Annotated in this window: 53 protein-coding genes and 1 other RNA gene (2 of these 54 cut by a window edge); 30 read left to right on the top strand and 24 right to left on the bottom strand. The window is 65.6% G+C overall.

What is annotated here, in order from left to right:
• Positions 1 to 341, bottom strand: partial view of a TRAP transporter substrate-binding protein DctP gene (gene dctP / locus HCU64_RS15390; RefSeq protein ID WP_233384942.1) — the beginning only. Its footprint begins 682 nt before the window's first position; 341 of the gene's 1,023 nt are visible here — the first part of the coding sequence; its start codon is at positions 339 to 341; its stop codon lies off the left edge, out of view.
• 328 nt (positions 342 to 669) lie between these two features.
• Here dctP and HCU64_RS15395 point away from each other — a divergent pair, with 328 nt between their 5' ends.
• Positions 670 to 1,341, top strand: a complete 672-nt coding sequence (locus HCU64_RS15395) for a GntR family transcriptional regulator (RefSeq protein ID WP_233384943.1) — start codon at positions 670 to 672, stop codon at positions 1,339 to 1,341.
• 91 nt (positions 1,342 to 1,432) lie between these two features.
• On the opposite strand, the gene HCU64_RS15400 is transcribed toward HCU64_RS15395, so the two are convergent.
• A complete protein-coding gene (locus HCU64_RS15400; protein ID WP_233384944.1) occupies positions 1,433 to 2,968 on the bottom strand; it encodes a YifB family Mg chelatase-like AAA ATPase in 1,536 nt (511 codons plus the stop codon).
• Positions 2,969 to 3,117: 149 nt separating this feature from the next.
• Here HCU64_RS15400 and HCU64_RS15405 point away from each other — a divergent pair, with 149 nt between their 5' ends.
• Positions 3,118 to 3,381 carry a PepSY domain-containing protein gene (locus HCU64_RS15405; RefSeq protein ID WP_442785971.1) on the top strand — a complete coding sequence of 88 codons (264 nt, stop codon included), beginning with the start codon at positions 3,118 to 3,120 and terminating at the stop codon, positions 3,379 to 3,381.
• A gap of 17 nt (positions 3,382 to 3,398) precedes the next feature.
• Here the strand turns inward: HCU64_RS15405 and HCU64_RS15410 are convergent, their stop codons facing one another.
• Complete coding sequence (locus tag HCU64_RS15410) at positions 3,399 to 3,857, bottom strand: DUF5991 domain-containing protein (protein WP_233384945.1); 459 nt, start codon at positions 3,855 to 3,857, stop codon at positions 3,399 to 3,401.
• A gap of 154 nt (positions 3,858 to 4,011) precedes the next feature.
• On the opposite strand from HCU64_RS15410, the gene ffs reads away from it, so the two are divergent.
• The 4 genes from ffs to HCU64_RS15430 all read left to right on the top strand — a co-directional run bounded on the left by ffs (position 4,012) and on the right by HCU64_RS15430 (position 7,098).
• Positions 4,012 to 4,108, top strand: an RNA gene (gene ffs / locus HCU64_RS15415) — signal recognition particle sRNA small type.
• Between the two features lie 59 nt (positions 4,109 to 4,167).
• Positions 4,168 to 6,021, top strand: a complete 1,854-nt coding sequence (locus tag HCU64_RS15420; RefSeq protein WP_233384947.1) for a DNA polymerase III subunit gamma/tau — start codon at positions 4,168 to 4,170, stop codon at positions 6,019 to 6,021.
• A gap of 57 nt (positions 6,022 to 6,078) precedes the next feature.
• Entirely contained in the window at positions 6,079 to 6,597 is a 519-nt protein-coding gene (locus HCU64_RS15425; RefSeq protein WP_233384948.1) for a DUF2478 domain-containing protein, read from the top strand.
• A gap of 177 nt (positions 6,598 to 6,774) precedes the next feature.
• Positions 6,775 to 7,098 (top strand): YbaB/EbfC family nucleoid-associated protein, encoded by a 324-nt coding sequence (locus HCU64_RS15430; protein WP_233384949.1) that lies wholly within the window; start codon positions 6,775 to 6,777, stop codon positions 7,096 to 7,098.
• A 52-nt stretch (positions 7,099 to 7,150) separates the two neighbouring features.
• Here HCU64_RS15430 and HCU64_RS15435 read toward each other — a convergent pair whose 3' ends face one another.
• Positions 7,151 to 9,322, bottom strand: a complete 2,172-nt coding sequence (locus tag HCU64_RS15435) for a peptidase domain-containing ABC transporter (protein WP_233384950.1) — start codon at positions 9,320 to 9,322, stop codon at positions 7,151 to 7,153.
• A complete protein-coding gene (locus HCU64_RS15440; RefSeq protein WP_233384951.1) occupies positions 9,319 to 10,620 on the bottom strand; it encodes an HlyD family secretion protein in 1,302 nt (433 codons plus the stop codon). Before HCU64_RS15440 ends, HCU64_RS15435 begins: the two co-directional genes overlap by 4 nt.
• Between HCU64_RS15440 and HCU64_RS15445 the strand changes: the two genes are divergently transcribed.
• The 3 genes from HCU64_RS15445 to HCU64_RS15455 all read left to right on the top strand — a co-directional run bounded on the left by HCU64_RS15445 (position 10,613) and on the right by HCU64_RS15455 (position 12,351).
• Positions 10,613 to 10,870, top strand: a complete 258-nt coding sequence (locus HCU64_RS15445; protein WP_233384952.1) for a hypothetical protein — start codon at positions 10,613 to 10,615, stop codon at positions 10,868 to 10,870. The genes HCU64_RS15440 and HCU64_RS15445 overlap by 8 nt on opposite strands.
• Before the next feature lie 386 nt (positions 10,871 to 11,256).
• Positions 11,257 to 11,475 carry a hypothetical protein gene (locus HCU64_RS15450; RefSeq protein WP_233384953.1) on the top strand — a complete coding sequence of 73 codons (219 nt, stop codon included), beginning with the start codon at positions 11,257 to 11,259 and terminating at the stop codon, positions 11,473 to 11,475.
• A 639-nt stretch (positions 11,476 to 12,114) separates the two neighbouring features.
• Positions 12,115 to 12,351, top strand: coding sequence for a hypothetical protein (locus HCU64_RS15455; RefSeq protein ID WP_233384954.1), 237 nt, complete (start codon positions 12,115 to 12,117; stop codon positions 12,349 to 12,351).
• A gap of 196 nt (positions 12,352 to 12,547) precedes the next feature.
• Here HCU64_RS15455 and HCU64_RS15460 read toward each other — a convergent pair whose 3' ends face one another.
• Complete coding sequence (locus HCU64_RS15460; protein ID WP_233384955.1) at positions 12,548 to 14,164, bottom strand: phosphoenolpyruvate carboxykinase; 1,617 nt, start codon at positions 14,162 to 14,164, stop codon at positions 12,548 to 12,550.
• 360 nt (positions 14,165 to 14,524) lie between these two features.
• Here HCU64_RS15460 and recR point away from each other — a divergent pair, with 360 nt between their 5' ends.
• Complete coding sequence (gene recR / locus HCU64_RS15465) at positions 14,525 to 15,130, top strand: recombination mediator RecR (RefSeq protein WP_233384956.1); 606 nt, start codon at positions 14,525 to 14,527, stop codon at positions 15,128 to 15,130.
• Here the strand turns inward: recR and HCU64_RS15470 are convergent.
• Positions 15,076 to 16,650, bottom strand: coding sequence for a 4-hydroxyphenylacetate 3-hydroxylase family protein (locus HCU64_RS15470; protein ID WP_233384957.1), 1,575 nt, complete (start codon positions 16,648 to 16,650; stop codon positions 15,076 to 15,078). The genes recR and HCU64_RS15470 overlap by 55 nt on opposite strands.
• A gap of 92 nt (positions 16,651 to 16,742) precedes the next feature.
• Here HCU64_RS15470 and HCU64_RS15475 point away from each other — a divergent pair, with 92 nt between their 5' ends.
• From HCU64_RS15475 to truA, 5 genes are all read left to right on the top strand, one after another.
• On the top strand, positions 16,743 to 17,378 hold the full coding sequence (locus HCU64_RS15475; protein ID WP_233384958.1) for a TetR/AcrR family transcriptional regulator: 636 nt from the start codon (positions 16,743 to 16,745) through the stop codon (positions 17,376 to 17,378).
• Positions 17,372 to 17,902, top strand: coding sequence for an isochorismatase family protein (locus tag HCU64_RS15480; protein ID WP_233384959.1), 531 nt, complete (start codon positions 17,372 to 17,374; stop codon positions 17,900 to 17,902). Before HCU64_RS15475 ends, HCU64_RS15480 begins: the two co-directional genes overlap by 7 nt.
• 128 nt (positions 17,903 to 18,030) lie before the next feature.
• Positions 18,031 to 18,546, top strand: a complete 516-nt coding sequence (locus HCU64_RS15485) for a peptide deformylase (protein ID WP_233384960.1) — start codon at positions 18,031 to 18,033, stop codon at positions 18,544 to 18,546.
• A gap of 17 nt (positions 18,547 to 18,563) precedes the next feature.
• Positions 18,564 to 19,493, top strand: coding sequence for a methionyl-tRNA formyltransferase (fmt, locus tag HCU64_RS15490; protein ID WP_233384961.1), 930 nt, complete (start codon positions 18,564 to 18,566; stop codon positions 19,491 to 19,493).
• Positions 19,493 to 20,260 (top strand): tRNA pseudouridine(38-40) synthase TruA, encoded by a 768-nt coding sequence (gene truA / locus HCU64_RS15495; protein ID WP_233384963.1) that lies wholly within the window; start codon positions 19,493 to 19,495, stop codon positions 20,258 to 20,260. The genes fmt and truA overlap by 1 nt, the downstream gene beginning before the upstream one ends.
• Here truA and dapE read toward each other — a convergent pair.
• Positions 20,236 to 21,411 carry a succinyl-diaminopimelate desuccinylase gene (gene dapE / locus HCU64_RS15500; RefSeq protein ID WP_233384964.1) on the bottom strand — a complete coding sequence of 392 codons (1,176 nt, stop codon included), beginning with the start codon at positions 21,409 to 21,411 and terminating at the stop codon, positions 20,236 to 20,238. The two genes, truA and dapE, sit on opposite strands and share 25 nt — an antisense overlap.
• 192 nt (positions 21,412 to 21,603) lie before the next feature.
• Between dapE and HCU64_RS15505 the strand changes: the two genes are divergently transcribed.
• Entirely contained in the window at positions 21,604 to 21,918 is a 315-nt protein-coding gene (locus tag HCU64_RS15505; protein WP_233384965.1) for a hypothetical protein, read from the top strand.
• A gap of 75 nt (positions 21,919 to 21,993) precedes the next feature.
• On the top strand, positions 21,994 to 22,794 hold the full coding sequence (locus HCU64_RS15510) for a HesA/MoeB/ThiF family protein (RefSeq protein WP_233385077.1): 801 nt from the start codon (positions 21,994 to 21,996) through the stop codon (positions 22,792 to 22,794).
• 173 nt (positions 22,795 to 22,967) lie between these two features.
• Here HCU64_RS15510 and HCU64_RS15515 read toward each other — a convergent pair whose 3' ends face one another.
• The 8 genes from HCU64_RS15515 to HCU64_RS15550 all read right to left on the bottom strand — a co-directional run bounded on the left by HCU64_RS15515 (position 22,968) and on the right by HCU64_RS15550 (position 31,334).
• Positions 22,968 to 23,762, bottom strand: a complete 795-nt coding sequence (locus HCU64_RS15515; RefSeq protein ID WP_233384966.1) for a flagellar hook basal-body protein — start codon at positions 23,760 to 23,762, stop codon at positions 22,968 to 22,970.
• Between the two features lie 388 nt (positions 23,763 to 24,150).
• On the bottom strand, positions 24,151 to 25,314 hold the full coding sequence (gene metB / locus HCU64_RS15520) for a cystathionine gamma-synthase (protein WP_233384967.1): 1,164 nt from the start codon (positions 25,312 to 25,314) through the stop codon (positions 24,151 to 24,153).
• 152 nt (positions 25,315 to 25,466) lie between these two features.
• Positions 25,467 to 26,330 (bottom strand): DUF1186 domain-containing protein, encoded by an 864-nt coding sequence (locus HCU64_RS15525; RefSeq protein WP_233384968.1) that lies wholly within the window; start codon positions 26,328 to 26,330, stop codon positions 25,467 to 25,469.
• A 10-nt stretch (positions 26,331 to 26,340) separates the two neighbouring features.
• Positions 26,341 to 28,761 (bottom strand): phenylalanine--tRNA ligase subunit beta, encoded by a 2,421-nt coding sequence (gene pheT, locus HCU64_RS15530; protein ID WP_233384969.1) that lies wholly within the window; start codon positions 28,759 to 28,761, stop codon positions 26,341 to 26,343.
• Positions 28,762 to 28,832: 71 nt separating this feature from the next.
• Positions 28,833 to 29,915, bottom strand: coding sequence for a phenylalanine--tRNA ligase subunit alpha (pheS, locus tag HCU64_RS15535; RefSeq protein ID WP_233384970.1), 1,083 nt, complete (start codon positions 29,913 to 29,915; stop codon positions 28,833 to 28,835).
• A gap of 134 nt (positions 29,916 to 30,049) precedes the next feature.
• Entirely contained in the window at positions 30,050 to 30,427 is a 378-nt protein-coding gene (rplT, locus tag HCU64_RS15540; RefSeq protein WP_147047232.1) for a 50S ribosomal protein L20, read from the bottom strand.
• Positions 30,428 to 30,476: 49 nt separating this feature from the next.
• On the bottom strand, positions 30,477 to 30,680 hold the full coding sequence (gene rpmI / locus HCU64_RS15545) for a 50S ribosomal protein L35 (protein WP_233384972.1): 204 nt from the start codon (positions 30,678 to 30,680) through the stop codon (positions 30,477 to 30,479).
• Between the two features lie 192 nt (positions 30,681 to 30,872).
• Complete coding sequence (locus HCU64_RS15550) at positions 30,873 to 31,334, bottom strand: SMI1/KNR4 family protein (protein ID WP_233384973.1); 462 nt, start codon at positions 31,332 to 31,334, stop codon at positions 30,873 to 30,875.
• A 135-nt stretch (positions 31,335 to 31,469) separates the two neighbouring features.
• Here HCU64_RS15550 and HCU64_RS15555 point away from each other — a divergent pair, with 135 nt between their 5' ends.
• Positions 31,470 to 32,603: a glycosyltransferase family 4 protein gene (locus tag HCU64_RS15555; RefSeq protein ID WP_233384974.1), complete on the top strand. Its 1,134-nt coding sequence runs from the start codon at positions 31,470 to 31,472 to the stop codon at positions 32,601 to 32,603.
• A gap of 147 nt (positions 32,604 to 32,750) precedes the next feature.
• Positions 32,751 to 35,093: an amylo-alpha-1,6-glucosidase gene (locus HCU64_RS15560; RefSeq protein WP_233384975.1), complete on the top strand. Its 2,343-nt coding sequence runs from the start codon at positions 32,751 to 32,753 to the stop codon at positions 35,091 to 35,093.
• Between the two features lie 96 nt (positions 35,094 to 35,189).
• On the opposite strand, the gene infC is transcribed toward HCU64_RS15560, so the two are convergent.
• Positions 35,190 to 35,711, bottom strand: coding sequence for a translation initiation factor IF-3 (gene infC / locus HCU64_RS15565; protein ID WP_233384976.1), 522 nt, complete (start codon positions 35,709 to 35,711; stop codon positions 35,190 to 35,192).
• Between the two features lie 196 nt (positions 35,712 to 35,907).
• On the bottom strand, positions 35,908 to 37,122 hold the full coding sequence (locus tag HCU64_RS15570; protein WP_233384977.1) for a glycosyltransferase family 4 protein: 1,215 nt from the start codon (positions 37,120 to 37,122) through the stop codon (positions 35,908 to 35,910).
• Positions 37,123 to 37,292: 170 nt separating this feature from the next.
• On the opposite strand from HCU64_RS15570, the gene HCU64_RS15575 reads away from it, so the two are divergent.
• The gene (locus HCU64_RS15575; RefSeq protein ID WP_233384978.1) at positions 37,293 to 38,099 is read left to right on the top strand and encodes an alpha/beta hydrolase; all 807 of its coding nucleotides are present in this window, start codon (positions 37,293 to 37,295) and stop codon (positions 38,097 to 38,099) included.
• Positions 38,100 to 38,129: 30 nt separating this feature from the next.
• On the opposite strand, the gene HCU64_RS15580 is transcribed toward HCU64_RS15575, so the two are convergent.
• Together HCU64_RS15580 and HCU64_RS15585 are read right to left on the bottom strand one after the other, a co-directional pair.
• Positions 38,130 to 38,399 (bottom strand): DUF1150 family protein, encoded by a 270-nt coding sequence (locus HCU64_RS15580; protein WP_233384980.1) that lies wholly within the window; start codon positions 38,397 to 38,399, stop codon positions 38,130 to 38,132.
• A 102-nt stretch (positions 38,400 to 38,501) separates the two neighbouring features.
• Positions 38,502 to 38,933, bottom strand: coding sequence for an Hsp20 family protein (locus HCU64_RS15585; RefSeq protein WP_233384981.1), 432 nt, complete (start codon positions 38,931 to 38,933; stop codon positions 38,502 to 38,504).
• Positions 38,934 to 39,363: 430 nt separating this feature from the next.
• On the opposite strand from HCU64_RS15585, the gene HCU64_RS15590 reads away from it, so the two are divergent.
• The 9 genes from HCU64_RS15590 to HCU64_RS15630 all read left to right on the top strand — a co-directional run bounded on the left by HCU64_RS15590 (position 39,364) and on the right by HCU64_RS15630 (position 48,345).
• Positions 39,364 to 39,522, top strand: a complete 159-nt coding sequence (locus tag HCU64_RS15590) for a Flp family type IVb pilin (protein ID WP_442785972.1) — start codon at positions 39,364 to 39,366, stop codon at positions 39,520 to 39,522.
• A 149-nt stretch (positions 39,523 to 39,671) separates the two neighbouring features.
• Complete coding sequence (locus tag HCU64_RS15595) at positions 39,672 to 40,178, top strand: A24 family peptidase (protein WP_233384983.1); 507 nt, start codon at positions 39,672 to 39,674, stop codon at positions 40,176 to 40,178.
• A 266-nt stretch (positions 40,179 to 40,444) separates the two neighbouring features.
• Positions 40,445 to 41,233 carry a Flp pilus assembly protein CpaB gene (cpaB, locus tag HCU64_RS15600; protein WP_233384984.1) on the top strand — a complete coding sequence of 263 codons (789 nt, stop codon included), beginning with the start codon at positions 40,445 to 40,447 and terminating at the stop codon, positions 41,231 to 41,233.
• Positions 41,234 to 41,241: 8 nt separating this feature from the next.
• Positions 41,242 to 42,735 (top strand): type II and III secretion system protein family protein, encoded by a 1,494-nt coding sequence (locus tag HCU64_RS15605; protein WP_442785973.1) that lies wholly within the window; start codon positions 41,242 to 41,244, stop codon positions 42,733 to 42,735.
• Positions 42,736 to 42,795: 60 nt separating this feature from the next.
• Positions 42,796 to 43,539, top strand: coding sequence for a CpaD family pilus assembly protein (locus HCU64_RS15610; RefSeq protein ID WP_233384986.1), 744 nt, complete (start codon positions 42,796 to 42,798; stop codon positions 43,537 to 43,539).
• Between the two features lie 78 nt (positions 43,540 to 43,617).
• Positions 43,618 to 44,862 carry an AAA family ATPase gene (locus HCU64_RS15615; protein WP_233384987.1) on the top strand — a complete coding sequence of 415 codons (1,245 nt, stop codon included), beginning with the start codon at positions 43,618 to 43,620 and terminating at the stop codon, positions 44,860 to 44,862.
• Between the two features lie 22 nt (positions 44,863 to 44,884).
• A complete protein-coding gene (locus HCU64_RS15620; protein WP_233384988.1) occupies positions 44,885 to 46,336 on the top strand; it encodes a CpaF family protein in 1,452 nt (483 codons plus the stop codon).
• Positions 46,333 to 47,301: a type II secretion system F family protein gene (locus tag HCU64_RS15625; protein WP_233384990.1), complete on the top strand. Its 969-nt coding sequence runs from the start codon at positions 46,333 to 46,335 to the stop codon at positions 47,299 to 47,301. The genes HCU64_RS15620 and HCU64_RS15625 overlap by 4 nt, the downstream gene beginning before the upstream one ends.
• A 75-nt stretch (positions 47,302 to 47,376) precedes the next feature.
• Positions 47,377 to 48,345, top strand: a complete 969-nt coding sequence (locus tag HCU64_RS15630; protein WP_233384991.1) for a type II secretion system F family protein — start codon at positions 47,377 to 47,379, stop codon at positions 48,343 to 48,345.
• A gap of 67 nt (positions 48,346 to 48,412) precedes the next feature.
• On the opposite strand, the gene HCU64_RS15635 is transcribed toward HCU64_RS15630, so the two are convergent.
• A complete protein-coding gene (locus tag HCU64_RS15635; protein ID WP_233384994.1) occupies positions 48,413 to 49,249 on the bottom strand; it encodes a tetratricopeptide repeat protein in 837 nt (278 codons plus the stop codon).
• 134 nt (positions 49,250 to 49,383) lie between these two features.
• On the opposite strand from HCU64_RS15635, the gene HCU64_RS15640 reads away from it, so the two are divergent.
• Positions 49,384 to 50,775, top strand: a complete 1,392-nt coding sequence (locus tag HCU64_RS15640; RefSeq protein ID WP_233384995.1) for a leucyl aminopeptidase family protein — start codon at positions 49,384 to 49,386, stop codon at positions 50,773 to 50,775.
• 16 nt (positions 50,776 to 50,791) lie between these two features.
• On the opposite strand, the gene HCU64_RS15645 is transcribed toward HCU64_RS15640, so the two are convergent.
• From HCU64_RS15645 to mutS, 3 genes are all read right to left on the bottom strand, one after another.
• Entirely contained in the window at positions 50,792 to 51,712 is a 921-nt protein-coding gene (locus HCU64_RS15645; RefSeq protein WP_233384996.1) for an EcsC family protein, read from the bottom strand.
• Entirely contained in the window at positions 51,709 to 53,118 is a 1,410-nt protein-coding gene (locus HCU64_RS15650) for an AmpG family muropeptide MFS transporter (protein ID WP_233384997.1), read from the bottom strand. Before HCU64_RS15650 ends, HCU64_RS15645 begins: the two co-directional genes overlap by 4 nt.
• A 62-nt stretch (positions 53,119 to 53,180) precedes the next feature.
• A protein-coding gene (mutS, locus tag HCU64_RS15655) for a DNA mismatch repair protein MutS (protein ID WP_233384998.1) crosses the window boundary here: on the bottom strand, positions 53,181 to 55,424 show its 3' portion. The gene runs 474 nt beyond the window's last position; the window shows 2,244 of its 2,718 coding nt (coding positions 475-2,718); its start codon lies beyond the right edge, outside the window — the gene reads right to left on this strand; it ends in the stop codon at positions 53,181 to 53,183.

Genomic DNA, 55,424 nt, shown 5'->3' on the forward strand with positions numbered 1-55,424 from the left:
AGGCCGATGTTCAACTCGGCAACCTCGCCGCCGGCATAGGGCGACGGGTACAGCGACATGTCCAGCGCGCCCTTGCGCATGGCGCCGAACTGCGCGTTCGTCTTCATCAGGGAGGAGCCAGGATAGACCTGGATCTCGAGTGCGCCCTTTGAGCGCTCGGCGATGGCGGCCGCGAACTTCCGGCACATGCGATCGCGGAAATCGCCCTCGTCGATGGTGCCGCCGGGAAACTGGTGGGAGAGCTTCAGCGTGGTCGCGGCCTGGGCAGCGCCGGTGCCGAGCTTCAAGAGAGCCGGCGCAGCAAGGCCGGCCGCGACGAAATGGCGGCGAGTCAGGATCATGGCGTTTCGCTCCCGAGCGAGGTCTGTCTTGTCCGCATCTCTGCCGGATGCGAGTTTGCGCAATCTTGCACAGTTTCGTATATTTTCAAGCGATCTTGTGCTGTTCTGAATACGGAAACGTGCAAAACCTTTCATTGCGTATTCACGGTCGAGCGCGACGACCGGCCGGTGCCGGTCGTGTACTGGCCGTGTGTTAGGACCCTCTCACAGTGGCCGTCCCGCTTCACCAAAAAATCGCATGGACGAGGGATGGCGGCTCGCCGCATGGCTTGACGCTCAGGTTGGGCGTCGGCTCAGGTTGGCGCAGGGCGGAACGAGGGTGCGGGCGATGGACGGCGAAGTAATCGAGGAGCGGGAGCTACTCTCGGACCGCATCCACAATGCGCTGACCGACGCCATCACTTCGGGCAGCCTCGCTGCCGGCACGGCGCTCGACGAGCAGGAACTCGCCTCGCGCTTCGGCGCCTCGCGCACACCGGTCCGGGAGGCTCTGCGCCAGCTCGCCTTCAACGGCCTCGTCGAGCTACGTCCGCGCCGCGGCGCCGTCGTCACGCGTATGACGCCCGAGCGCATCGCCGACATGTTCGAGACGACCGCCGAGATCGAGGCGATGTGCACGCGTCTCGCGACCTACCGGATGACGCTCCTCGAACGCAGCCGCCTGATCGACCTGCACGAGTCCTCGGCAGCGATTGTCGAGGCCGGGGACGTCGACGCCTACGACGCTTTCAACCGGGCCTTCCACGAAACTCTGTATCAGGCGACGCACAACGCCTTCATGGCGGAGCAGGCGCTCGGCATTCGCTGGCGGCTCTCGGCCTTTCGCCGGACGCAACTGCGGCACGGCGAGCGCATCCGATTCTCGCGCGATGAGCACGGCGCCATACTCGCCGCCATGGCACAGGGCGACGGCGAGTCCGCGGCACGGCACATGCGCGCCCACATGCTCAACGCCGCGAGCGCGCTCGGCCGCTACATTGCCGAGCAGACGGACGGTTAGGGCCGCGCCCCGACTGAAAGGGATCACCAAGTCAATCGATCGATGCGGCGATACTTTTAGTAATTCGGCGTCCATCTCGGCGCGAAGCGCCTCAGGCCTGGATCGGCTTGTCTGCCCGCGCCCGATAAGACAACGCCTCGGCGAGATGGATGCGCCGCACTCTCTCCTCCCCGTCGAGATCCGCCAGCGTTCGTGCCACCCGTAGTGTCCGGTGGAAGCCGCGGGCGGAGAGCCGCATCGTTTCGGCGGCGTCGCGGATCAGGGCGGTGCCGTCGGCGTCCGGCGCGGCCGCCTCTTCGATGACGGTCGCCGGGCAGGTGGCATTGGTGATCGCGGGGCCGAGGCCGTGTTCGGCGTAGCGCTTCGTCTGTCGCTCGCGCGCGGCACTGACTCGGGCTGCCACTTCGCGCGAGCCCTCGGCGGGTGGCGGCAGGATCAGGTCGGCGGCGGTGACCGCGCCGACCTCGATGCGCAGGTCGATGCGATCGAGCAGCGGACCGGAGATGCGCGCGCCGTACTGCGCCATGCAGCGATCGTTCGGTCCGCGCCGACAGGCATAGCCCGGCTCCAGCGCCTGCCCGCAACGACATGGATTCATCGCCGCGACGAGCTGGAAGCGGGCCGGATAGGTCACGCGGTGGTTGGCGCGCGCGATCATCACTTCGCCCGTCTCCATAGGTTGGCGCAGCGAGTCGAGCACCTGCGGCTGGAACTCCGGCAATTCGTCTAGGAACAGCACGCCACCATGGGCGAGTGACGCCTCTCCAGGCCGTGCATTGATGCCGCCGCCGACCAGTGCTGCCATCGAGGCCGAGTGGTGCGGCTGCCGGAACGGCCGCCGGTTTGAGAGCGCGCCGCCCTTGATCTGTCCGGCCACCGACTGGATCATCGAGACTTCGAGCAATTCTCGCGGCGACAGAGCCGGCAGGATCGATGGCAGCCGGGCGGCCAGCATCGACTTGCCGGCTCCGGGCGGCCCGTTCATCAAGAGGTTGTGCCCTCCAGCTGCCGCGATCTCCAATGCGCGCTTGGCGCCCTCTTGGCCCTTGATGTCGCGCAGATCCGGCAGCGGTCCGCTCGATGCAGCGATGGCGGCTACCGGCCGCGCCATGACCTGGCTGCCCTTGAAGTGGTTGGCGAGCTGGATCAGCGAGCGCGGCGCCAGCACGTCCATGTCGCCGGCCGCCCAGGCCGCTTCCGGCCCACAGGCGGCGGGACAGATCAGGCCCAGCCCGCGCTCGTTGGCTGCCATCGCCGCCGGCAACACGCCTGCGACCGCGGTGAGCGAACCGTCCAGCGCCAACTCGCCGAGCACGCAATAGCCGGCGAGCGCGTCGGCCGGCAGGGCTTCGATGGCACCCATTACACCGAGCGCGATTGGCAGGTCGTAATGCGAGCCCTCCTTCGGGAGGTCGGCGGGCGCGAGGTTCACGGTGATGCGCTTGGCCGGCAGGGCCAGTCCCGAGGCGATCAGCGCCGACCGCACTCGCTCGCGTGATTCTGCCACCGCCTTGTCGGGCAGCCCGACCACGTTGAACGCGACCATGCCGGCCGCGATCTGCACCTGAACGTCGACGGCCCGCGCCTCGATCCCCTCGAAGGCCACGGTGGCGACGCGCGTGACCATGTCGAAATGCGAGCCCCTTATCCGCGCTCAAGCTTAAGCTTGGCGTTGTGTCGTGACAACCGCAGGCTGCCGGCTCGCTGGGGACGGTGGTGGAACGCTCGGCAGGTTGGGCCGTTCGCAAGGCGTTCCCTCAGTTCCGGAGATCTCTCATGTCCGCACGCGCTTTCGGCCTGTCCGCCATGGTCCTCTCGCTCGCCCTCGCAGCACCTGCTTTCGCCGACCAGAAGTTGCCGGCCGAGCAGCAGTCCAAGGTCGAGGAGGTTCTCAAGAAGCAGGGCTTCACGACCTGGAAGGAGATCGAGCTAGACGACGGTATGATCGAGGTGGACGATGCCATCGACGCGAACGGCAAGAAGTCGGATCTCAAGCTCGACCCCAAGACGCTCGAGATCGTCAAGCGCAAGGCTGAGTGATCGGCGCTCGCGGCCGCTCAGCGCTTCGTCGCCTTGAAGTACTCGCCCGGACCGGCGGCTCCCGCCGGCAGGTCTGGGCGAAACCCGTCCCATCGGGTCAGCACCTTGCCGTCCTCCCCGCGTTCCAGCGTGAACAGGGTCTGGCCCGGCTTGTAGATGGCGACGCCATACTTGTTGACGGTCCGGCCATCGTCGTAACCGTGAAACATCACGCTCAGGGCTTTCGCATCTCCACTGGCGTGGCAGACGATGCGCTCGTCCGTCTGGAAGCCGCTCGCCGAGACGAGGCAGCCGCCGCGTGCCGCACCCGGTACCACGACGAGATCGTAGGTTATCAGGATCGGAGAACCGCCCGCGGTCTTGCCGCCGTCGAACGTGTAGCTGTAGGCACCCTTCCAGTCAGCTGTCGTTTGCGCCTGGGCATCGGCTCCGCCGAGGGCGGCGATGGCGATTATGGCGGCTCCCAGCTGTCTCATGGCGTCCCAACCTCTTCACGACGATCGGGAAGACGATGGCGATCCTTGTGGTCAAAATCCGACATCCCAGATCGTGAGCGAGGAAACGTGGTGGCTCGCGGCAGCCGGCTCGATCCGGCTTGCATCGTCCGAGCATGCCGGCCATATACGGCTCGGGAGGTTGGCGAGGGACGTATCACTCGCCAACCGGGTCAGGTCCGGAAGGAAGCAGCCCTAACGAGACCGAGCGGGTCTTTGTCCAGCCTCCCACCCTCGCCTCTCGGCGAGTGCGCCGCCCCGGGGAGGGGCACAACCCGACATCTAACGCGGCATGGACGACACTCTCGGCACGCTGATCGATGAGCCGGGGTTGCCTGGCATGCCGGCGTCTGCGCCCGCCGCCCGAAATGTCGCGACTCCGTACCGGGTTCTTGCCCGCAAATACCGTCCGCAGACCTTCGACGACCTGATCGGCCAGGGCGCCATGGTACGCACGCTGGCCAACGCCTTCCAGGCGAACCGCATTCCGCAAGCCTGGATGCTCACGGGCGTGCGCGGCGTCGGCAAGACCACCACTGCACGTATCCTAGCGCGCGGCCTGAACTACGTGCGTCCAGGCCAGCCCGATACAGGCCCTACCGTCGAGATGCCGGAACTCGGTCTGCACTGCCAGGCGATCATGGAATCGCGCCATCTCGATGTGCTCGAGATGGACGCCGCCTCCCATACCGGCATCGACGACGTGCGCTCCATCATCGACGGCATCCGCTACGGGCCGGTCTCGGCGCGCTACAAGGTCTACATCGTCGACGAGGTCCACATGCTCTCGGAGAAGGCGTTCAACGCCTTCCTGAAGACGCTGGAAGAGCCGCCGCCCCACGCGAAGTTCGTGTTCGCCACCACCGAGATCCGCAAGGTTCCGGTGACGATTCTGTCGCGCTGCCAGCGTTTCGACCTGCGTCGCGTCGAGGCGGACGTCCTGTCAGAGCATCTCAAGAAGATCTGCACGGCCGAGAGCGTCGAGGCGGAAGCCGAGGCCGTTGCCGCCATCGTACGCGCGGCCGAGGGCTCTGTGCGTGATGCACTCTCGTTGCTCGACCAGGCCATCGCCCACGGCGCCGGCGCGGTGAGCGCTGCCTCGGTGCGCGACATGCTCGGCCTCGCCGATCGTGGCCGCGTGGTCGACCTGTTCGAAGCCGCCATGCGCGGCGACATCCCGGCCGCCTTCGGCGAGTTGCGTGCGCAATATGATTCCGGCGCCGATCCCGGGATCGTGCTGTCGGATCTCGCCGGATTTACGCACCTCGTCACGCGCCTGAAGCTGGTGCCCGAGGCTGCCGCAGCCGATCCGTCGCTGAGCGATGTCGAACGCACCCGCGGAGCCGAGTTCGCACAAAAACTCTCGGTACGGGCGCTGTCGCGCGCTTGGCAGATCCTGCTCAAGGCGATCCCCGAGGTGCAGGCCGCGCCGCGCCCGCTCGCGGCGGCCGAGATGGCGCTCGTGCGTCTCGCCTATGCCGCCGACCTGCCGACGCCCGACGAGGCCCTGCGCAGCCTGAGGAGCGATGTGGGCTCCGGCGCCGGTCCCGGCTCCGAAGGCGGCGGGCGCCCCCTGCCCGCCCCGCGCGCCTCGCTGCCGGATTCGCCGAGGCCCCAGCTCTCCGCGGTGCAGGGCGGCGGGGCAATGCCACGGCCTGCGCCCTCGCCCGAGACCGTCGTTGCGGCCTCTCCGCAGCCGCAGGCGCCGCGTCTCGGGCGCTTCGAGGACGTGGTGGCGCTGGCCAATGAGCGCCGCGACATCACCCTTAAGATTGCCCTCGAACGCGACGTGCACCTTGTTCGCTTTGAGGAAGGGCGGATCGAGCTGCGCCTCGGCCAGGGCGCGAAGTCGAGCCTGCCGGTCGACCTGTCCAAGGCGCTCCAGCAATGGACCGGTCGCAATTGGCTGGTCAGCGTATCGCGGGAGGCCGGCGCGCCGACGCTGGCCGCCGCAGCTCGCGAGCTAGAGGAGAACCGCCATCGCGATGCGGCGAGCCACCCGCTGGTGCGCGAGGTCCTAGCGCGTTTCCCCGGCGCCCAGATCGTCGACGTGCGCGACAAGGCTCAGGACACTGCCGCCGATATCGCCGAGATGCCGCCGCCGCCCGATGCCATGGGCGAGGACGAGGTGGACGACGACGCTTGATCGTAACCCGCTGCTTCGCGGTCACGCGCACGCGGCTTCCAGAAGTCGGCTCTTCCGATGATCGCTCCAAGCAAGATCTCCGTCATCGTCAACCGCGACGGCACCGACAACCAAGCACTGCTCGATAGTGTAGCGGCAAGCTGGCGCGGCCTCGGCTACGCGGTCGTTGGGGTTCTGGCGGAGCTGCAGAGCGAGGATGCTGCCTGCAGCGCCGGGTTCCTTCGCGACCTGGTCTCGGGTCGGCGGTTTTCGATGGCGCTCGATCAGGCGCCGGCCGGATCGAGTTGCCATCTCGACACCGATGGCGTGGGCGCTGCCTGCATGCAGCTGCTACCGCAGATTCCTGCAAGCGACGTGATCGTCCTCAGCAAGTTCGGAAAGCTGGAGGCGGGGCAACAAGGCCTGTGGGAAGCTTTCGCCGAAGGGATCGGCCATGCCAAGCCGCTGCTCACGACCGTCTCTGCCAAACATGTTGATGCCTTGAAAGCGGCCATGCCCTCTGTGGCTTGGCTGGACCCGGACCCCCTCTCGCTCGCGGACTGGGTGAACGCGGTCGCACCGCGCGTTGCTGCCTGAACCTTCGCCGGCTCACCGTGTCGGTCGTGCCCCGGCCCACCGCCTTCGTGTTAGAGGTCGCTCAGATCTTCACCGGGGCGCTTCGACTCGAAACCTCGTCCAAGACATAGAGATGCGCGCCGACGGAACTTCTCCGATGACGTCGTCGGCCGTGCGAAACGAAGGATCTTCCATCTCATGCGCGACATCATGGGCATCATGAAGCAGGCTCAGGCCATGCAGGAGAAAATGAGTTCCTTGCAAGGCGAACTCGATACCGTCGAGGTGAGCGGCGCCTCGGGTGGCGGCGCGGTCAATGTGACGATGACGGCCAAGGGCTTGGTCAAGGGCGTAGCGATCGATCCGGCGCTGATGATCCCGGACGAGCGCGAGATCCTCGAGGATCTCATCGTCGCCGCCGTCAACGATGCCCGCGGCAAGGCGGAGGCCACCGCCCAGGAGAAGATGGCCGAGTTGACCAAGGGCCTTCCGCTGCCCCCGGGCATGAAACTGCCTTTTTAGGGCTTCGCCGGGAAGCCTCCCTCCTGGGGAGGGAGGCTGGTCGTCCAAGGTCTCAGGAAACCGGTTCGGGAGCTCTTGTCGATTGAAGAGCACCGGGCACTGGCAGCAGGCGCTCGAATTCCAGCACATGGTCCGCATGGGCGATCGTCGCCGGGCGGTGGGCGACGATGACACGCGTCATCTTGAACTCGCGGAGCGCCTGCGCGATCGCGGCCTCGGTGGGCTCGTCGAGCGCGCTCGTCGCCTCGTCGAGAAACAGGATTTCCGGACGCTGGTAGAGGGCGCGTGCGAGGATCACACGCTGTTTCTGACCGCCCGAGAGCGTCGAGCCCATGTCGCCCACGAGTGTCTCGAAGCCCATCGGTGTCTTGCGGATGTCGTTGAGGATGGCGGCGCGGGCAGCGCATTCCTCGATCCAGGCCGGGTCGGGATGCTCGTCGAAACAGGCGATGTTCTCGGCGATGGAGCCGGCGAAGAGGCCGTCGCTCTGCATCACGCCGGCGATGCGCTTGCGATAGGCGGCAGCGCCCACCGTCTTGATGTCCCGCCCGTCGATCAGGACATTGCCCTCCGTGGCCGAGAGAAGGCCCATGAGGATCTTCATCACCGAGCTCTTACCGCAGCCCGAGGGGCCGATGATGGCGAAGCAGGTGCCCGGTGCGACCTGGAAGCTGAGATTGCGGAAGACCCAAGGCTCGTCGGCGCCGTAACGCAGGGACAGGCCATTGGCGACGATCGACCCGCGCGGAGCCCCGCCCTCGATCGTGGCCGGGGCGGCCACGGGCTTGGCGTTGGCCGGCTCTTCCGGGTCGGTCATGACGATGTCCGAGAGCCGGTCGGTCTGCACGTTGAGCATGCGCAACTGGAAGCCGGAATTGATCAGGTTGCCGACGCGGGTCGAGAACTGATCGCGGTAGGTCAGGAAGGCCACCAGCATGCCGAGGGACATCGACTGGTCGATCACCGCGCGTGCCCCCAGCACCAATAGGATCAGTCGGTCGGCGCCGGCCAGAAGCTCGCTGGCGCGGCCGAAGACGAGGTCGAGGCGCTGGAGCCGCAGCCGCGCGTTCAGTGCCGTAACGAACTGGTTCATCCAGGTGCCGCGCCGCCGCTCGCGCAGGCCGAGCAGCTTCACACTCGCCATGCCGCGCACGGTCTCGATGAAGTGCGTCTGCTGACGGGCCTCGGCGACGATCGCCTCTTCGGTCCCCTCCTTGTAGGCGTTGTAGGCGACGATGCGCAGGCCGGCATTGATCGCGGTGGAAAGCAGCGCCACCAGCGCCAGCCAGCCGCCGTAGAGGAAGAGCATGATCAGCATGCCGATCGACATCACGCCGTCGAGCACTGCCTGGACGAGATCGGTGGTCAGTCCCTTCTGGATGGTGGCGAGCGAGCCGAAGCGCGAGATCACATCGCCGACATGCCGCTTCTCAAAATAGTCGAGTGGCAGCCGCGAGAGATGGTCGAACAGGCTGCCGGACCATTGGTAATTCAGCTTGGTGCCCGTCAGCATGATCGCCCAGGTCCGGGCGACGCCCAGCGCCAGCTGGATCAGCAGCAGCAGCGCGAGGCCGATGGCGACGACGAGGAGCAGGTCGAGATCCGCGTTGACGATGACCTCGTCGATGACGATCTGCGAGGCGATCGGCATCAGGATGTTGACGAGCTCGATGCCGATCGAGAGCGCCAGGATCGACATCATCGCCGGTCGGATGCCGCGCAGGTTCCGGAAGAGATCGCCCAGCGCGAGGCCCTTGGTGACCTTCTCGCGCACGAAGCTCTGGTTCGGCGTCACCTCCAGCGCGACACCCGTGAAATCGCGCGAGGCCTCCTCGAGCGTGAGCGTGCGCCGACCACGGGCGGGGTCGTGGATCACGATGCCGCCGCGGGTGAGCGAGGCCAGCACCACGAAGTGGTTGAGGCCCCAGTGAAGAATGGCGGGCACCTTGAGGCGCCCGAGATCCTTCAGCTCTATCCGCAGGGCGCGGGTCGAGAGGCCCATCGTACCCGACAGGTCCATCAGGTTGCGCAGCGTCATGCCCTTGAGCGAGAGGGCGTGACGGCGGCGCATGGCGCCGAGATCGGTCTCGCGCCCGTGGAAGCCGAGCACCATGGCCAGGCAAGCCATGCCGCACTCCGCGGCTTCCGCCTGCAGGATGACCGGCAGGCGCCGGCCAAAGCCGAATTGCAGGCCAGCCTGCGAGATGCTGTCGAGAAGCTTCACTTTTGCAGCCCCTTCGGGCTGGCCAGTGGGCCGCCATCGGTGACGAGGTCGACGCTGCGCTTCACGTGGTAAAGCGGGTCCAGCAGCCAGCGATAGAGCGCGCGCTGTTCGAGGGCGATGTCGGCCTCGACGCGCATCCCGGCCTCGAGGCGGCGCTTCTCGCCATAGGCCAGCACACCATCGTCATCGGGCTTGACCACGATGCGGTAGACGCCGCCTTGGCTCTTGCGCTTCATCTCGTCTGGCGCGTCCTCGCCCTCCAACGGCGCACGCGTCACCTCGGTGACGACGCCGCGATAGAGCCCGAAGCGCTGGAACGGGAAGGCGGCGTAGCGCAGCATCACGCTCGCGCCGGTCTCGATGAAGCCAATCGCCGAGGAATCTACATAGAGGTTCGCCTGTAGCCGCCCCTCGCTCGGTAGGAGTGTCAGCAGGGTGGCGCCGGCCGCGACGCTCTGGCCGGGCTGGGCACGGATCGAGGTGAGGATGCCCTTCTCGGGCGCGCGGATCTCGATGGCGCGCTTGGCCTCGCTCTCTGCCTTCTGCTGTTCGAGCTGGGCGGCCGCGCGGTCCATCTCGGAAAGATCCTTGGCGAGCTTCTCGTCGAAGGAGCTGTACTGAGACTTCAGATCCGCGAGCTTGCCTTCGATCTGCAGCGAGCTCTGGCGGAACTGCGCGAGCTGCGAAGTCGACTGCATGTAGAGGTAGTTCTGGTTCTGGAAATCGGCCGCCCTTGCGAAACCTCGCGAGACGGCCGACGCCAGCTCGTCCGCCCGGGCCTTGAGCGGGGGGACCAGCTTCTCCTGGAGCTCGACCTGCTGCTTGATCTGCTCGGACTGGGATTCGAGGTTGGCGATCTGCTCCTGCAGAGAGCGCTTCTCGGTTCCGGCCATGGACGCGCGCAGGCGGCGCTGTTCCTCCATGCTCTCCTTTTGGCGGCCGAGCTGTGCAATGACGCGCTCCTGGGTCGGCCCGCTGGCGGAAACGGCGTCGACGTCGACCGTGTAGAGAAGACGCCCCTGCTCGACCTTGTCGCCTTCCTTGACGCCCGAGGCGCTGACTCGGCCGGCGACAGGGCTCGCTACGGTGATCAGGCCGACATCCGGCGCGAGCAGCCCCTGAGCGTGGACGCGGCGGGTGTACGTGCCAAGCACCGCATAGAGCAGCGTCGCCAGAACCAGGCCGATGCAGACATAAGCGACGATCCGGATCGGGAGGGGCTGAACGATCTGGGCCTCGCCGAGCCACGCATTGCGGCGCGCCTCGGTGACTTCCTTGCGGAATAGCGGCGTGGACATGAACACCTGTGATGACGCGCCGGGCCTGCGCGGGTTTTGCCGACGCCGGCTTGTCACAGGAGGGAAGGCCAAGCAATCCGAGCGGCCGTCACGCGCTAGAGAGCAGCACATGACCACCAAAACGGCCGCTGTGCTCAAGGGGGCGATCATTCTGAGCCGATCCGCCAACGCGGTTCGATCTGCCAGCGATCAGAAGTGCAGCAGTAAAGACATTTTGTCCGCACTGTTGGTTGCCGATTTACGGCAATAGCCTTCTCTTGAATTCAAAATTTCGACCAAGAAGCAGGCACGATCTCCTGCGGCGCCCTGCCGCATGTTCCGGAAAATGATCAATTTTCAGCGTGCTTTATTTGCTGAATTGAGTGCCCGCTGTCTTACTCCATACCATCGCCGTCGAACCCCGGAACCCGTCGCTTCGCGCCCGACAATCTGCGCTGGGGCTCACGGCGCGAGAGAAGTATATTCTGCTAATATCACGAGTTTGTGAGTAACTGATCGATAATGGCGGCGGAATTTTCTGCTGTTGCCGAAATGTACTGCAAATGATCGAATGTTTTTCAGAAGAGGCCAATCCAATGCTTCTTTCGCGGCTGGGAAGCCGTCTTCGCTATTCATGGATCGAATTGGAGAATGTTTATGTCGCAGAACTTCGACACCGTTCGCGAACTGAGCGCGGCCGAGCTGGATGAGGTTGGCGGTGGCCAGTCTGAGCTATCGGTGAGCATCGGCGGCCTGAACGAGCTGATCGATACGGTTCATTCGATCCCCGCTGGCGCGGTGACCAATGTCCGCGGCCTCGTCGAGGACCTCGCCGGCGGACTGCTCGGCTCGCTCGGCGGCCTCACGGGCAAGTAAGCCGCCCAACCCTGTGCGAGGTGGCCGGCAGCTGAAATCGTGGCTGCTGGCCGCTCGCCTGTGGCGGCGCCACATTCCGCCATCTTTTTGCCAAGGTTCGGCCGCGCGCGGTTTCGGTAGCGCCCAATTCTTTTGGCGTGGTCGCAACTTGACGGCTCAGCCGAGATCGATCGGATTTTGTCAAAAATTATACGACCTTGGAGATCGGCCTCACGAGGGCGTGATCGCCTGTCGTGTGTCTTGAAGTGCCAGATTGCCCCAACCGCAACCTTTTGCCGCGGCATCCTGCCGCATATAGCCAAAAAAGACCAGCAATACCAATTAATTGGTGGGGCGGCTCGGCACTAGGCTCGGCCGTAATGTCGCACACCGCTTTCACCCCGATGCTGCACTGCAGCGATCCCAAAAAGCTCAACGTTCTTGGGCGGATGCTCCTCTGCCGCGGGTATCGCAATCGGTCTTTCAAAGATCAGAGTCCAAGCGCATGCCATAAACGTGGCAGAAACCTGGGTTGATCCCCAGTCCAATGAATGGTCACGTTATGGGGCGATGCGTATCCAACGCTTCGTGATGAGGTTTTAAGCCGGGTCATCTTTTGGGATGAGCTTGGATATAGCCTGTCATTTCAGGAGAATATTTATGTCGCAGAACATCGAGACCATCCGCGAGCTTAATGCGTCGGAACTCGATGAGGTCGGGGGCGGCCTCAGCGTCGGTGTTGGGGCCACGGTCGATCTCAGCCAGGAACTCGGTGCCGTGTCCGGTACGGTCGATCAGGTCGGTGGACTTGTGAGCGGCCTGCTCGGCACCGTGCTCGGTGCGGTCGGCGGCGTCGTCGGTGGTGTGACCGGCAGCGTCGGCCTCGGCGGCAAGTAAGCCTCTCCGACAGGTCGACGGCGGCAGCGAGGGTCCCCCTAACCTCGCTGCCGCCGTTGCTTTGTGCAGAGCCGCCCTCACGGGCGGCGCACGTGTTTTAGGCTTCGACCCTCATCGCCGGCGCTATGTTTCTCAGGATCCCTGAGCGACCGACGCCTGGGCCGGAACTCGCCATCGATGGGTGCAGCGCGACGCCTCAGGCGGCGATCGAAGCGACCGGCTCGGCGGCGCGCACGTCGGCATCGACGTGATCCTCGAAGCGCTTGAAATTCTCGCGGAACATCTCGACCAGCCGGGTCGCGGTCTCTGCAAAGGCCGCCTTGTTCTGCCAGGTCTTCACCGGGGAGAGCACGTGCGGTTCAACGCCCGGCACGAATTCCGGCACCGCGAGGCCGAAATACGGGTCACGCCGGAACTCGGCTTTGGAGAGCGAGCCGTCGAGGGCCGCCGAGAGCAGGCGCCTCGTGACACGGATGGGCATGCGACGGCCGGTGCCGACGGCGCCACCGGTCCAGCCGGTATTCACCAGCCAGCAATCGACGTGATGCTTGGCGATCAGCTCGCGCAGCAGGTTGCCATAGACGCTCGGATGGCGCGGCATGAAGGGGGCGCCGAAGCAGGTCGAAAACGTCGCCTCGGGACCGGTCAGGCCGCGCTCGGTGCCGGCCACCTTCGCGGTGTACCCCGAGAGAAAGTGGTACATCGCCTCGGCGCCGGTCAGCTTGGCGATCGGCGGCATCACGCCGAAAGCGTCGCAGGTCAGCATGACGATGTTCTTCGGATGCGCGGCTCGACCGGTGGAACTGGCATTGGCGATGAAGTCGAGCGGATAGGCGCAGCGTGTGTTTTCGGTCCGCGAGGCGTCATCGAAATCCGGGATGCGCGAGAGCGGATCGATGACGACGTTCTCCATCACCGTACCGAAGCGTTCGGTGGTGGCATAGATCTCGGGCTCAGCGTTGCGCGAGAGGCGGATCGTCTTGGCGTAGCAGCCGCCTTCGAAGTTGAAGATGCCTTCGCCCGACCAGCCGTGCTCGTCGTCGCCAATGAGTTGGCGTGAGGAATCGTTCGACAGCGTGGTCTTGCCGGTGCCGGAGAGGCCGAAGAACAAGGCCGAGTCGCCGGCCTCGTCGAGCGCCGCGTTGGCCGAGCAATGCATCGGCATCACGCCCTTACCGGGCAGGATGTAGTTGAGATAGGTGAAGACCGACTTCTTCATCTCGCCGGCGTAAGCCGAGCCGCCGATCAGCACGATCTTCTTGGTGAAGTCGATGGCGATCACGGTCTTGGAGCGGCAGCCGTGCCGAGCCGGGTCGGCCTGGAAGCTCGGCAGGTCGATGATCGTCATGTCCGGCACGTAGGAGGCGATGGCCTCGCGGTCGGGCCGGATCAGCAGGTTGCGGATGAAGAGCGAGTGCCAGGCGAGTTCGCCGAAGACGCGCGCTTTCACGCGATGGGCCGGATCGGCGCCGCCGTAGAGATCCTGCGCAAAGAGCTCCTTGCCTTCGGCATGTTTCAGGAAGTCCTGATAGAGCGTCTCGAACTGGTCGGGCGTGATTGAACCGTTATTCTCCCACCAGACCTGATCCTCAGTGGAGGCGTCGCGGACGACGTATTTGTCTTTCGGCGAGCGGCCGGTATGGGCGCCGGTATTGGCGACAATGGCGCCGCCGCGGGCCAGCTCCGCCTCGCCACGGCAAAGCGATTCCTCGTAAAGACGAGGAGCCTCGAGATTCCAGTAGACGGCCTTCAGATTCCGCAGGCCGATGGCCTCCGCGCCATGGGCTTCGTTGAAGTCGCCGATGTTGTTCACGTCACTCTCTCCTCGAAGCCCTGATCGCGACCGCTGCCACGGTCTGGCTGCTGACTTTGTCGAGGGACGTCCGCGCGGTCGTTCAGGTCCGCCGCGCGCAGGTTCACCGTCCCGTGATGTGCTTGGCTTGGGTCGCGGACGATTTGACGTCAACTGAACTTTTGGTCGACCACAAATTTTTTTTGTCTGGTCACAGCCTGCGGTGGTCGCGGGGACGGTGCGCCTCGCTGTTTCGTGGATGAATGGTCCGTCTGGAACGATGGAAGCGAGCGTCTCGAACGTGCCGCTTTGCGGGAGAGCCGCCGCATCGTATGCCGCCGGTTGCGCCTCCCTCCATCCCGTCCCCAGACGCAGCCTCGCATGCCTCAATCCGTCGCCGGCCCGGAGATCGAGCGCCTGATCCAGCTCCTTGCGCGCATGCCGGGACTTGGCCCGCGCTCGGCGCGGCGGGCGGCTTTACAGCTCATCAAGAAGCGCGACACATTGCTCGGCCCACTCGCGGAAGCGATGCGGATCGCGGCGGAGCGCATCGTCGTCTGCTCGTCCTGCGGCAACGTCGATACGTCGGAGCCCTGCACGATCTGCCGTGATCAGAGCCGTGATGCATCGACGCTCGTGGTCGTGGAGGACGTCTCGGACCTTTGGGCTCTCGAGCGCTCTGGCGCGGTGAGCGCGCGCTATCACGTCCTTGGCGGCGTTCTCTCGGCGCTGGACGGCGTAAGGCCGGAGCACCTGAACATCGAGCGACTGGTCGAGCGGGCGAGCGACCCGGCTGTGAAGGAAATCATCCTCGCCCTCAATGCCACGGTCGACGGCCAGACGACGGCGCATTACGTCACCGAGTCCCTGCGCCATCTCGGACTGACCATCACCCGACTCGCCCACGGCGTCCCGGTGGGCGGCGAGCTGGACTATCTCGACGAGGGCACGCTCTCGGCGGCGATCCGGAGTCGCTCTGCGTTCTGAGGCAAGTCGAGAGGACGGCTGACCTCAGGCACCTCGCAGCCGGTGGTGCAGCAGCGCCCGGGCTGTTTCGACACCCGCCTCCCCTCGTCGAGGACACCACGGTCCAACAGCGTCTCGACCAGCTCGACCTTCTCCATCACCGGATAGTTGCGCCAGATCTCGCGCTTCATCGCTTCCGGTGAGCCGCCGCCATGGAGCGAGATCACCGAGTACCAGCCGGCTTGATGCGATACGGTGAGGTCCTCGATCAGCCGCGACACCTCGAGCCGTTGTTCAGCCGAGATGTCGGGCCGGCCCATCAGTACCTCTGACAACGAAGCCTGCGTCTCCGGGTTGTGGTCCTCGTCCGGGCCTGGCAGCGCCACGATCAGGCCGCCCGAGACGTGATGGGCCAGCTTGTGCATGTCGTAGATCTTGGTCGCCAGCAGCAGCTTGCCGATGTTCGAGAACACGGCGTCCGGCATCACCGAGCCAGCCGAATCCTTCACGCAATAGACCGACGAGGCGACGCCGCAGGCGAAAAAGCCCTCGGTTATTGTGATGAGCTCGACCATCGCGTCGCGGATATGGCCGTGCCGGTCCGGATCGAGTCCGTTCGCTTCGATCATCAGCGCGCCCGCCCCGATGAGCAGATCGCCGAAGCCGGCTCGAGCGCCGATGCAGGAATGGCGGTGATGGGTGGCGTAGCTGGTCGTCAGGAACCCGCCCTCCTCCGTCTCGCCCGCGAGGAAAATGCGGTCGTGCGGAACGAAAACGTCGTCGAAGATCACGACACCCGTCGACTGACCGTACTTGCCCGAGAATTTTGCTGCCGCCTCGCCGGGGCGCCCCGCCGGGCGCGCCACGATGGTGATACCGGGCGCATCGATCGGCACGGCACAGCAGACAGCGAAATCGGCATCCTCCCGCGTATGCGTGCGGCAGGGCATCACCAGAAATTCGTGCATGTAAGGGGCGCCGGTGACGATCGCCTTGGTGCCGCGGATGACGATGCCGTCCGGTCGTCGCTCCTTGATGTGCACGTAGACGTCGCGATTGGCCTGCTGGCCCGGTCGCTTCGAGCGGTCGCCCTTCGCGTCGGTCATGGCGACGCCGAGGGTCAGATCCCTATCCTGGACGTCGTGAAGATAGGCGAGGAAGCGCTGGTGATAGTCGGTGCCGCGCGCCTCGTCGGTCCGTTTCGTTGCCTGGAAAAGCCCGTTGAGGGCATCGTGCGAGAGGTAGCGCTGTGCGCAGCCAGCCACCTTGCAAACCAGCCGAACCGCTTCGAGCTTGTGGAGCAGGTCGGTCGACGTCTCGTCGATGTGGAGCATCCGGTTGACGGTCTTGCCCGACGTGCCCTGCCGCGCGGTCATGACCGCGGCATGCTCGGGCCGGTGAGCGAAGTCGTAGGTGACGCCGACGCCGTTGATGCCGGGGACGAGCAACGGCTCGTCGGCGACACTTTCGACAATCATGCCGTTGACGAATACGCGGGGCCGGTAGGTGCGCAGCGACTCCCGGTAAGCGGTAGCGTCCATCAGCATGGCATCATCCTGCAAATCGTTTGATGAATTGAACGGTGTTAGAATTTCTGTCAAGCGTTCCAGGGTGAGTTCGGAGAACGTTGGAAATGGCGGTTCGTCGCGCGGCGCGGCAGCAGGCGGTGAGTGATCACAAGCGGGGGCTGATCCTCGATGCGGCTCGCGCGGTCTTCTCAGAGGAAGGGCTCGAAGGGGCGAGCTTGCGCGCCATTGCGACACGGGCCGGCTACACGCCGGCCGCCCTGTATTTCCATTTTGACTCCAAGGAGGCGATCTACGCGGACGTCCTGCGGACCTCGCTCCGCGCACTCGGCCGCCACGTCTCGGAGGCGGTCTCGGAGGCGCAAGACGCGCAGGCGAAGCTGCGTGCTGCAGCGATGGCGTTCTTCTGGTTCTACGCCGAAAACCCGCGCGACCTCGACCTCGGCTTCTATCTGTTTCGGGGTGGCATGAAGCCGAAGGGCCTGGGCCGCGAGCGGGACGAAGCCTTGAACGACGACCTCGCGATCGCTTTGCGTCCGATCTCCGAAGCTGCCCGGGTACTCGGCGCCTCCCCGATGGCAGCCGAGTTGCTGATGGTGGACACGTTCGCGCATGCCACGGGGCTGCTGCTCCTGCTGCATACGGGGCGGATTCGCATGTTCGGCGCCTCGGCCGCGGAGCGCATGGAGGCCTATCTCGATGGCCGGATCGGCGCATTGATGCAGGACGCAAAGCCATGCTGACCTTGGATCGTGAGCGCTCGACGCTGCTCGTCATAGATTTCCAGGCGCGCCTGATGCCGCATATCGAAGATGGCGAGGCCGCGATCGCCAATGCCCGGCGTCTGCTCGACGCGGCCGCGCTTATGGACGTGCCGATCCTGTTCACCGAACAGAACCGCGCCGGTCTCGGGGCAACCGTGCCGGAACTCGACGCGACGGGAGCGACCGCACACAAGATGACGTTCGACGCCGTGCGCTCGTCCGGCTTCCTCGACAGGCTGCCGGGGGATCGCGCCGTCGTTGTGGCCGGATGCGAGGCACATGTCTGCGTGCTGCAGACCGTGCTCGGCCTGCTCGAAGCGGGTCGGCAGGTCTACGTCGTGCGTGATGCCCTCGGAGCGCGGCGTGCGGAGAGCAAGGAGGCCGCTTTGCGCCGCATGGAGCGGCATGGCGCCGAGATCGTCACGACGGAGATGGTCGCCTTCGAATGGCTTGCCACCTGCAAGCACCCGCAGTTTCGCGAGATCGTCGCGTTGATCAAGTGAGCGAGCCGCCCGAGCCGCCGTAGGTTTTTGTTTTCGCCCCTGGATTTGACCGTCCGCAGGGCGGACCGTATGCGAAAGGCTTGTTCCGCGCGCCCCTTCCGGCGCCGCCATCGAGCCCGCTTCAACCCATGACGATCCGCCCTCTGGTCATCCTTCCCGATCCCGTCCTGCGCCAGAAATCGGAGCCGGTGGCGACGATCACCGACGAGATCCGCGTGCTCGCGCGGGACATGATCGAAACCATGTACGACGCGCCCGGTGTCGGCCTGGCCGCGATCCAGATCGGCGTGGCCAAGCGCGTCGTCACGATCGACACCAACAAGGAAGAAGAAGCGCGCGACCCGACCGTGTTCATCAACCCCGAGATCGTCTGGGCGTCGGAGGAACTGCGCGTCTACGACGAGGGCTGCCTGTCGATTCCCGAGTTCTACGGCGAGGTCGAGCGGCCGGACCGGGTCAAGGTGCGCTACATGAACCTCGATGGCGAGACGGTCGAAAAGGAGGCCGATGGCCTGCTTGCGACCTGCCTGCAGCACGAGATCGATCACCTCAACGGCGTGCTGTTCATCGATCACCTGTCGAAGCTGAAGCGCGACCGGGTCATTAAGAAGTTCGCCAAGGCCGCCAAGCGCGACGCCGCCTGAAGCGGGGCCACAAAGCCATGCGCGTCGTTTTCATGGGTACGCCGGACTTCGCCGTGCCGACGCTGGCGCGCATCCTTGCCGATGGGCACGAGGTCCCTGCGGTCTATACTCGGGCACCTGCCAAGGCAGGCCGCGGCATGAGCTTGAGGCCATCGCCGGTCCATGCGCTGGCCGAGAGCGAGGGGCTCACGGTGCATACGCCCGCCAGCCTTCGCACGGACGAGGCAGCGCAGGACTTCGCCGCCCACGGGGCCGACGTTGCGGTGGTCGTTGCCTACGGGCTGCTGCTGCCGCAGTTGATCCTCGACGCACCGCGCTACGGCTGCCTCAACCTGCACGGCTCTTTGCTGCCGCGATGGCGCGGCGCCGCGCCGATCCAGCGGGCGGTCATGGCGGGTGATGCCGAGAGCGGCGTCGGCGTGATGCGGATGGAGAAGGGGCTCGATACTGGGCCGGTCTCCCTGGAAGGTCGTCTGCCGATCACCGAGGGCATGACGGCCGGCGAGCTGCACGATGCGCTGATGCCGCTCGGCGCCGAGCTGATGAGCCGTGCCCTCGCGGCGCTGGCGGCCAGCGATCTCGCGTTCACGCCGCAGCCCGAGGAGGGCGTGGTCTACGCCCACAAGATCACCAACGAGGAAGCGCGCATCGACTGGAGCCGGCCGGCGCAGGAGATCGCCAACCACGTCAACGGCTTGTCGCCGTTTCCGGGAGCGTTCTTCGAGGCCGATCTCGGCAAGGGGCCGGAGCGCGTAAAGGTTCTTCGCGCACGTGCAGTGGGCGGATCGGGAGAGCCCGGCACGCTGCTGGACGAGGCTTGCACCGTCGCCTGCGGCGAGGGTGCGGTGCGCTTGCTGGAGCTGCGCCGCGCTGGCAAAGGCGGCACGGCGACGGGCGAAGATTTCCTGCGCGGCGCGAGGTTCGGCGCCGGCGCCCGTCTCGTCTGATGCCCCGCTACAAACTGATCGTCGAGTATGACGGGGCTCCGTTCTGCGGCTGGCAGCGGCAGGCCGAAGACCTGACGGTTCAAGAGGTTATCGAGACGGCCGTCCACCGCTTCTCAGGAGAGACGGTGCGGCTTACCTGCGCCGGGCGTACGGATGCGGGCGTTCATGCGATCCATCAGGTCGCCCATCTCGACCTCGCGAAAGAATGGCGCACGGACACGGTGCGCGACGCCATCAATGCCCATGTCCGCCCGCATCCGGTCGCCATCGTCAACGCCGAGATCGTCAGCCCCGACTTCGATGCGCGCCACCGGGCCATCCGCCGGCACTATCGTTACCGGATCTTCAACCGGCGCTCTCCTCCGGCGATCGTGCGGGCACAAGTCTGGCACGTGCCCTGGCCGCTCGATGCGGGCCTGATGCAGGAGGCCGGGCGCCGGCTGCTTGGTCGCCACGACTTCTCGGCGTTCCGCGCTGCCGAGTGCCAGGCGGCAAGCCCGATCCGGACGCTCGAACAGATGGGGATCGAGACCCGCACCATGGGCCTTCACGAAGAGATCGTGGTGGCGACCTCGGCGCGCTCGTTCCTTCACCATCAGGTTCGCTTCATGGTCGGCACCCTGATGCTCGCCGGGTGCGGACGCATCAGCGCCAATGACGTTGCCGACATCCTCGCCTCCGGCGACCGCAGTCGCTGCGGGCCGATGGCCCCGGCCCAGGGGCTGACCTTCGTCGGCGTCGACTACGAGCCGCCCTTCGGAAAATAGGCGTCGAGCACGCGGGCATAGATCGCCGTCAGCCGTTCCAGGTCGGCGACGGCCACGCATTCATCGACCTGATGCATGGTCTCGCCGACGAGGCCGAATTCGATCACCGGGCAGGCATCCTTGATGAAGCGGGCATCCGAGGTGCCCCCCGTCGTCGAGAGTTTTGGGGTCAGGCCGGTCTCGGCCGCGATGGCCCCGGAGACCAAGTCGACGAACGCGTCGGGCTGGGTGAGGAAGGCCGGCGAATTAGAAGGCTGAAGATCGAGGCTGAAGCTCACGACGTTGCCGGCTGCAACCTCCAGGCGGCGCTGGATTTCGGCGCCGAGGCTCTCTGCGCTCCAGCCCTCGTTGAAGCGGATGTTGAACACCGCCTTGGCGCTCGCCGGGATCACGTTGGTGGCCGGATTGCCGACGTCGACCGTCGTGAATTCCAGGTTCGACGCGTCGAAATGCGCGGTGCCGCCATCGAGCGGCTCGTCGATCAGGGCCGAGCACAGCCGCACCAGGCCGGGAATCGGATTCTCGGCCCGGTGCGGATAGGCGACATGGCCCTGGCGGCCGTGGACGGTAATCACGCCGGTGAGCGAGCCGCGCCGGCCGATCTTGATCATTTCGCCGAGGCGGCTCGGGTTGGTCGGCTCGCCGAGCAGGCAATGATCGAAACGCTCGCCTCGCTCCCGCGCCCAAGCGAGCAGCTTCACCGTGCCGTTGATCGCCGGCCCCTCCTCGTCGCCGGTGATCAGGAAGGCAATCGAGCCTGCAAAATCCGACCGCTCGCGCAGGAAGGCGAGGGTCGCGGCCAGTTTGCAGGCGATCCCGCCCTTCATGTCGACGGCGCCGCGTCCGTAGAGCACGCCATCCTTGATCTCGCCGGAAAAAGGCCCGTGGCTCCAGGCGGAGGGCTCTCCCGTCGGGACGACGTCGGTATGGCCGGCAAACAGCAGACACGGGCTGCCCGTGCCGATCCGTGCGTAGAGGTTTTCGATGTCCGGAGTGCCGGCTTCCGAAAACACCGGCCGCTCGACTTTGAAGCCGATCCCACCGAGCAATTCGTCGAGGAACGACAGCGCCCCGCCCTCCTCCGGCGAGACGGAGGCGCAGCGGATCAGCGCCTGGGCGAGCGAGACCGGAGATGTTGGATCGAGGCTCATGCCGGCACCTGTGCCGCGCCGCATTCCGTTGCTTGCGCGTTAAAAAAGCTCGGAAAACACAATTGCATAGCTGCCGATACGCTCAGCTGCGGACAACCTGCAAGAGCCGTTGTGATCGGGGCTTGCGCGGGCAATGATAACCTCACCGAGATCGTGTCTTCGCGAGGTTGCGTCTTCATGCGAACGATACCCATGTCTCCGTCCCTGTCTGGGCCGCCCGCGGCCGAGCCGGCGTCTGAGCGTCGTGGCCTCGCGCGCAAAACGGTGCTCATCCCCGCGATCGCAGTGTGCCCCGATGGAATCGAATATCGCTGCGTCCTGCGCGACATGTCGACGACCGGCGCCAGAATTGCGATCCCGGGCCGCAACCGCCTGCCGCCGCGCTTCAAGCTGGTGACGGGCAGCCGGACGGATGGGTTTCCGATGCGCCTCGCCTGGCAGCGCGGCGACCTCGCCGGGCTGATCCTCGAACGGGACGAGGCCGACGCCACCAAGCAGTCAGGCTGAGCCCGCATCGCTGGCCTGACGATTGGGTATCGGATGCGGCTATCGCACGGCACGTTGGCTGACTATGTGCCGATCATGGCTTTGTCTTCCGACGAAATCGAACGCTATGCCCGCCACCTCGTCCTGCGCGACATCGGCGGTCCGGGTCAGGCGCGGCTAAAGGCAGCTCGCGTGCTCGTCGTCGGTGCCGGAGGGCTCGGTGCACCGCTGATCCAGTATCTTGCCGCGGCCGGTATCGGCACGATTGGCATCGCCGACGACGACGTGGTGTCGTTGTCGAACCTGCAGCGCCAAGTGATCCACCGAACGCCGGATATCGGCCGGCCGAAGGTGGACAGTGCCGCCGAGGCGGTATCGCTGATCAATCCGCATGTGCGGGTTGTGGCCCATGCCACCCGCCTGACCGATGAGACGGCGGCGGCGCTCGCCGCCGAATACGACGTCGTCGCCGATGGCTCGGACAACTTCGCCACCCGCTATGCCGTGTCGGATGCCTGCTTCCGTGCTGAGCGCCCCCTGGTGACGGCGGCGCTCGGTCAATTCGATGGCTCGCTCACCACCCTGCGTCCGCATGAGGCCGGACCGGATGGTCGCCCCAATCCGACCTATCGCTGCCTCTTCCCGAACCCACCGCCGAACGGCGCCGTTCCAACCTGCGCCGAGGCCGGGGTGCTCGGCGCATTGGCCGGCGTCATGGGCTCGTTGATGGCGATGGAGGTGATCCGCGCGATCGTGCCCTTCGGTGAGTCGCTCGTCGGGCGCCTGCTGATGGTCGATGCCCGCTCGATGCGCTTCGAGACGCTGAGCTACGGCTGGGATCCGGCCAACCCGCTGAGCGGCGAGACGGTACAGGGGTTGGTCGGGCGTTCGTGCTGAGAATGGCGAAAAGGGTTCCGCGCTTCGCCCTCGTGTGAGACATCCGCTTCAACCGCGACGTACGGGAGTATTTTCAAGCGGATAGTGCGGGCCGGCATGCCCATCTCAACTCCCTTTCCGCAAAGCATCCTGTGTCGGGTGAAGGGAGCGGGCCGCGCCAAACCCTCGGCCGCTCAGACGTACATCGCGATGGCCGATTGCAGCATCTCGTTCGTGGCGCTCATGACCTTCGTGTTGGCCGTGTAGGCCTGTTGCGTCTCGATCATCTTCGAGAACTGGTCCGCGGTGTCGGAATTGGACTGCTCGACCGATCCGCTTGAGATCATTGCGCCATCGAGACCGAACGTCGGCGCGCCGGATTGCGACGTCGCCACGTAGGCACTCCCGTCGAGTGTCGCGAGCCCGTCCTGAGATCCGAACTGGGCGACGGTGAGCGAGCCGAGGGACTGTGTGCTTCCGTCGGCATAGTTTGCCGTAAGACCACCGGACGAGGAAACGGACAGGGACGACAGCGCGCTGGCACTGCTCACGTCGACCTCCACGGGTGCGGTCGCCGAAGGCCCTGCAAACAGGTAGTAGCCGGCGCCGTTGACGAGATAGCCGTTTGAATCGGGCGAGAAGTCACCGCGCCGCGTGTAGGCCGTATCCGATGAAAAGCTTGGTGCTTCCGGCGTGCCGGTACCCTGTTTGACGATAAAATAGCCATTCCCGGTGATGGCAAGATTGGTGGGGACGCCAGACAGGGCGACTATGCCCTGGATGCCCAAGGTTGAGCTCTTGCCGATCGACACGCCACCAGGAGCATCAGTAGTCTGTTGAGTTTCTGCGAGCATGTCGGCGAAGCTCGTGTTGATGCTTTTGAAGCCGACAGTCGACGTGTTGGCGATGTTTCCAGAAATGTTGTTCAGCGCGTAAGACTGTGCCGAAACGCCGGTGATCGAGGTAGACAAAGCATCGAAAAGACTCATCGAAGGCTCCTCGTACGGAATTCGTGACGTCCCCCGCATTCGTCCTAAGCGAGTATGGTTATCGTTCTCTATATTTCTCGATATTTCTAATTGTTTCCATGAACTTGCAGGAAACAGAGACCGGATCGAGAGCGCCAGTTGCCGGCCGTCGTCCAGTCAATTGGTAAACTTGATCGCTGCCGCAAAGCTTGCGTGCTCGTCGTCGCCGGACGGCACTGTCAGGATCGCACTTTCGCCGATGCATGAGTGTTCGACAGCAGACAGCCGGAGGCCTCTTCTGAAGTGCTGCGGCCTGCACAGGTCGGATCCGCAATCGCACCCAACTGCCACACTAGGATGAGTGTGGTGGTTGGTTCAGGCGTCGGATTTTTGAAGCCTGAATCCGGTCTCAACGCGCCTTCGTCGCGTCCAGCGCCCGACCAAGATCAGCCAGAAGATCCTCTTCCGCTTCCAGCCCGACCGAGAGGCGAAGCAAGCCGTTCGTGATGCCGGCCGTCGCGAGCGCCGCGGCATCCATGGCGGCATGGGTCATGGTCGGCGGGTGCGCGACCAGACTCTCGACCCCGCCGAGCGACTCGGCCAGCGTGAAGATCTGCACTGCCCCCACGAACGCGCGGACGGCTTCGAGGCCGCCGGCCAGTTCGAAGCTGAGCATTGCGCCGAAGCCGCCCTGTTGAGCCTTGGCGAGTTCATGATCCGGATGGCTCGGGAGGCCGGGATAGTGGACTCGCGCGACGGCAGAGCTGGCTTCGAGGAATGCGGCGATAGCGGCGGCGGTCTTCTGCTGCTGCTCCACACGGACGAAGAGTGTCCGGACGCCGCGCAGCGTCAGGTAGGCGTCGAGGGGCGCTCCCGTGATGCCGATCGTGTTGGCCCAGGAGGCCAACTCCTCACCCACGGCCTTGTCAGCGGCGACGACCGCACCGCCGATGACGTCGGAATGCCCGTTCAGGAACTTGGTCGTCGAGTGGACGACGAGATCGGCGCCGAGGCTGATCGGCTGCTGCAGGGCCGGCGAAAGGAAGGTGTTGTCGACGACGGCCAGGGCTCCGGCCGCCTTCGCCAAAGCGGTCGTGCGGCGGATGTCGATCACCCGCATCAGAGGGTTGCTGGGCGTCTCGACGAGCAGGATGCGGGGCTTTTGCGCGAGAGCCGCTGCCAAGGCGTCCTCGTCGGCCTGATCGACGAAGGCGACACGATAATGCCCGCGCTCGGCGCGCATGCTGAGCAGGCGATAGGTGCCGCCATAACAATCATGCGGCGCGACCAGGAGATCTCCGGGACGCAGGCTCGACAGGGCGAGTTCGAGGGCCGCCATGCCGCTCGACACCATGACGGCGCGTGCGCCTCCCTCGAGCTTGGCGATGGTGTCAGCGAGTTGGTCGCGGGTCGGGTTGCCCAGTCGGGAATAGTCGTAAGGGCCGGGCTTCTCGAAGGCAGGAAACTTGAAGGTCGTGGAGAGGTGGATCGGCGAGATCACCGCTCCGAAGGCCGTGTCCTGTGCGACGCCATTGGTCGCCGCAACGGTCCGCGCCGCGCGTTCCTTCGACATCGGAACGTCCTTTCACTCTGGAAAAACTGCTCTCGGCGATTCAACCGCCCCGCTGATCGCGTTCTGTAAACAGAACGATTTGGATGCACAACAGGACAGGCGTGCTGGAGCCGCAAGTTTCTTCGCGAGCCCGAAGCCGGCAGACTGCGAGGCTAGGACAGTCCAGGCAGCTGCGTCGGCAACTCGGCGCCGAGACAGCACTTCTTGTACTTCTTGCCGCTGCCGCAGGGGCACGGATCGTTGCGGCCGACATCCTTGAATGGGTTCTTGACCGGCTGGCCGGCTTCCTCCGCCGTCCAGGCGAGCTGTTTCACCGGATCGTCGAGATAACCATAGGCTTCGCCTTCGAAAGACTGGAAGCTCGGCGGTTCGGATGTGACCTGGCGGAGAGCGCGCCGGAACCACGGCAGATCGCTGAACTCGTCCGTGATGCGGCCGTCCTTCCGGGCGGCTTCGACGCGCGGAGCCAGATCGGGGAGGCCGAGATAGGCGATGGCCTGCTCCCAGCCAATCCAGGCAAGGCTCCCCTCGACCGCGACCCGGGCATCGTCGTAGCGGATGAGCAGAGCCTTGGCCCGCGCCGGTTCGATACGGCCTTCGCGAACGAGAAAACTCATGGCCGTGAAGGCGCTGGCAGCCGCCGCTTCGTAGACCGTGCTGTCGAGGATCAGCCGGAAGAGCGCGTCGGCATTGCCGTCGAAGCTGCTCGCCAGCACACGCGGCAGCGTCGTCGTGACGGCATCGCCCAAAAGGCCGTCGAGTGCCTCGTCGTCCTGGCGAAGGAAGCGCAGCAGCGGCGGGAAGAGACGGGCGTCGTTCGCGGCTGCGAGGGCGTGGACGCCCCAGAACAGCAGGTTCGCTTCGTCGTCGCTCGGCGCGTCCGGATCGTCGGCGAACCGGTCGACCACGCACAGCACGGAATCGGCCACGAGGTCTGGCTCTGCGACCGCGCGCTGGAGCGCTTCCCTCGGAAGGAACTTGGCTTCCGAGAGTTGTGCGACGAGAGCGTCGTCCATGGCGGCCTCCTCAGGCGCGCAGGGTTGCCCCGGTCTTCTTTGCTACCTCCGCGACGATCTTGGCGCTCACCGCCTCGATTTCGGCATCGGTGAGCGTGCGCTCGGTCGGCTGGAGCCGCACGGCGACAGCGAGCGACTTCGAGCCCTCCGGAATGCCCGCGCCCTCGTAGATGTCGAACACGTCGACGCCGGTGATGAGCTTCCGCTCGGCGCCCTGCGCTGCGCGGATAACGTCTGCCGCGGCGACGTCACGGCCGACCACGAAGGCGAAGTCGCGCGACACGGCCTGGAGGTCCGACAGGGCGAGCGCAGGCTTAACCTTGGTCGGCTTGTACTTCGGCAGCGGCAGCGCATCGAGGGTGATCTCGAAGGCGACGAGAATGCCCTTGAGATCGAGCGCCTTCATCGCCTTCGGATGGATCTCGCCGAACCAGCCGACGGGATTCTTGGGTCCGAACTGAAGAATCCCAGAGCGGCCAGGATGCAGCCATTCGGGGCCACCGGCCACGATCTGCAGGCCGCCCGTCTGGATGCCCAAAGCCGTCAGCAGCGCCAGCGCATCAGCCTTGGCCTCGAAGGCGTCGACGACGGGAAGCGTGCCGCTCCAGTGCCGGCCGGCGCCTGCGTGTCGGGCGGACCCGCGTCGCACGCCGGCGGCGCGGATCGTCTGGCCCTCGGGCTGATCGGTCTCGAAGCACTGTCCGACCTCGAACAGCGCGACGTCGCCGTAGCCGCGATCGGCATTGGCCTGGGCGCCGCGCAGCAGGCCCGGGACGAGGCTCGGGCGCATGTCGGAGAGATCGGATGCGATCGGATTCGCCAAAGCGAGATCCGGCCGGCCGCCACCGAACAGGAGTGCATCCTCGCGCCGGATGAACGACCAGGTCACGGCCTCGAAAAGCCCCCGGGTGGCCAGAGCGCGCTTGGCGTTGCGGGTGCGGCGCTGGAGCACGGTGAGCTTCGGACCCACCGCGCTCGTCTCCGGCCGCAGCAGGGGCTTCGGCTCGATCCGATCGAGACCGGCGATGCGGATGATCTCCTCGACGAGATCGGCCTTGCCTTCGACGTCGGGCCGCCAGGATGGCGTCAGCACGTTTACCCGGTCGCCGTTGCCGGCGACGTGGAAGCCGAGCGATTCCAGCGTCACCTTCATCTCGGCCCGTGACAGCTCGAGCCCGGCGAGACGCCGGACCTCGGTCCAGGGGAAGTCGATGACGTGATCGGTCTCGGGTGGCTCACCGGCGATGCTCGTCTGGCTAGCGGTGCCGCCGCAGATGTCGAGGACGAGGCGCGTCGCCGTATCGAGGCCCGGCAGGGTGAAGGCCGGATCGACGCCGCGCTCGAAGCGGTAGCGCGCATCGGTGATCACGCCGAGGCGGCGGCCGGTGCGCGCGATGTTGCGCGGGTTCCAGAGCGCGGACTCGATCAGGACGTCGGTGGTGGTCTCGTCGCAGCCGGAGGCCTCGCCCCCGATGATGCCGCCGATCGACTCGACGCCGTTCTGGTCGGCGATCACCACGGTTTCGGCATCGAGCCTGTGCGTGCGGCCATCGAGTGCCTTCAGCTCCTCGCCCTCGCGAGCCAGGCGAACCGTCAGGCCGCCGGCAACCTTCTTCGCGTCGAAGACGTGGAGGGGCCGACCACGGTCGAAGGTCAGGTAGTTGGTGATGTCGACGAGCGCGTTGATCGGGCGCAGCCCAATGGCGCGCAGGCGCGCCTGCATCCAGTCGGGCGACGGGCCGTTCTTGACCCCGCGCACGAGGCGCAGCGTGAAATAGGGGCAGAGATCGCGGTCCGCCCCCAGCTCTATGGCGAGCGGCACCGGGCAGACGCCATCCCCACGCAAAGCCGGGAAAACATCGCCCTTGAGGGTGCCGATCCCCGTCGCTGCAAGGTCGCGGGCGATGCCGTGGATCGAGGCGCAGTCGGAGCGGTTCGGCGTCAGATTGATCTCGATGACCGGATCGTCGAGTCCGGCATAGAGCGCGTAGGGCATGCCAATGGGTGCGTTGGCCGGCAGATCTAGAATGCCGTCATGATCCTCACCGAGGCCGAGCTCGGCGCCCGAGCAGAGCATGCCGCGGCTCTCGACGCCGCGAATGGTGCCGACCGACAGCGTGATGTTCTTGCCAGGGACGTAGGTGCCGGGCGGCGCGAAAACCGACTTCATGCCCGCGCGCGCATTCGGCGCGCCGCAGACCACCTGCAGCGGCGCCCCGTCGCCGGCATCGACCATGCAGACGCGTAGACGGTCAGCATTCGGGTGCTGCTCGGCGCTGATGACGTTGGCGACGACATACGGCTTCAAGGCCGCCGCCTTGTCCTCGATGCCTTCGACCTCGAGGCCGATCTTGGTCAGCATCTCGGCGATGGCTTCGAGCGACGCCTCGGTGTCGAGGTGGTCCTTGAGCCAGGAGAGGGTGAATTTCATCGGTGCAGTCTTTCGCGGACGCCAGGGCGGTCCGCCGGGGCTTCAGCCCCGGCCCGTGAGACGATCGTGGCTCAGGCCGTGAGGCCGCCGACGAGGCTCGGCACGTCGAGCGGCCGGAAGCCGTAATGCTCGATCCAGCGCACGTCTGCCTCGAAGAAGGGGCGCAGGTCCGGCATGCCGTATTTCAGCATCGCGAGGCGGTCGATGCCCATGCCGAACGCGAAGCCCTGGAACTGATCCGGGTCGAGCCCGCAATTCCTGAGCACGTTCGGGTGGACCATGCCGCAGCCGAGAACTTCCAGCCAGTCGGTGCCCTCGCCGAAGCGGATCTCGCCGCCCTTTCGCGAGCACTGGATGTCGACCTCGGCCGACGGCTCGGTGAAGGGGAAGAACGAAGGCCGGAAGCGCATGCCGACGCTCTCGACCTCGAAGAAGGCGCGGGCGAAGTTCTCCAGCACCCATTTCAGGTTGGCAATGTTCGCTTGGCGATCGATGACCAACCCCTCGACCTGATGGAACATCGGCGTATGGGTCTGGTCGGAATCATGCCGGTAGGTACGGCCCGGGATGATCACGCGGATCGGCGGCTCGACCGAGCGCATCGTGCGGATCTGGACCGGAGAGGTGTGCGTGCGTAGCACCTTGCGGCGGCCAAGATGGTCCGGCGCCAGGAAGAAGGTGTCGTGCATCTCCCGAGCGGGATGGCCCTCGGGGAAGTTCAGCGCAGTGAAGTTGTATTCGTCGGTCTCGATGTCCGGGCCTTCGGCAACCGAGAAGCCGAGATCGGCGAAGATCGCGGTGATCTCGTCGATGACCTGGCTGATCGGGTGGATCCGACCGCTGGCCTCCGGCGCCTCGCGCAGAGGCAGCGTGACGTCGATCCGCTCCGAGGCCAGCCGCGCTTCGAGGGCGGCGCCCTGAAGCGCCTCGCGGCGCGAACCGAGCGCCGTGGTGACGCGGTCGCGCAGGCCGTTGATGAGGGGGCCGCGCTCCTTGCGCTCGTCTGGCGTCATCGCGCCGAGCGTCTTCAGGAGCTCGGAGACGCTGCCCTTCTTGCCGAGTGCCGAGACACGGACCGCTTCCAGGGCCGCTTCGTCCGGGGCGGTGTCGATCTGGCCCATCAGATCGCGTTCGAGGCTGTCGAGATCGGTCATCTTTTGTCCGAGAGCGGCGGCTTTCGCGCGCTGCTTTCGCGCTTTGCGCGAAGTCGCGCAAGCGCGGCCAAAAAAGAAGGCGCGGCGCTGTCGAGCGCCGCGCCTTGTCAGCTCGATGAGCTCGGCTTGGGAGCTCAGGCGGCCTTCTTGGTCTCGGCCGGGAGCGCAGCCTTGGCCTTCTCGACGATGGCGGCAAAGCTCGCCGGCTCGTGGATGGCGATCTCGGACAGCGCCTTGCGGTCGACCTGGATGCCGGCCAGCGCGAGGGCGTTGATGAAGCGCGAATAGGTCAGGCCATGCTCGCGGACGGCAGCGTTGAGACGCTGGATCCAGAGGGCGCGGAAGGTGCGCTTCTTATTCTTACGGTCGCGGTAGGCATACTGCATGCCCTTCTCGACCGCCTGCTTGGCAATGCGGATCGTATTCTTGCGGCGGCCATAATAGCCCTTGGCGGCCTTCAGAACCTTCTTGTGCTTCGCGTGACTGGTCACGCCGCGCTTGACGCGGGCCATGGGAGATCTCCTCGGATTTCAGAAAAAAGCAGGTTCGCGGGAAGAAGGATCAGCGCTGGTTTGGCAGAAAGTACTTCTTCACGTTGACGGCATCGCCCTCGAACAGGGTCGTCGTGCCGCGCAGGTTGCGGATCTGCTTGTTCGTCCGCTTGATCATCCCGTGGCGCTTGCCGGCCTGGGCGTACATCACCTTGCCGGTGCCGGTGATCTTGAAGCGCTTCTTGGCGCCCGATTTCGTCTTCAGCTTGGGCATTTGGCTCTCCTGGCGCAAAAGGATGCCGACCGGTGTGACCGGCATTCCTGCGCGAATGATGCTTCTGGAAGCAACGGCAACCGCCACGGCAGCCCTAATCGGCCGGGCGGTTCGACGCGGGCCGGCTTATGACAGAAAGATTGCAGGGTTTCAACGCAGATCAGATCGCGATCGGCGACCGGCTGAATCGGCCTAGGCTTGTCCTGCCAGCGCCATGAACGCGTCGAAGCTGCCTGCGGCGTACGACACCCCGTCTTCACCCGTCTCCTCATGGTCGACGAAAACCACTGCCGGGTTCGCGGGATCGCTGCGAAAATCGAAGGCCCAGTAATTGCCGCCCGTGTCGTCCGCAAACGGAAACAGCCCCGCCGGATACCGGTCTTCCATGTGCCGAAAGCACTCCTCGACGGTGTAGGACGCATCAGATTTGGACAGGCTATCCGGCGGAAGGACGAGCAGAAGCACGCCGAAATTGATCTCGCCCTCGTCGGGCAGCACCAGGCCATCGGCGTCGAGTACCTGTCCCTGATGCTCGCGGACGATCTTCCAATAGAGGTCCGGTAATCGCGCTCCGGCCAGGGCTTCGAGCCTCGCCCGATCGGGCTCGCTCGGCCGTGCGAAGGCCGTCTGCAGATAGCGCTGCCACTCGCTCATCCGGGAAATCCACACCCAACGGCCAAGCCTGGGGAACCTTAAATCTCAGCCTACGGTTTCGTTCATGTTCGGCTCAGGCCTCGTGCGTAAATTCCCCAGCAACACATCGCTTCGTCCTGTCAAGGAGACGTATTCGTGCGCATCGCAATGGTTGCCCCGCTCGCTGAGGCCGTACCGCCCAAGTTCTATGGTGGTACCGAGCGCGTCGTTTCGTGGATCACAGAAGAACTGGTCCGCCAGGGCCACGACGTGACCCTGTTCGCCAGCGGTGATTCCGAGACCTCGGCCAAGCTCGCTGCTTGCCATCCGGAGGGTCTGCGCCTTCTCGGCTATCGTGATCACACCGCAGGTCACCTCGCGATGCTGCATCACGTGCATCGCCGGGCTCACGAGTTCGACATCATCCACTTCCACATCGATCTCTTGCAGTATCCGATGTTCGAGGATCTTTATCACAAGACCCTCACCACCATGCACGGCCGTCTCGACGTGCCGGACTTCATGCCGGTCTACAAGACCTTTACCGGCATGCCGCTGGTGTCGATCTCGGACAACCAGCGCGAGCCGATGCCGGAGGATTCCAACTGGCTGGCCACGATCCATCACGGCCTGCCGAAGGAGAATTGCCCGTACTACCCCGAGTCCAAGGGCGGCTACCTCGCCTTCCTCGGCCGCATCTCCCCGGAGAAGCGTCCGGATCGCGCCATCGAGATGGCGAAGCGTTCGGGCATCCCGCTGAAGATCGCCGCCAAGGTCGACAAGGCTGACCAGGATTACTGGGACGAGGTCATCGAGCCGATGATCCATCACCCGCTGATCGAGTACATTGGCGAGATCAACGAGGAGCAGAAGAAGGACTTCCTCGGCAACGCTCTCGCCCTCGCCTTCCCGATCGACTGGCCGGAGCCTTTCGGCCTGGTGATGATCGAGGCAATGTCGGCCGGCACGCCTGTGATCGCCTTCCGCAACGGCTCGGTTCCCGAGGTGATCAAGGACGGCGTCGGCGGCTTCGTGGTCGACAACATGGACGACGCGGTTGCTGCCTGCCTCAAGGCCAAGGACCTGCCGCGGGCCGGCGTGCGCAAGCACTTCGAGAGCCAGTTCACCGCCGAAGTGATGGTCAAGAAGTACGTCGCCGCCTACGAGCAGCTCCTCGCCAACCGCGGCAACGTCGTCGACCTGCCGACCGCCGGGAGCTTCTCGCCGCAATATGGCGAGGTGAATGGTTCGCCCCGTCCCTCGATCAACGTGGCAGCTCTGCCCGCTTGATGAATTCATCGGCGCCGGCCCCTCGCCGGCGCCGATTTATCGCCTAACTGACGTGTCCGAACTTGGCCGCCGGTTCACATCGGCGGCCTTTATGATTCGCGCCCCAGCGCGGACAGTCTCGGATCATCGCAGCAAAGGGCACTCGGCATGGCAGCAGACGAGGCAGCGGCGAAGGCCACGGTCATCCCCCGCGACGACGGCACGACCCGACCGCTCCACGGTTTCCAGGACGCCGACGAAGCTCTCCCGCAGTACCATATCGAGGCCCAGACCTCGCTCGTCGAACGGCCGCTGCGCTCCCTCAAATACGGCGAGGCCTTTGCGGTCCTCGACACCCACGGCGACATCGGCGTCTTTGCCGGACCCGACGGGATCTACTTCCAGGACACACGCTATCTCTCGCGACTCGCCTTCACCGTCGAGGATCAGCGTCCGCTGATCCTGTCCTCCGTGATGCAGGACGATAACGGGGCGCTCAGCGTCGACATGACGACGCCGGACATCCGGATCGACGCCCAGGACGAGACCTCGATCCCGCGCGAGCTGATCGCGATCGAGCGCACCAAGTTCCTGTTCAAGGGCACCTGCTACGACCGCATCGGTCTTCGCAACTACGACACCCGCCCCCGGACCCTGAAGGTCTGCGTGACCTTCGATGCCGACTATCGCGACCTCTTCGAGGTGCGCGGCACCAACCGCACCCGCTTCGGCAAGCGCACCGTCCAAGTGGCGAGCGAAAACCAGGTGCAGTTCCGCTATGTCGGCCTCGACGAGATCGTGCGCAGCACCTCCGTGCATTTCGGGCCGACCCCGAAGCGGATCGGGCCGGGCCGAGCCGAGTTCGAAGTGACGATGGAGCCGGGCGAGCACACCTCGATGTTCATTCGGGTGGTCTGCGAGTCGCACCGCGCCTTCACCAGCGTTCCGACCGCACAGCGTGCCGGCGAGGACGCTGCCGCCGCCCTCTCGCGCGCGGCCGGCAGTTCCGGCGGCGAGCGCTCGACCAAGGGCCTGTCAGAGGGCCGCATCTTTGCTCGCGCCTATCGCGACAACCGCCGCGACCAGCGTCAGCTGACGGCCGGCATCACGACGATCATCTCGTCGAACGACCAGTTCAACGAGTCGCTCTGCCGGGCAACGGCCGACCTCTACATGCTGGCGAGTCGGACCCAAGAGGGCATCTACCCCTTCGCCGGTATCCCCTGGTACTCAACCGTGTTCGGGCGCGACGGCATCATCACCGCGATGATGGCGCTCTGGATCGATCCGAATTTCGGCAAGGGCGTGCTGCGTTTCCTCGCCGCGACCCAGGCAAAAACCATTGATCCGGCCGCCGATGCGCAGCCCGGCAAGGTGTTGCACGAGACCCGTCGTGGCGAGATGGCGATGCTCGGCGAGGTGCCATTCCGGCACTATTACGGCACCATCGACGGCACGCCGCTCTTCGTCATGCTGGCCGCCGAATATTACGACGTCACGGGCGATCTCGATACGATCAAGCACATCTGGCCCGCGCTCGAACTCGCCCTCGACTGGATCGACACCTATGGCGACCGGGATGGCGACGGATTCGTCGAATACATCCGCGAGACCGAGAACGGCCTCGCCAATCAGGGCTGGAAGGATAGCCACGATTCGATCTTCCACACCGACGGAAGCATGGCCAAGGCGCCGATCGCGCTCTGCGAGGTCCAGGGCTACGTCTATGCCGCCAAGAAGGGAGCCGCGAAGCTCGCCGTCCTGACGGGCCACCCCGACCGGGCGATCAAGCTCGAGAAGCAGGCTCACGCCCTACGGGAGGCCTTCGACAAGGCGTTCTGGAGCGACGAGATCGGCACCTACGTGCTGGCGCTCGACGGCGACAAGCGGCAATGCGCCGTGCGCTCCTCCAATGCCGGCCACGCCCTGTTCACCGGCATCGCAAAGCCGGAGCGTGCGCAGCAGGTGGCGGACCAGCTCCTCTGCAACGACGGCTATAATGGCTGGGGCATCCGCACCATCGCCAAGGGTGAGGCGCGCTACAATCCGATGTCCTACCATAATGGGTCGATCTGGCCGCACGACAACGCCATGATCGCCATGGGCTTCGCCCGCTACGACCTGAAGGCAGAGGCTGCCCGCGTGTTCCAGGGCATGTTCGACACCTCGCTCTACCAGGATCAGAAGCGGCTCCCAGAGCTGTTCTGCGGGTTCATGCGCCGGCGGCAGCGCGGGCCAGTGAACTATCCGGTGGCCTGCTCGCCACAGGCCTGGGCGGCGGCGACGCCCTTTGCGCTGCTCGCCTCCTGCCTCGGCCTCGAGATCGTGCACGACAAGAATCGCATCCGCCTACGCAATCCGATGCTGCCACGCTTCCTCGATGCCGTGACGCTCTACAATCTGAAGCTCGGCAACTCGCGGGTGGACCTGCGTGTGCACCGGCATGGCGACGACGTCACCGTCTCGGTGGAGCGTCGTATCGGGGACGTGCAGATCTCGCTCCTGAAATAGACCCGGACAGACGGACGCCGCCGACCACACACGAAAACGCCGCCCCGTTCGGAGGCGGCGAAAACGTCGATCGACTGGACTGTGCGAGCCTTCGGCTCAGCGCGGCGCTAGGATCATGATCATCTGTCGGCCTTCGAGCATCGGCTCGCTCTCGACCTTGGCGATCTCCTGGGTCTCCAGCTTCACGCGCTCGAGGAGCCGCAAGCCGATATCCTGGTGAGCCATCTCGCGACCGCGGAAGCGCAGGGTCACCTTGACCTTGTCACCTTCCTCGAAGAAGCGATGCACCGACTTCATCTTGGTGTCGTAGTCGTGCTTGTCGATGCCGGGACGGAGCTTGATCTCCTTGACCTCGACCGTCTTCTGACGCTTGCGCGCCTCGTTCTGCTTCTTCTGCTCGAGAAAGCGGAAACGGCCGTAATCGAGGAACTTGCAGACGGGAGGAACGGAGTTCGGCGCGATCTCAACCAGATCGAGACCGACTTCCTCTGCCATTTCGAGGGCTTCGAAGAAGGGAACGACGCCCTTGTTCTGTCCGTCCTGGTCGATGAGCTGAACCTCACGGACGCCGCGGATGTCCCGGTTGGCGCGCGGCCCGTCCTTCTGCGGGGCCGGCATGGCTCTCATAGGTCTACGAATGGCTTTGATCTCCTGAAAAACGACGAAACGGCAGCCTCGAATCCGCCCTTGGCAGGTCCCGGCCACCCTGTGAACCGACTAAGCCGGTTTGCATCACCTTGGCAAAACCTTCCGACAAGTCAACTCGAACAACCCTGATCGGTTCATGGCCGCACGCATGGCAGCGATGGTTCGGCTAGGCCCGCAGCAGCCCTCGATAGACGTCGAGGGTGTCTGCGATCATGGTCTCGAGCGAGAATCGTGTCTCGACATGCGCCCTCGCCCGTAACGTCAGCGCATCTCTCGCGCTCGCTCCCAACGAGAGCAACTCGCCAAGCGCATCAGCGAGCGCGGCCGGATCGTGCGGTGGCACGCGCCATCCTGTGCGCCGGAACGCTTCCGTCTCCGGCGGTGCGAGCACGGTCTCCGGGACGGCGCCGATATCGGTAACGACTACGGGAGTTCCGAGCGCCTGGGCCTCGACCGCCGAGCGCCCGAAGGCCTCTGGTTCGACGGAGGGCACGGCGACCACGGCGGCCGCGCGGAAGGCTGCCGGCATGTCGCTGCAATGACCGACGCGGCGCACGATTCCGTCGAGCCCGCGCGCCGCGATTAGCGCATCGAGTTCGCGCTCATAAGTCGTGCGCCCCTGGGCGTCGCCGGCCAGAACCACGGCGATGTCCTTCAGGCCCCGGTCGCGCAGCAGCGCTGCCGCCTCGATCAGAACCCTTTGGCCCTTCCAGGCCGTGAGGCGCGCCGCGAGCAAAATGATGCGCTCATGTGGGGAAACGCCCCAGGACCGGCGCAGGGCTTCGACACGCGTGGCGGTAACAGCAGACGGATTGAAGACGGAAAGATCCGTCCCGCGATGGATCACGCGGACGCGGTCCTTCGCCTGGTCCGGATGGCGGGTCCGGATCAGGTCCGCTGTGTAGTGCGAGTTGGCGATGACCACGTCGCCACGCGCCATCACCGAGTTGTAGAGAACCTTAACACTGCCATGGCCGGAATAGCTTCCATGATAGGTGGTGACGAAGGGCAGCCCGAGATGCCGCGCGGCGCCGAGCGCCACCCAGGCTGGGGCCCGAGAGCGAGCGTGGATCAGGCTCACGTCCTCTCGTCTGCACAGCTTCGCAAGCTTGAGCACGTTGAGCGCCATCGCCGCTGGGTTCTTGGTGTTCGCGGGGAACGGGAGCCAGACGCCGCCCTTCGCCTGAAGCTCTCCGACGAGCCGGCCGCCTTCCGTCGCGACGAGGGCCCGTCCGCCTGCTGCGGCGACCGCTTCGGCCACGTCGACAGTCGTGCGTTCCGCACCGCCCGCATCGAGGCCGGGGATGATCTGCAGAATGGTGCGACCAGCAAGCGGCGCCGCTTCGCTTGGAAAGCTGCCGGCGCGGTTGGATTCGTTCATTGCGACGTCCCCGGCCGCCCGGCCTCTGCCGCAATCCGAACTCTTCGTCGGTCGCCGTCCATTCCAGTCTCGATCATTGCGTCAGGATCGCGTGCGCGCTTTAGGTTTCCGTAAACGAAGCCGAGAGATCGCGCGGCGCGCCACCGGCCGCTCGCAGGGAAAGATACGAGATGGCACATGACGAGGCGACCCAGACCGGTTCGCTCCGAGACGATCTGCCGATCGTCACGATCACGGTCGGAGCGGGCGCAGGGAGACGTGAGATCGCCGTGCGCATCCGGGCGGGTGAAGGGCGCCCGGTCGTCTGGCTCGGCGGCTTCCGGTCGGACATGCGCGCGACGAAAGCCACTGCGCTCGACGGCTGGGCCACGCGCCGCGGGCGGCCATTGGTTCGGTTTGACTACACCGGGCATGGTGAGTCCGGCGGCGTCTTTGCCGATGCTGTCGTCTCCACCTGGGTCGAAGACGCTCTCGCCGTACTCGAACGTTTCGCAGACGACCAGCCCGTCCTCGTCGGCTCCTCGATGGGGGGGTGGGTGACGTGCCTCGCTGTGAGGGAGAGGCTTAACCAGGGCCGCAGCGGTCCGGCCGGAATCGTGCTGATCGCGCCGGCTCTCGATTTCACGCACGACCTGATGTGGGAAGCCTTCCCCGAGGAGGTTCGTACCGAGATCGAGCAACGCGGAGTCTGGTATCGAGAGACGGCTTATGCGCCCGAGCCGTACCCCATCACGCGTGCCCTTATCGAGGATGGGCAGCGCAATCGCATGCTTGACGGACCGGTCGATCCTGGCTGCCCTGTTCACATCCTGCAGGGGATGAACGACCCGGACGTCCCCTGGGCTCACGCCCTGAAGACCGTCGATCGGCTTCCCGCCCAAGGCACTGTCCTGACGCTTATCAAGGACGGCGATCACCGCCTGTCCCGCCCGCAGGACATCGATCTGATGCTGCGGACGGTAGACGCTGTCGCCTGACGGGCTAGGAAACCCACCAGGCGACGATCGTCAGTGCAGGCTCACCGTGTGCAGATCATGCGCCATGGCGTTGGCCAGCGCGACGTCGCGGGAATCGGCAAGCAGGATCGGCGCGCCGCTCGCAGAAAGCAGAGCGAACAGATCGAGCCCCGGTGTCAGCTCAGGCGCCTGCGGAAAGAACTGGCGCACCTCATCCGAGCGGATCGGCCTGACATAGGCGATCTGACCTTCGCCGAGCGAGGCGAATTCGGTCGGGTTGAACTGCGGGACGGCGGTCGGGGTGGTGTCGAACTCGTTCATGGTGGCCCTCCGATTGGCAGAGCGTTCTCCGGGATGTGGTCCCGCCTCATTGCGGCGACAACTCCGGATGGGTGAAACGATCGTTCCGTCAGGTGTGAAGCGTCACACGTCCTTAGCGGCGATCGCGATTTTGCGGATGACCCGCTCCGGCTCGGGCCGGGCGAGATCGATCGAGAGCAGTCCGTTCGACAGGTCGGCGCCGAGCACCTCCATGCCGTCGGCGAGCAGAAACGCGCGCTGAAACTGCCGCGCCGCGATGCCGCGATGCAGAAACTGACGCGACTTGTCGTCGATTTGGCGACCGCGAACGACGAGTTGGTTCTCCTCCAGCATCACGTCGAGCTGGTCGCGCGTGAATCCGGCAACTGCGAGCGTGATGCGCAGCCGCTCCGGCTCGCTATCCGTGCGGCCGACACGCTCGATGTTGTAGGGCGGATAACCGTCATTCGCGGCTTTCGAGACTCGGTCGAGAGCCTGCTCGATCTCGTCGAAGCCCAAAAGGAAAGGATGCCCGAACGGAGAAGGCCGTGTCATCGTCTCGCGCGAACCTCGTCGAAGCCCCAGGACGATACCCTACGGGAGGCGTCCGGATAGACGCTTCGTGGATGGGGAAGCCCGCCTGGGCAGCGCTTCCGGCGGCGACTGCTCGCCGCTCACACCGATATGGAGGGCGTAGGAGCTGCGTTCAAGCCACGCTCGCTCCGCTGCGATGATCGCTCAAGGAGACGGCGTGGACCTAGCGGCAGGTGATCACAGCTCCGTCTGCCGCGTCGGGTTGCAGCGGTCTCGATAACCTTCCCTTCACCATCGACTTGAAACGCCGGCAGCAGGCGCGGTTTCGCGGAACCATTTAACTCTATCGCAACGCGCCCCGAGCAAATTGGGTGAGCCGAAGATCGAACAACAGATCTCCGACAATAACCACGCAAGCTGCCAGACCAGGAATTTACCAATGAAGACTGTCATGAAGCGCTTCGTCGCCGACGAGTCCGGCGCCACTGCCATCGAATACGGCCTCATTGCTGCCCTCATCGCTATCGCGATCATCGCCGCTGTGAAGGGCGTGGCCACCAGCCTGAACACCACGTTCGGCACCATCGCAACGAAAATCACCACCCCGTAATAGGGAAGCACATCAGCCAGAGGTGTACGGCCGCGTCGCAAGAGACGCTATGAGAATTATGACGAAAGGACCGCTCCCTCGGACCGGTCCTTTCGCGCGTTTCCGGCTCAGTTTGCCAAAAGACCTTAAGCACTCATAGGTACGCAATCATGGGTTGGGCTGGCCTCCTCATCGTTTTCCCGTTCCTGATGGCCTATGCGGCCTCAAGCGACTTGCTGACGATGCTGATCCCTAATTGGATCTCCCTCGCCTTGGTCGTCGCGTTTGCCGCCGTTGCGGCGGTGTCAGGGCTAGGGTGGACGGCGATTGGCTGGCATGTCGGCGCCGCATTGCTTACGCTGTCGATAACATTCACCTTATTCGCCTTCGGAGTGATCGGTGGAGGAGATGCCAAGTTGGCGGCCGCCACGACCCTCTGGACCGGTATCGGTAACATGCTCGACTACCTGCTCGTGGCCTCCGTCCTTGGTGGCGGCCTAACTCTTCTTCTCCTGGCCGTTCGGGCTCATCCGCTTCCGTCACCGCTTCGTCGCCTTCCCTTCGCAATGCATCTGCATGACGGGAAGACAGGCGTCCCTTACGGCATCGCGCTCGCGGCAGCTGGCCTCGCTGTCGTCCCCTATACGGCGCTGTGGTCGGACCTTTACGGCCTCTGAGGCTGATCCGGGTTCGATGCGCCCCGCAGAAAATGGGCGGAATCTTTCAGTCTGACGTCGGCCCGGATTTCATCGAGCAAACCGGAGGTTGATGGACGAGATTCCGTCAGCTTCCCCGGCTGCCTTCGAAGTCGAGCTGGCCGCCGCCCCACGGTTGGACCGGTGCTGAGACCAGGCGATCATCAGTGGTTAACCTTAATTTGAGGAATCTGGCCCAAACCTGACGTTCGAGCGGTGATCGCACCGTCGTCAGGACTTCGGCTCCGATGAAACCAGCACGTCTCGCCGTTCTCGCCATCGCGCTCGTCGCGGGCGGCGGTGCGGCCTTCTTGATGAGCGGCGACGAGGCTCCCCCTCCCCCCTCCCCTGTCGCGCAGGCCCCGGCTCTGCCGACGACGGACGTGCTCGTCGCGGCTGCCGACCTGCCGATGGGCCAGACTCTCAAGCCCGAGGACCTGCGCTGGCAGAGCTGGCCCGACCAGGCGCTCGCAGCCGGCTACGTCACACGTGTGAACTCCCCGAAGGCTCTCGAGGAGACGGCCGGGTCCATGACTCGGCTGAACATTCTCGCCAACGAGCCGATCCGGCCCGAGAAGCTGGTGAAGGCCGGTAGCGGCTTCATGTCGGCGATCCTGCCGACGGGCCTGCGCGCCGTGGCCGTGGAAATTCAGAGGGGAGGCTCGACATCGGCGGGCGGCTTCGTCCTGCCCAACGATCATGTCGACGTCATCAGCATCGGCAAGGTTGGGGGCGGCACGACCGGCGAGCCCATCGCGCAGACGATCCTCACCGACATCCGCGTTCTCGCTGTCGGTCAAGTCGTTCAGGAGCGCAATGGCGAGACCGTCGTCACCGGTGACAACGCCACCTTGGCGCTGACACCCGCCCAGGCAGAGGTCGTTTCGCTCGCGCAGAAGACGGGTGCGATCTCGCTCGCCCTCCGCAGCATCCAGGATACGGGCAAGACGGTGGATACGGCTTCCGCGGATGCGACGCCGGAAGCCGGCCTCACAATCGTTCGCTTCGGCGTCGCCCAACAGCAGCCGCGCCGCTGAGGAAAGCAGTGATGACGATGAACCGCGTGCGCCTGCTCATCCCGGCCCTCTGCGCCATCGCCGTCGCGACGACCGGCGCGGCGCAAGGGCAAACTCGCTCCGGCCTCGGCCAGGCTCCCGTCGTTTCGGTCGGCGCGGACGAGTCCTCTGCCTCCCGACGAGTCGAGCTGACCAGGGGGCGCTCGATGATCATTGATCTCCCGCGCGATGCGAAGGAGGTCTTCGTCGCCAACCCCAACGTCGCGAACGCCGTGGTGCGATCGACGCGTAAGGTGTTCGTCATCGGCATGGAGGAAGGCGCGACCTCGATCTTCGTGATGGATGGTGACGGCCGTCAGATCGCCGCGCTCGACGTGGTCGTCGCGCGCGAGCTCAAGCTTCCACTGCTCCAGCAGACTCTGCAGCAGAGCTTTCCGGGCAGCCGCTTCGAGGTCCGTTCGGCGGGCGACTCGATCATCCTGTCCGGTACCGTCGCATCCGCATCCGATGCCAGCCGTGCAATCGACTTGGCGAACGGGTTCGTCGGCGCTGCCGGGGCGATGGGAGGTGCAGCGGGCGCCGGAGGAGCGGCGGCAACGCGCGGCACGGTGATCAACAACCTGACCATTCGCGAGAAGGATCAGGTGATGCTGCGCGTCACCGTGGTCGAGGTTGCACGGACGGTGCTGAAGCAATTCGGCGTGAATGTGAACGGCAGCTGGTCGAACCTCAATTTCGTCAATCAGACGCCTTTCGCTCTGTCCGGTTCTCAATTTCCAAATGGCAATCTTCTTTCCGGCACGGTCAACACCGGCGGCGGAGGCAGCCTTACTGCTACGCTCAGGGCCTTTGAGCAGGCTGGCGTCTCGCGCATTCTTGCAGAGCCGACGCTAACGGCGATTTCTGGGGAAGCGGCCAACTTCACGGCCGGCGGCGAAATTCCGGTCCCAGCTAGCCAGACGTGCTCGGCTGGAGGCGCGGCTTGCGTCGTCGGCATCGTCTACAAGCCTTACGGCGTCTCACTGACATTTACGCCGATCGTTCTGTCGGAAAACCGTATTTCCATCAGAGTCGGAACAAGCGTCTCCGAAATCGATCCGCAGAATTCATATAACTTCATCAATAACGGCGCCAGCACGCCCGTGCCTGGGCTGACGGTGCGCAAGTCCGAGACGACCGTCGAACTTGCTTCCGGTGCGACGATGATGACCGCCGGCCTGATCCAACAGAAGAACAAGGCGGCGATCGGCGGCCTGCCTGGCCTGATCAACCTGCCGATCCTCGGCGCCTTGTTCCGCTCCCGCGATTACCAGCGCCAGGAGACGGAATTGATGATCATGGTTACGCCGTACATCGCGAAGCCGATGCAGGCGGCCCAGGTCGCGCGTCCCGATGACGGCTTCACCGACGCCACCGATATCCAGGGCGTGCTGCTTGGGCGCGTGAACAAGATCTACGGCTCCGCCCGGGGGCGCCCTCTCGGCCAAGGCTATCGCGGAAATGTCGGCTTCATCGCCGACTGAGCCGGACGCTTATCCTAGAAAATCCATGCTCAGCCCGACGCCGCATCAGGATCGCGAACGATGGCATTCCAACCTTCAAACACGTCTCGATCGCCATTGGCTCTGGCTGTCCTGGTGCTTCTGACCGGCTCCCTCGCTGCCTGCAAGAGTGACCGCGTCGATCAGACGGGCTCGATCTACCCGCACGACGTCCGGGTTAGACACCCGTTCGTTCTCGCCGAGGGTACAACCAAACTCGACATCTTCCCGTCGGGCCCCGGTCATCTCGACCCGCGCCAAGCGGCCGATCTCGACGCCTTCCTGCTCGAATACCGCCGCTACGGGCGGGGATCGCTCGCCATCGACATGCCGCGTGGCGCGTCGTCGGCGGCCACCGCGGCGGCGGAGCGGACCGGCGCGGCAGTCCGTAGGGCGGCCGCCGAGAACGGCTTGCCGAACGGGGTCATCGTCGTAGCGAGCTATGCCGCGGCCGATCCCGGCCTTGCCTCGCCGGTTCGCCTCAGCTTCCAGCAGATGGAGGCCAAGGTCGCGAGCGCCTGCGGATTGTGGCCGCAGGATCTCGGCGTCAGCAGTCCTGTATCCAATCTGCGTAACGAACCCTCGTGGAATCTCGGCTGTGCCACGCGCTCGAACATCGCCGCTCAGATTGCCGACCCGGTCGACCTCGTGCGCGGCCGACCCGAGGGCCGCATCGACACTGTTCGGCGCACGCAGGTCATCGACAAGCTGCGACAGGGCAACGATCCGTCAACCAAATGGAACCAGGATGGGAAGAACGAAGTGAAGAGCAACGTCTCGCAATAGGCCCACCCATCTGGCGATCGGATCGGCCTGCGTCGTTCCGGCTATCACACGCGAGACTCCATCAACCGGAAGCGACACATGCCGGACCCGAACGAGCCGAACGAGCGCATCATCGCCGCGGTCCCCCGGATTACCATCCAGGCCTTCTGCGAGACTGCCGAGACGGCGGCCCTCATAGAGACCACCGTCGGCGACCGGCGCATGCAGAAGGCGCATGTCCGCGTTCAGATGGGCGGCGGCGCGGCCGCGGTCGAGGCGTTCCGCCAGGCTCCGACGCCGAACGTCATCGTGATCGAGATCCAGGGTCCGAAGTCGCGACCGCTCGAGTGTCTCGACGCGTTGGCCGAAGTCTGTGACCCGGGCACCAAGGTCATCATCATCGGTCACGTCAACGACGTGCTGCTCTATCGCCAGTTCCTGCAACGCGGGGTCAGCGAATATCTTATGGCTCCGGTCGAGCCGTTAGGTCTGATTTCGGCGGTGTCCGACTTGTTCTCGGCGCCGGGTGCGAAGCCCGTCGGCCGCACGATCGCGGTATTCGGCGCGCGCGGTGGCGCCGGCTCCTCGACGGTGGCGCATAACCTCGCCTGGACCATCGCCCGCGAGCATGGCACCGCGACGGTGATCGCCGACCTTTCCATTGCTTTTGGCACGGCGAGCCTGAACTTCAACCAGGATCCGCCGCAGGGCATTGCCGAGGCCGTATTCGCGCCGGAACGCCTCGATGCGAACCTGCTCGACCGGCTGCTGTCGAAATGCAGCGACAACCTCAGCTTGCTCTCGGCGCCGGCCACTCTCGACCGGACGGTTGACCTCTCCGAGGCCTCCTTTGACGCCCTGCTCGACCTGCTTCGGGCCGCTGTTCCTTGCATCGTGCTGGACGTTCCGCAGGGTTGGTCGGCCTGGACGCGGCGCATGCTGATCGCTGCCGACGAAATTCTCATCGTCTCGCAGCCTGACCTCGCGTCGCTGCGGAACACGAAGAACCTGCTCGCTGTCCTCGCGCAGAGCCGCCCAAACGATGCGCGCGCCAAGGTGGTGCTCAACAGCGTCGGTGTGCCGAAGCGTCCGGAGATCGCGGCCGCCGAGTTCGCCAAGGCGCTGGACCTGACCCTCAGCGCCGTACTGCCGTTCGATCCTGCCCTGTTCGGCACGGCCGCAAATAACGGCCAGATGATCGCCGAGGTACAGGCCAACGCGAAGCCGGCCGAGATCTTCGGAAGCCTCGCTGCCGCTGTAACCGGCCGCGCCGAGCTCCGCCGCAACCGCCCAAACATGCTCGAGCCGCTGTTGGCCAAGCTCTCGCGCCGCAAGGCGTCCTAGGACACTGAAGGCGCGGGACGCGATGTTCGGCAGACGCACTGGCTCATCCGCAGCTCCGGCACCGGCGCCCCTGCCGCTGCCGGGAGCGCCCCCGCGCGCGGCTGAGCCGATTGCGATACCGGCGCCCGTGGAAGCCCCGGCCCGCCAACAGGCGGCCGCCACGCCTCCTGTGCCGCACAAGTCCGAGGACTACTTCCGCACCAAGAGCATGATCTTCGGAGCGCTGATCGAGGCGATCGACCTCGCTCAGCTCGCACGCCTCGACGGTGAGAGTGCGCGCGAAGAAATTCGCGACATCGTTTCCGAGATCATCGGCCTCAAGAACATCGTTCTGTCGATTGCCGAGCAAGAAGAACTGCTCGACGACATCTGCAATGACGTGCTCGGCTATGGGCCGCTCGAGCCGCTTCTCGCACGCGACGATATCGCGGACGTGATGGTCAACGGAGCGGATCGGACCTTCATCGAAGTCGCCGGCAAGATTCAGCTGACCTCTGTGCGCTTTCGCGACAACGCGCAGCTGATGAACATCTGCCAGCGCATCGTCAGCCAGGTTGGCCGCCGCGTCGACGAGGCCTCGCCGATCTGCGACGCCCGCCTGCCCGACGGCTCACGCGTCAACGTGATCGCTCCGCCGCTGGCCATCGACGGCCCGGCCCTCACGATCCGAAAGTTCAAGAAGGACAAGCTGACCCTCGAACAGCTCGTCCGCTTCGGCGCGATCTCGCCGGAGGGCGCCAAGATCCTGCAGATCATCGGCAAGGTCCGCTGCAACGTCGTGATCTCCGGCGGTACCGGCTCGGGCAAGACGACGCTGCTGAACTGCCTGACGGCCTTCATCGAACTCGACGAGCGGGTCATCACCTGCGAGGACGCTGCCGAATTGCAGCTCCAGCAGCCGCATGTCGTGCGCCTCGAGACGCGACCGCCGAACCTCGAGGGGTCTGGCGCCATCACCATGCGCGACCTCGTCAAAAACTGTCTGCGTATGCGGCCCGAGCGCATCATCGTCGGCGAGGTCCGCGGACCCGAGGCCTTCGACCTCTTACAGGCCATGAACACCGGCCATGACGGCTCGATGGGGACGCTGCACGCCAACTCACCGCGCGAATGCCTGTCACGTATTGAATCAATGATCACGATGGGCGGCTTCTCGCTGCCCTCGCGGACGCTGCGCGAGATGATTACCGGCTCGGTCGACGTCATCATCCAGGCAATGCGCCTGCGCGACGGCTCCCGCCGCATCACCCACATCACCGAAGTGCTCGGGATGGAGGGCGACGTGATCATCACCCAAGACCTGCTCGTCTACGACATCCTCGGCGAGGACGCGAACGGCAAACTGATCGGCCGGCATCGCTCGACCGGCGTTGGGCGCCCGCGCTTCTGGGAGCGGGCCCGCTACTACGGAGAAGAGCGCGCCCTCGCCGCGGCACTCGATGCCGCTGCCGTACCTGAGGCGGCAAACGAATGAACGCGGCCGGCGCCTCAATCGCTGCGGGTCTGGCGGCCGTCGCGGCCGGCGGCATCGCCTATGTGTTCCTGATGCCGCTCCTTTCCGGTGAGCGCCTTGCGGAGCAGCGTGTGAAGGCACTCGGTGCGCCGAAGTCCGCGATCGACCGGACGACCGCGATCAACCGCCGCGAACAGGTCGCCAAGAGCCTCAAGGAAATCGAGGCCAAGAAGGCCAATACGAAGATCACCCTGGAGACCCGGCTCGCCCGCGCAGGCCTCGATTGGTCGCGGAAGAAATTCTTCGTCATCTCGGCGATCATGGGGCTCGTCATCGGCTTCGGCATGCTGATCGTGAGCGGCAACATGCTGGTGGGTCTGGGAGCCGCCTTCGCAGGCGCTTTCGGCTTGCCGCGCTGGATGCTGGGCTTCCTGCAGAAGCGGCGCATCGGCAAGTTCGTGCTCGAGCTCCCGAACGCGATCGACGTCGTCGTGCGCGGCATCCGCTCAGGCATCCCGGTGGGCGACTGTCTGCGGATCATCGCACGGGAGGCCCAGGAGCCCGTGCGCAGCGAGTTCAGGATTGCGATCGAGGCTCAGGCCCTCGGCGTGCCGATGTCGGACGCGATCCTCAAGATGTACGAGCGCGTCCCCGTCAACGACGTCAACTTCTTTGCGATCGTCATCGGCATCCAGGCGAAGTCAGGCGGTAATTTGTCTGAAGCTCTGGGCAACCTTTCCCGCGTGCTGCGCGAGCGTAAGAAGATGGTCGGCAAGGTTCAGGCGATGAGCATGGAGGCGAAAGCTTCCGCCGCGATCATTGCGTGCCTGCCATTCCTCGTTGCCATTCTTACTTATATATCTAGCCCTGATTACATCTCGTTGCTCTGGACGACGCGGGTTGGACAGCTGTCGTTGCTTGGATCGGCTATCTGGATGTCGATCGGTGTCTTCTCGATGAAGAAGATGATCAATTTCGATATTTGAGCTGCCCCGCCTGCCGGATCGCGAGCGGCATGACCACCAGTCCGACGAGGTCGGCGCGCCCAGGACTTGTGACGGATGAACGCTTCCTTCCTCGACACTCTGACCGATCCGAAGCTTGGGGCCATGGTGCTGACTGGCCTCGCCGTGGCGGCCACGGCCTTCGCGCTGGTTCAGCCGCTGCTCGAGCCGGACAGGCTCGGCAAGCGCATGAAGCTCGTCAGCGATGAGCGCGAGCAGTTGCGTCAGCGCGAGCGCGAGAAGCTCGCCACCAAGTCGACGCTGCGCACTGAACCGAAGGCGTACATGAAAAACGTCGTCGAGCGGTTCAACCTCGGCAGTTGGCTCGGGACGGACACATCGAAGAAAAAGCTCGTGATGGCAGGCTATCGCGGCCAGGGGGCCGAGACCGCCTTTCTATTTTTCCGCCTGGTTTCGCCGGCTGCTATGGCCGTGGCCTCCACGGTCTACCTGTTCGTGCTCGACGTGCTGGACCAGCCAGTCATGATCAAGTTGGCGATCGTGATCGCGGCGACTTTCGTCGGAATCAAGCTGCCCGAGCTGTTCCTGACCAATCTGATCGGCAAGCGCCAGGCAGAGATTAGGCGCGCCTGGCCGGATGCCCTCGACCTCGCCCTGATCTGCGTCGAATCGGGCATGGCGGTCGAAAACGCCTTCCGTCGCGTCGGTATCGAGATCGCGGCGCAATCCCTGGTGCTCGCCGAGGAACTCGCCCTGACGGTGGCCGAGCTGTCGTTCCTTCCGGATCGGCGCTTGGCTTACGAGAATATGGGTAACCGGATCGGGCTCGAAGGAGTGAGGGCCGTCGCGACGGCGTTGATCCAGGCCGAGCGCTACGGCACGCCGGTGGGGCAGGCCCTGCGCGTTCTGGCGCAAGAGAGCCGGGACCAACGCCTGACGGCGGCCGAGAAGAAGGCTGCCGCGCTGCCCCCGAAGCTGACGGTGCCGATGATTCTGTTCTTCTTGCCGGTGCTGTTCGTGGTGATCCTGATGCCGGCGAGCATCCAGGTCTTCGGCTACAAGTGACTTGAAGCCGAGTACGGCAGCGCCGAGGCCGGGAACGCTCCGGCCTGGAATAGCTGATACTGTCCGATCAGCCGCGCGGTGCGGCGATCGGTGCTCTCGGCAACTCGCGGCTGAGCGTCTGATCGGGTTTTGCGCTCGCCTGGCGCGCTGCGACCGAACGAAGCGACGCGACGTTGGCCGCCGCCGCCTCGGGGGTGAGATCCTGGCGAAGCACCGTTTCCGCCTCGTCGAACCGACCCTTCAGTCCGAGCGCCAGAGCCAAATTCTGGCGAACGCGGGCGTCGGCGCGCGGTTGCGCACTCGCTAGCCGCAGCGTCGCCTCCGCCTGGTCGAGCTGTCGCCCGAGCAGGTAGGATAGTCCGAGATTCGACAGCACGGTCGGCTCGTTCGGCACGATCTTGAGGGCCGCCTCGTAGAACCCCTGCGCGCTGGCATGATCGCCGAGCTGGTCGGCGACGGTTCCCTGCGCCGAGAGGACACGCCAGTCTGGTTGGGCAGGTGTGTGAGCGTTCTGAAGGACCTCGGCGGCTTCAGCGAACCTGCCGGCGTCGGCGAGGCTCTTGCCGTAGGCGGCCAGCACGGCCCGGTTCTTCGGATTGCGCAGGGCAGTCTGCTGAAGGACGGCGACCGCCTGCGTGCGTTGGTTCGTGGCGCGCAGCACCGAGGCATAGCGCATCGCGACGCCAATATCGGTGGGATCGGCGGTGTATTTCGCGCCCAGCTCATCGATCTCCCCGCGCGTGGCGGCACGCGGCGCGGACCCACTGCCGATGGAGCTCGTGGTCTCGGGCGAGCGCGACTGACATCCGGCTGCGAGAGCCGCGAGGAGCACTGCAGCGCCGAGCGACCGCCCTGCCCTGCCGAAAGATGAGAGGGCGCGAGGTCTCGAAGCCGCCGCACGCATGTTCCGCTCCAAATGACCATCGGTCACGGCATCGCCGTCCCGGGCCTTTGGTGATAGGCCGTTAACCCTAACGGCCCGTAAATCGGCCCCGGCACCCCCAGCAAACCAGTTTTCCTCCTCCCCCATCAGAGCCGATGCAAACTGACCTTCTCGATCTCCTTCCCGCCACCAGCGACGCGATCCCGATCCGTTGCATCGATCCGGCCGAATGGAACAGCGTCGAGGCCGTCCTGACCCCCATCCAGCGCGCCTATGTCGAGACGACCGGCTTCATGCCGAAGGCCGGGCGTCTGTGCCTGCTGCCGAACGCCGAGGGTCGGCTGGAGCGCGTGCTGTTCGGGCTCGGTGACACGACAGCTGCCGCCTATGATCGCTTCACGGCCGGCCGGCTCGTCGGGCTGTTGCCAGAAGGGCGCTACCGCTTCGAGGAAGGTGGCGTCGACCTGGCCGAAGCCACGCTGGCCTGGTTGCTCTCGAGCTATCGCTTCGGCCGCTACAAGGCCTCGCCGGCAAAACTGCCAGCTTTGGCAGCGCCCGAGACGATCGATGCAGACGCGGTGCTGCGCATCGCCCGCGCCGTTGCCGCGGGGCGCGATCTGGTCAACACGCCCTCCAATGATCTCGGCCCGGCCGAGATCGAGGCTGCCGCGCGTGCGCTCGCCGATCGCTTCGGTGCCGCGATCAGCGTGACCAGCGGTGAGGAGCTGGAGCGGGAATTCCCGCTGGTCCATGCCGTCGGCAAGGCCTCGACGCGGCCTCCCCAGCTGATCGACCTGACATGGGGACCGGCCGACGCGCCACGCGTCACGCTGGTCGGCAAAGGTGTCGTGTTCGATACCGGTGGCCTCGACATCAAGCCGTCGAGCGGCATGCTTCTCATGAAGAAGGACATGGGCGGTTCGGCCGCGGCGCTCAGCGCTGCCGAGATGGTGATGGGTTCGGGCCTGAACCTCCGTTTGCGCCTCATTATCCCAACGGTCGAGAACGCGATCGCTGGCAACGCTTTCCGTCCCGGCGACATTCTGCGCGCCCGCTCGGGCCTGACGGTCGAGATCGGTAATACCGATGCGGAGGGCCGGCTGATCCTGGCGGATGCCCTCACGCTCGCGGAAGCGGAGAGACCGGACCTGATCATCGACTTCGCGACTTTGACGGGGGCAGCCCGCACAGCCCTCGGACCGGATCTGCCGGCCTATTTCACCGAAGACGACGCCCTGGCGAGCGCGGTTGACGAAGCCGGCCGCGCCGCAATCGATCCGGTCTGGCGCCTGCCGCTCCACGCGCCCTATGCCAGCCTGCTGGATTCGAAGGTCGCCGATCTCAACAATGTGTCGGGCGGCCCTTTCGCTGGGGCGATCACCGCGGCGCTCTTCCTCCGCCGCTTCGCGTCGAAAACGAAACGGCATCTGCATTTCGATCTCTACGGCTGGAACCCGTCGACGAAGCCGGGCCGGCCGGAAGGCGGCGAGGTCCAGACGGCGCGCCTCGTCCACCAACTGCTCAAGACGCTCTACCCGGCTGCCTGAAGCTGCCGCAGGCCGTTCAGGCGAGGCCCAGCGCTTCCTTCTCGGCGGCATAGGCCTCACGCACCGGCTCGGCACCATAGAGACGCTCCAGGCGACGCACGGTGAAATGCGCACGCGCCATCGCCTGGAAGTGGTTCATGAAGGCGGTGTTGACCGCAGCGCCGCCGAAGGCACCGAGCACCGGAACGGCCTGCGCAGCGAGCTTCTGCGAGACGACGATTCCGAAGCGTGCCGCGATCTGCGAGGCGAAGCGGATCAGCGCGGGCGCGGAGGAATCGAGGACCGAGCGATGGGCGGCGTATTTCGCGGCCTCGGCCATGGTTTTGGCGAGCGCGGCGCGCACGGCGAAGTAGCCGCTCTCGGACAATGCCGTGTCTGCGCCGCTCTTGCCGCCGAGCGCGAAGACCTCGACGCAGGCCAGCGCATTCTCGGGATCGCTCAGGTCCTCGCCCTCTTCGCGGGCGATTTCCGCGATCGAGCGCAGCATCAAGGTCGTCGAGACCGGCAGCTCGACGGCGAGCGACGCGAGCCCGAAGGCTCCGCCGACCGCGCCCGACAGAGCGGCCATGGCCTTGTGCTTCGAGTCGCTCGACGGGAACAGGCGCCCAAGCCGATTGCCGGGTTCCTCGGTCACCGTCTCGACCTCGGAGCCCGCCGGGGTCACGGCCTTGTGCGGCAGCGTCGCCAGGGCGACGCGAAGGGCTGCCCGCATCGCCCCTTCCGCCGAGCGTGCGACGACGTCCGTCACCGGCGCGGGAAGCGAGCGGCCGATGATGTCGAGGGGCGCGCCGGCCGCTGCCGAGAGCCGAGAAGCCAGACTCGGCTTCTCGAGGACAGCGACCGCGCGGCGCAGCGCCGCCAGATCCTCGTCACTGAGCGACGCGAATGGCGCGACGCGGACCGGAAGGATTTCGCTGGCCGGGGTGATCTCGTTCACGTCTGCGCCCTCGCGGTTGCCGCAGGAATGCCGGTTGAAGAAATTTCCGGGGCCTCGACAGGGTTCCCTGCGCCCGTCGCTGCGCTGGCCTTGGCCCGCTCGGGTACGCGTCCCACCGCGAAGCAAAGCGCCACGACCGGGATGCCGACAGCAGCCGTCATCGTGAAGAAGGCCGGGTAGCCGTAGGCAGCAACCACGAATCCGGACAGGCCCGCGACGAGCTTGCCCGGCAGAGCATAGAGTGAGGAGAACAGCGCGTATTGCGTGGCCGCATAGCCAGGCGTCGTCAGGCTCGACATGTACGTGATGAGCGCAATGCCGGCAAAGGAGCCGCACAGGCTCTCGATCGAAACGGTGATGGCGAGCCGCCACAGCTCGGGCTCTCCGGTGGAGAGCCAAGCCATCGAGAGATGCGAGGCGGCGGCGATGAAGGCGCCGGTGACCAGCGCCGGGAACATGCCGAAGCGCGAGATTGCCCAGCCGCCCGCGAAGCCGCCCGCGATGCCCACCCAGATGCCGACGAGCTTCACGATGGTCGCGATCTGCGGCAGGTCGTAGCCGAGCTTGATGTAGAGAGGGTTCGCCATCACGCCGGAGATGAAGTCCGGCATTCGATAGAGCGCGACGAGGAGCAGCACCGCGAACAGCGCGTTGCCCATCCGGCCGTGCAATTCGGTCAGCGGCTCGAAGACCGCGCGGCGCATGCGATCCATCGGGCTCGCGCGGCCGGCGTCCTGCGGCTTTTCGCTGGTCTCGCGCTTCTGGTCGTAGCGACCGGCGAAGAGCGCGGCGATCAGGCCGATGCCCATCGAGGCCGCCATGATCAGATAGGCGAGCGTCCAGCCGCCATAAGCTGCGATGTAGAGAGCGCCGGCGCCCGCCAGGATCAGACCGAAGCGGTAGCCGAGGTTCGAGGTCGCGGCGAGGATACCCTGCATGTCGGTACCGGCCGCCTCGATGCGCCAGCCGTCGATGACCACGTCCTGTGTCGCCGCGCAGAAGGCGACGAGGAAGGCGCCGAGCCCGAGAAGCGCGAGGCTGTGCTCCGGATCGGAGAAAGCCATGAGGACGAGTGCAAGCGCTGTCGCGATCTGCGTCGCCACCATCCAGGCGCGTCGTCGTCCTAGCCAATTCGCCAGCACGGGCAGGTCGATCCGGTCGATGGTCGGCGCCCACAGGAACTTCAGCGAATACGGCATCGCGACGTAGCTGAATAATCCGATCGCCTTGATGTCGATCGACGATTGCGCGAGCCGCAGCGTGAAGGTGCCGAGCACGAGCAGAAGCGGCAGGCCCGAGGAGAAGCCGAGCGCTAGCATCTGGATGACGCGCGGATCCTCGAAGAGGTCGCGCATGCGGAATTTCCGGCCCTGGGGCTGGGTCGCGCCTGAACTCGTCGCGGCCATGGGTCGAACTCCTCGCATTTGAGAGGGTCGTATCCGCAAGAATCGTGGCAGTCTTGCGCCGCTTACGCGTTGCGGGCGCGCTCTTTTTTCAGTCGGTAGAGCGCTTCGAGCGCTTCGCGCGGCGTCATCGCGTCGGGGTCGAGTTCGTCGACGAGGATGCCGATGCCGTCATCGACCACGATGGGCGGTGCGGGCTCGGCCGGCGGGGTGTCGGCGAAGCTCGCGAAGAGTGGCAGGTCCTCGATCCGCTTGCGGCTCGGCCGGTCGCGCTCGGAGGCTTCCAGCCCCTTCAGGATCGCCCCGGCACGAGCAACCACGGGCTTCGGCAGTCCGGCGAGGCGAGCGACCTGCAGCCCGTAGGAGCGCTCGGCGACGCCAGGAACGACCTCGTGCAGGAAGACCACCTCGCCGCGATGCTCTGTGACACGCAGTGTAGCGTTGTCGAGCCGGGTCAGGCGCTGCGACAGCGCGGTCAACTCGTGAAAATGCGTGGCAAACAGCGCCCGGCAGCCATTGGTCTCGTGCAGATGCTCCAGGCAGGCCCAGGCGATGGACAGGCCGTCGAAGGTCGCGGTGCCCCGGCCGATCTCGTCGAGGACGACGAGGGAGCGCCGGGTCGCCTGGTTCAGGATCGCGGCGGTCTCGACCATCTCGACCATGAAGGTCGAGTGCCCGCGTGCGAGATCGTCCGCCGCGCCGACGCGGGAATACAGCCGGTCGACGAGCCCGAGATGCGCGGCGCGCGCCGGCACGAATGCGCCCATCTGCGCGAGCACGACGATCAGTGCGTTCTGGCGCAGGAAGGTGGACTTGCCGCCCATGTTCGGGCCGGTGACGAGGCGGATGCGGCCGCTTTCCTTGCCGGACAGGTCGCACTGGTTGGCGATGAAGGGCTCGCCGGAGCGGCGCAAGGCGGCTTCGACCACGGGATGGCGTCCGCCCTCGATAGTGAAGGCGACGCTCTCGTCGAGCCGGGGCCGAACCCAATCGAGTTCCACGGCGAGTTCCGCGTGGCTCGCGGCGACGTCGAGGTTTGCCAAGGCCTCGGCAACGCCGGCGACAACCTCGGTCTGGGCGAGCACAAGGCCGGCTAGACGTTCGAAAACCTCGCCCTCAATGACGAGCACGCGGTCCGAGGCTCCGGCGATCTTCGATTCCAGCTCGCCCAACTCGACGCTGGTGAAGCGCATCGCGTCCACCATGGTCTGGCGGTGGATGAAGTCTTTCATCAAGCCCTTGAGGCAGGCCTCGCCCACCGCTTGCGGTACCTCGATGTAGAAGCCGAGCACGTTGTTATGCTTGATACGGAGGGTCCGGCAGCCGGATTGCTCGGCGTAGCGGGCTTGCAACGCGGCGACCACCTTTCGGGAATCGCGGCCGAGCTCGCGGGCCTCGTCGATCTCGGCGTGATAGCCGGTGCGGACGAAATTGCCGTCGCGGCGGTTGAGCGGAAGCTCGTCGGACAACGCCGCCGCGAGTTCGGCGACGAGGCCGGTATCGACCCCGGCGAGATGCCCGCCAATCTCCTTCAGGAGACGCGGTGCCTCCTTGGCATCAGCGAGACGACCGGAGATCCGTGCTGCTGCGTCGAGGCCATCGCGCAGGGCCGCGAGATCGCGCGGGCCGGCCCGCCCGAGGCCGATTCTCAAGAGGGCCCGCGCGATGTCGGGGGCACTCGCCAGCACATCGCGCAGCGGGCCGCGCAGGCTCGGCTCGCCGACGAGATAGCCGACCGCGGCATGGCGGGCGCCGATGGCTTCGAGATCGGTCAGCGGTCCGGCGAGATGCTCGGCGAGCAGTCGGGCGCCACCGGCCGAGACGGTACGGTCGATCGTGTCGAGCAGGCTGCCTTTGCGCTCACCGGAAAGCGTGCGGGTCAATTCGAGATTGGCGCGTGTCGCCGCATCGATCGACAGCGTCGCGCCGCTGGCCTCGCGGGTCGGGGCGGAGAGTGGCACGCGGGTGCCGATCTGCGTGCGCTCGATGTACAGCAGCGCCGCACCCGCCGCCGCGATCTCGGCGCGGCTGAACTGACCGAACCCGTCGAGGGTGGTGACGCCGAATTGTTCGCGGATGCGCCGTTCGGCCGAGGCTGGTTCCAGCTCGGCCTGAGCCAGCGGCACCACGGCAGCGGACGTGTCGCGCCAGAGCCGAGCCAGCGCCGGATCAGAGTGGATCGCCTCGGACAGCACGATTTCGCGCGGCTCGTAGCGGGCGATGGCTGCCGATAAGGCGCCGTCGGCGACTTCGCTCAGCGAGAAGCGCCCCGTCGAGATGTCGAGCGCGGCGAGGCCGTAGGCATGTGA

The sequence above is a fragment of the Methylobacterium sp. C25 genome (assembly GCF_021352225.1).
GTDB lineage: Bacteria > Pseudomonadota > Alphaproteobacteria > Rhizobiales > Beijerinckiaceae > Methylobacterium.

What these genes read in the sequence shown, in the direction of transcription:
- HCU64_RS15395 (WP_233384943.1), top strand. Translation starts at nt 670, where the DNA reads ATGGACGGCGAAGTAATCGAGGAGCGGGAGCTACTCTCGGACCGCATC.
- HCU64_RS15400 (WP_233384944.1), bottom strand. Translation starts at nt 2,968, where the DNA reads ATGGTCACGCGCGTCGCCACCGTGGCCTTCGAGGGGATCGAGGCGCGG.
- HCU64_RS15405 (WP_442785971.1), top strand. Translation starts at nt 3,118, where the DNA reads ATGTCCGCACGCGCTTTCGGCCTGTCCGCCATGGTCCTCTCGCTCGCC.
- HCU64_RS15410 (WP_233384945.1), bottom strand. Translation starts at nt 3,857, where the DNA reads ATGAGACAGCTGGGAGCCGCCATAATCGCCATCGCCGCCCTCGGCGGA.
- HCU64_RS15420 (WP_233384947.1), top strand. Translation starts at nt 4,168, where the DNA reads ATGGACGACACTCTCGGCACGCTGATCGATGAGCCGGGGTTGCCTGGC.
- HCU64_RS15425 (WP_233384948.1), top strand. Translation starts at nt 6,079, where the DNA reads ATGATCGCTCCAAGCAAGATCTCCGTCATCGTCAACCGCGACGGCACC.
- HCU64_RS15430 (WP_233384949.1), top strand. Translation starts at nt 6,775, where the DNA reads ATGCGCGACATCATGGGCATCATGAAGCAGGCTCAGGCCATGCAGGAG.
- HCU64_RS15440 (WP_233384951.1), bottom strand. Translation starts at nt 10,620, where the DNA reads ATGTCCACGCCGCTATTCCGCAAGGAAGTCACCGAGGCGCGCCGCAAT.
- HCU64_RS15450 (WP_233384953.1), top strand. Translation starts at nt 11,257, where the DNA reads ATGTCGCAGAACTTCGACACCGTTCGCGAACTGAGCGCGGCCGAGCTG.
- HCU64_RS15455 (WP_233384954.1), top strand. Translation starts at nt 12,115, where the DNA reads ATGTCGCAGAACATCGAGACCATCCGCGAGCTTAATGCGTCGGAACTC.
- recR (WP_233384956.1), top strand. Translation starts at nt 14,525, where the DNA reads ATGCCTCAATCCGTCGCCGGCCCGGAGATCGAGCGCCTGATCCAGCTC.
- HCU64_RS15470 (WP_233384957.1), bottom strand. Translation starts at nt 16,650, where the DNA reads ATGGACGCTACCGCTTACCGGGAGTCGCTGCGCACCTACCGGCCCCGC.
- HCU64_RS15475 (WP_233384958.1), top strand. Translation starts at nt 16,743, where the DNA reads ATGGCGGTTCGTCGCGCGGCGCGGCAGCAGGCGGTGAGTGATCACAAG.
- HCU64_RS15480 (WP_233384959.1), top strand. Translation starts at nt 17,372, where the DNA reads ATGCTGACCTTGGATCGTGAGCGCTCGACGCTGCTCGTCATAGATTTC.
- HCU64_RS15485 (WP_233384960.1), top strand. Translation starts at nt 18,031, where the DNA reads ATGACGATCCGCCCTCTGGTCATCCTTCCCGATCCCGTCCTGCGCCAG.
- fmt (WP_233384961.1), top strand. Translation starts at nt 18,564, where the DNA reads ATGCGCGTCGTTTTCATGGGTACGCCGGACTTCGCCGTGCCGACGCTG.
- truA (WP_233384963.1), top strand. Translation starts at nt 19,493, where the DNA reads ATGCCCCGCTACAAACTGATCGTCGAGTATGACGGGGCTCCGTTCTGC.
- dapE (WP_233384964.1), bottom strand. Translation starts at nt 21,411, where the DNA reads ATGAGCCTCGATCCAACATCTCCGGTCTCGCTCGCCCAGGCGCTGATC.
- HCU64_RS15505 (WP_233384965.1), top strand. Translation starts at nt 21,604, where the DNA reads ATGTCTCCGTCCCTGTCTGGGCCGCCCGCGGCCGAGCCGGCGTCTGAG.
- HCU64_RS15510 (WP_233385077.1), top strand. Translation starts at nt 21,994, where the DNA reads ATGGCTTTGTCTTCCGACGAAATCGAACGCTATGCCCGCCACCTCGTC.
- HCU64_RS15515 (WP_233384966.1), bottom strand. Translation starts at nt 23,762, where the DNA reads ATGAGTCTTTTCGATGCTTTGTCTACCTCGATCACCGGCGTTTCGGCA.
- metB (WP_233384967.1), bottom strand. Translation starts at nt 25,314, where the DNA reads ATGTCGAAGGAACGCGCGGCGCGGACCGTTGCGGCGACCAATGGCGTC.
- HCU64_RS15525 (WP_233384968.1), bottom strand. Translation starts at nt 26,330, where the DNA reads ATGGACGACGCTCTCGTCGCACAACTCTCGGAAGCCAAGTTCCTTCCG.
- pheT (WP_233384969.1), bottom strand. Translation starts at nt 28,761, where the DNA reads ATGAAATTCACCCTCTCCTGGCTCAAGGACCACCTCGACACCGAGGCG.
- pheS (WP_233384970.1), bottom strand. Translation starts at nt 29,915, where the DNA reads ATGACCGATCTCGACAGCCTCGAACGCGATCTGATGGGCCAGATCGAC.
- rplT (WP_147047232.1), bottom strand. Translation starts at nt 30,427, where the DNA reads ATGGCCCGCGTCAAGCGCGGCGTGACCAGTCACGCGAAGCACAAGAAG.
- rpmI (WP_233384972.1), bottom strand. Translation starts at nt 30,680, where the DNA reads ATGCCCAAGCTGAAGACGAAATCGGGCGCCAAGAAGCGCTTCAAGATC.
- HCU64_RS15550 (WP_233384973.1), bottom strand. Translation starts at nt 31,334, where the DNA reads ATGAGCGAGTGGCAGCGCTATCTGCAGACGGCCTTCGCACGGCCGAGC.
- HCU64_RS15560 (WP_233384975.1), top strand. Translation starts at nt 32,751, where the DNA reads ATGGCAGCAGACGAGGCAGCGGCGAAGGCCACGGTCATCCCCCGCGAC.
- infC (WP_233384976.1), bottom strand. Translation starts at nt 35,711, where the DNA reads ATGCCGGCCCCGCAGAAGGACGGGCCGCGCGCCAACCGGGACATCCGC.
- HCU64_RS15570 (WP_233384977.1), bottom strand. Translation starts at nt 37,122, where the DNA reads ATGAACGAATCCAACCGCGCCGGCAGCTTTCCAAGCGAAGCGGCGCCG.
- HCU64_RS15575 (WP_233384978.1), top strand. Translation starts at nt 37,293, where the DNA reads ATGGCACATGACGAGGCGACCCAGACCGGTTCGCTCCGAGACGATCTG.
- HCU64_RS15580 (WP_233384980.1), bottom strand. Translation starts at nt 38,399, where the DNA reads ATGAACGAGTTCGACACCACCCCGACCGCCGTCCCGCAGTTCAACCCG.
- HCU64_RS15585 (WP_233384981.1), bottom strand. Translation starts at nt 38,933, where the DNA reads ATGACACGGCCTTCTCCGTTCGGGCATCCTTTCCTTTTGGGCTTCGAC.
- HCU64_RS15590 (WP_442785972.1), top strand. Translation starts at nt 39,364, where the DNA reads ATGAAGCGCTTCGTCGCCGACGAGTCCGGCGCCACTGCCATCGAATAC.
- HCU64_RS15595 (WP_233384983.1), top strand. Translation starts at nt 39,672, where the DNA reads ATGGGTTGGGCTGGCCTCCTCATCGTTTTCCCGTTCCTGATGGCCTAT.
- cpaB (WP_233384984.1), top strand. Translation starts at nt 40,445, where the DNA reads ATGAAACCAGCACGTCTCGCCGTTCTCGCCATCGCGCTCGTCGCGGGC.
- HCU64_RS15610 (WP_233384986.1), top strand. Translation starts at nt 42,796, where the DNA reads ATGGCATTCCAACCTTCAAACACGTCTCGATCGCCATTGGCTCTGGCT.
- HCU64_RS15615 (WP_233384987.1), top strand. Translation starts at nt 43,618, where the DNA reads ATGCCGGACCCGAACGAGCCGAACGAGCGCATCATCGCCGCGGTCCCC.
- HCU64_RS15620 (WP_233384988.1), top strand. Translation starts at nt 44,885, where the DNA reads ATGTTCGGCAGACGCACTGGCTCATCCGCAGCTCCGGCACCGGCGCCC.
- HCU64_RS15625 (WP_233384990.1), top strand. Translation starts at nt 46,333, where the DNA reads ATGAACGCGGCCGGCGCCTCAATCGCTGCGGGTCTGGCGGCCGTCGCG.
- HCU64_RS15630 (WP_233384991.1), top strand. Translation starts at nt 47,377, where the DNA reads ATGAACGCTTCCTTCCTCGACACTCTGACCGATCCGAAGCTTGGGGCC.
- HCU64_RS15635 (WP_233384994.1), bottom strand. Translation starts at nt 49,249, where the DNA reads ATGCGTGCGGCGGCTTCGAGACCTCGCGCCCTCTCATCTTTCGGCAGG.
- HCU64_RS15640 (WP_233384995.1), top strand. Translation starts at nt 49,384, where the DNA reads ATGCAAACTGACCTTCTCGATCTCCTTCCCGCCACCAGCGACGCGATC.
- HCU64_RS15650 (WP_233384997.1), bottom strand. Translation starts at nt 53,118, where the DNA reads ATGGCCGCGACGAGTTCAGGCGCGACCCAGCCCCAGGGCCGGAAATTC.